The sequence below is a fragment of the Xaviernesmea oryzae genome (assembly GCF_900109605.1).
GTDB lineage: Bacteria > Pseudomonadota > Alphaproteobacteria > Rhizobiales > Rhizobiaceae > Xaviernesmea > Xaviernesmea oryzae.
The window spans coordinates 56314-112962 of sequence record NZ_FOAM01000017.1 but is presented as its reverse complement, the minus strand read 5'-3'; the positions used below and the strand labels follow the sequence as shown (position 1 = coordinate 112962).

Below are 56649 nucleotides of genomic sequence, written 5' to 3'. Positions count from 1 at the left end.
TGCCATTTGAACCAGGTCTCATGCCCGTCGCGCCGGATCGAAATACCGCGCGAACCCTCACGCATGGCTCATACTCCGTTCGGTTGCTTCAAGGTCCGATGTCGTCTGATAGACCTGACGCCCATCGCGGAAGGCATGGAAGGCGGATACGCCAAGCTCGACCCGCAGGCCGCGCGGCGCACGTGCGTCGGGCCCGGCCATGCATTTGATGCGGGTGCCGTCCGTCAGGTCGATATCGATCAGCTTATGTGTGCCGAAATCGATAAGACGGTGCACCTTGCCGGCGCGCGGCCGCTCGCTGGGCGTCAGGCTCATCGCCTCCGGCCGGATGCCGAGGATCACCGGCCCATCGGCGATCGGCAGCGGCAGCGTCAGGTCGTCATGCCGGGCAACACCGTCTTCCACGTCGGCGCGCAGGAAATTCATCGAGCCAATGAAGCCGGCGACGAACTCCGTCTGCGGCGCGCGGTAGATGACATCCGGCGGCGCCACCTGCTCCATGACGCCATCGCGCATCACGACGATGCGGTCGGCCAGCGCCAGGGCCTCATCCTGCCCATGCGTGACGAAGAGCGTGGTGATGCCGAGCCTGCTCTGGATGTCCTTCACCTCGTCGCGCAACCTTTCGCGCAAATGCTGGTCGAGGCTGGCGAAGGGCTCGTCCAGGAGCAGGATCTTCGGCTCCAGCACCAGGGAACGGGCAAGCGCCACGCGCTGCTGCTGGCCGCCGGAGAGCTGGGTAGTCATGCGCTGGCCGTAATCGGCCAGGCCCACCATTGCCAGCGCCTGCTCCACCTTCTCGCGGATGTCGGCGCGCGGCAGGCGGCGCAGTTTCAGGCCGAAGGCGATGTTGTCAAATACTGTCCAGTGCGTCCACAGCGCATGGCTCTGAAACACCATGCCGGTCGGCCGGCGCTCCGGCGGCAGGTGGGTGATATCCCTGCCGTCGATCAGGATCTCGCCGGCGCTCGGCCGCTCGAAACCGCCGATCATGCGCAGAAGCGTCGATTTGCCGGAGCCCGAGGGGCCGAGAAGGCAGACAAGCTCGCCATTCTCGACATCGAGCGAAACATCGTTCACCGCAAAGCCGCTGCCGAAGCTCTTGCAGATATTGCGAATGGTCAAACGGGCCATGAGCGGCTCCTTCCTGTCAAACGGTCCGCCTCAGGCGCCGAAGCCGCGGGCAAAGGCTCCGGTTCCCACGGCCCGCCGCGCAAAGATCAGGGCCAGAAGCGAGGGCACCCACAGCATCACGGAGAGCACGGCGCCATATTGAACGACGAGTTGGTTGTTGATGAAGCTGATCATCAGCACCGGCATGGTGCGGATCTGCGGCGCGCCGATCAGCCAGGCGCCCTCTGTTTCGTAGAAAGTGTTGACGAAGGTCATCAGCATGGCGGCGAAAATCGTCGGGCCGGCCTGCGGCAGGGTGATCGACCAGAAAACCCGTAAAGGTCCGGCGCCGGCATCGCGCGCGGCTTCCTCCATTCGCCGGTCCACGGCCTGGAAGGCGGAGACCGGCACCCAGATCATCAGCATCAGCGTGCTGACCAGCTGGATCAACACCACGCCCCAGAAGGTGGCGATCAGCCCGACATGCAGAAATATGCCGGCGATCGCCACGAGAAGCCCGAATTTCGGGAAGGCATGGGAGGCCAGGAAAGAGAGGAACAGCAGGTTGCGGCCGGGAAAGCTGAGCCGGGCGAAGGCATAAGCTGCCGGCAGGCAGATGATGGCCGAAAGCACGGTCACCACCGTTGTCAGCCGCAGGCTGAGGAACAGCGCGTTCCAGACATCGGCGCGCGCCAGCGTCTGGCTCCAGAAGCGCAGACCGAACTGCTGGGGGATGAGCGACGGATAGCGCCAGACCTCGGTAAACGCCCAGGTGCCGACCACCAGAAGCGGCACGACGATGACCAGCGTCAGCCCAAGTGCGAACAGCAGCCCAGTCCAGTCGAACGGCTGACGGACCGTCCGTTTGGGCGGCACAGCAGTGCGGGCCGACGGCCTGTTTGGCACGGCGCTCATCGGCGGCTCTCCCGGTTGCGGGCGATGGAGCGGACATAGAACAGGCCGAAGACTAGGCAGAAGCCGAAGCTGATCACGGCCTGGGTCAGCGCGTTCAGGGGGTCGTTGTTGTCGGAGAAGGTGCGCTCCATGAAGGGACCCATCATTTCCGGCGAGGCCGGGCCCAGCACATAAGGCAGGGTGAAGGCGGAGAAGATGCCGAGCACGGCGAAAGACAGGGTGACGAGCAGCGAATTGCCCATGCGCGGCAGGATGATCGAGACCAGAACGCGCAAAGGCCCGGCGCCGACATCCCGTGCCGCTTCGACCGAGGCGTTGGAGATCTGGCCGAGGCCCGCCGTCAGCATCAGCACCGTCAGAGGCAGATTGTCCCAGACCAGCCCGATGACCGGCCCCCAAGGGGTGAGATAGGGCGTCGGCAGCTTCGGCAGGCCAAGCGCGTTGAGGACGAGATCGACCGTGCCATTCGGCCCGATGGTGCGGATCAGCGCATAAGACAGGATGATCGACGGCACGAACATCGGGAAGATCGCCAAGGCCTGGACATAGGACGCGAAACGCCCGCGCGAAAATCGCAGGTAGAGCGCAATCGGCAAGCCGACGAGCACGAGGAGGAGGCCGCAGACACAGGTGGTCCACAGCGTCACCCTGAGATTGGCGAGGCTGTAGTCATCGCTGAAGAAGAAGCGGTAGCTGGCGAGCGAAAAGCCGCGCGCGCCGTCCGCGCCGACGGGAAACATCGTCTCTACAATCGCGGCAAGGATGGGATAGAGGATCAGCCAGCCGAGCAGCAGCACCGGCATGGCCACGAGCGCCAGACCGATGATGGCACCGCCATATGCCGGCGCGCGCGCACGCGCCGGGAGAGTTGATGAGAGCATGGCCATCAAGGCGGATCAGCTGCGGCTGATGGTTGGCGCGACGTTGCGGTACCAGCCATCATTGACCGCCTTTTCCCAATCGCCAGACGGGAAGACCGGGATCGAGGCCGGGATGACATCGGCATATTTCTGGCGGATCGCATCGGACAGATGATCCCAGGAAACGCCGGGGAAGCCGCCGAGCTCGGAGATCACGGCTTCCTGGATTTCCTGCGTCAGCAAGAAGGAAGCGAGCGCCATGGCCCCATCCTTGTGCGCACCATTGGCAAAGATCGTGGCATGGGCAAAGCCGCCGCAGAGCGCGAGATCGGAAAGCTGGACGAGGCCAGTCGTCTCCGGCAGCACGCCTTGATGAATCGCCTGGAGCACCTGGTCCGACCAGACCGGAACCATGGTGACGACGCCTTGCGCCAGCAGCTGGATCGACTGGGTATTACCGGCCGTATAGGCGCCCTTTTCATAAAGCGACGGCGCCAGGTCCTTCAGCACATCCCAGGCCGGCGGCAGCATCTTGGCGGCGGCTGCTTCGCTATAGTTGTTGACGGTGAAGGCACCGGGGTCGCGGCCATTTACCTCATGGATGGCGCGGCGGACGAAATTGCCGCCCGAGCCGCCCTTGTCCGGACGGTTATAGACGAACTGGCCGGGATGGGCCTTGATCCAGGCGACGAGCTGTTCCCAGGTCTTGGGCGCATCCTTGGCGGCGAGCTTGGTCGTGTCATAGGCCAGCAGCACCTGCGAGCCGCGATAGGGCAGCGAATAATCGCTGTCGATCGCCAAAGGGTTGACGCGCTCATGGCCCTTGACCTCGGAGGCCTTGACCCAGAGCCCGGCTTCGATGCCGCCTTTGGGCAGCAGCGGATCGAAGGTCTCGAACAGATCGGCCTGCGGATCGGCCTTGGAGGCGAGCGCGGCGAGACCGCGATCGGCAATGGCGCGTAAGCCATTGTTGTTGCCGGCATCCGTCAGCTTCACGGCGATGTCCGGATAGGCCTTGGCAAAGCCTGGCAGAACCGTGTTGTTCCAGAAATCAAGGACGTTCTTGTCCGAGCCGCAATAGGCATCGACCGCACCGGCTGCCGCCAGCGACAGGCGCGGCATGAGGGAGAGGCCGGCGACGGCCGAGGAAGTGATCAGGAAATCGCGTCTGTTCATCGGTCGGGTCTCCAGTGCGGGGGCGCAGACGGGTCAGGAAAAAGGGCGTCGTCCGGGATGCGGCGGTTTCCTGCCGGAAAGCAAAGGTCCGCCGCGCCGGGACAGCGGGGCCTTGCTAGCTGCGGGCGATGACAGGGGGATGACAGAGAAACGCACAAGCAAGGGCGATGCTAAAATGGCGCTTCGGTTCTGAATGGAACGTTTCGACAGAGGAGAACCGACCATTACCAGGCGAAAGGCCCTCTCGCCGTGGAAGCACGAGATGGCGACAAGTCGCGGCATCCCGTGAGGCGGAAACGCAGCCGAGATCAGAGGAAATAGATCATCTTCAGCGGCATCAGCGCTGCGCCGATGGCGGCCGCATCGCCGGCAGTCTCGGCCAGCACCAGTCGCGCTTCCGCGGGGGGCGCATTATAGCGATGCGGCCGCGACGAGGGCATGCGCACGCGCGCGATCATCATCTCGCCCAAAGCGCGCGGCAGCTGTCCGCCAAAGACGATGGCCTGCGGGTCGAGCACGGTGACCAAGGTCGCCACCAGCCGGTTGAGGAGCGGCATGGTCTGGTCGAGCCAGGCCTCCACGCCGGGCCATGCCGGATCGAAGCGCCGGCGCATATCCTCGACAGAACCCACATCGACGCCTTCGGCTTGCAGCGCGCGCAGCAGATATTGCAGGGCTGGACGATGATGCGCCTCCTCCGGCTCGTAGATGCCACTGAATTCGCCGGCATTGCCGTGAAAGCCATGATAGGGCCGGCCATTGAGGATCAGGCCACCGCCAAAGCCGTAATTGAAGGAGAGATAGGCAAAGGTGGAACACCAGAGCCCGGCGCCGCGCAGGCTTTCGCCGACAGCCGCCGTTGTTGCATTGTTGTCCATCCAGACCGGCAGGCCGAACTGCGCCTTGAGGATCGGCTTCAGATCGATCAGCGACCAGTCGCGCAAGGGCTCAGGCGCGTTGAAGGCGCGGCCCTCATCGACGAAGAATCCCGAAATCGAAAAACCAAGGCCGATCAGCTGCGACCGGGCGATGGAATGGCGCGCCATCATCGCCGCGAGCCGCTCGCTCAGCGCATCCAGCGTGCGCATGCGATCCTGAGGGCCGATCTCCAGCTCCTCCTCCTCGACGATCCGACAACAGAAATCGGCAAGGCAAAGCGTGGCGGAATCCGTGTTGACCGAAATGCCGACGGAATAGCCTGCGGTTGCCGCAAGCTCGATCGTCGGGCTCGGCTGGCCGCGCATGCCTTTCAGCGGCGCGCCGATGCGCAGAAAGCCCCGCTCGATCAGCCCCTCGATCAACCGATGAACCGACTGCTGGGTGAGATTGGTGCGGGGCGCAATAGAGGATCGTCCGATCGGCATGGAGCGGCGAACGATATCCAGGATCATCCGCTCATTGTCGCTGATGGGCACCCTCAAGTCATCATTCGAGATCATCGCATGCCTGCTGCCGGAGCCTGCGGGAAACCGCAAAGACAAAGCTGGACGCGGCACAGGCGGGCGTCGCGCGACGACGCCATGGGCCACATGCTGAGGCTTTAGAACGTCCTCATGCAGGGCGCAAGCGGCGCGCGAGCCGGCATCGGTGCTGTTGCCTCCATCGCATATTTCATATAGCTGTCATAAATATTACACGTCGTGTGTAATAATAGAGGCCATCATTCCTCGCGAAAGGCCGCTTCCATGTCCCGCACCCTGATTGCCCTTCTCTTCACCAGTGTCGCCGCTCCTGCGCTGGCTGCCGACAGCAACCTGAAGAATCTCGATGTCGACCTCTCCAAGGTCACGCGCGAAAATTTCTACGAGGTCGTCGTCCCCGCCGCCAAAAAGGAAGGCACCGTGACGATGTATAATTTTGCCGGCAGCTTCGGCGATGTCTGGAAGGAGCTGATCGGCCGCTTCGAGACCAAATACGGCATCAAGGTCGCCTATAACGACGTCAATCTCGACCAGGCCAACCAGCAGCTGATCGCCGTTCACCAGGCCGGTCAGGATGCGCCTGTCGACGCCTTCTTCGCCGGCGGCGGCAGCTTTCCGCTGCTCTCGTCCACCGGCGTTCTCGGCAATGTGCCTCTGACGAAAATCCTGCCGAATTTCGACCATTACGATCCGGCCCTTGCCGAAAACGTCTTCGGCCGCGCCCATGGCGGCGCTTTCCCGCTGGTTCATCTCAACCAGACCGCCATCGGCTACGACAGCGCCTTCGTGAAGGCTGACGAGGTGCCGAAGAGCTTCGACGACCTGATCGTCTGGGCGGAAAAGCATCCCAAGCAGCTCGGCATCACCCTGCCGGCCAAGGGCGGATCGGGCAGCGGCTTCATCTATTCCCTGGCGCTGAACACGCTGACCGGCGAATGCCGCGCCAAGCTGACCGACACCAGCCAGACGCTGGAACAGGCCGAGGAATGGGCGATGTCGACCGATTGCCTCACGCCGGTCTGGGACTATTACCGCCGCCTGATGAAATCGGCCGAACTGACCAATGGCAATGCCGACACGCTGAACCTGATCAACAACCAGAAGCTCCATATGGGCACCGTCTGGGAAGACCAGGTGATGACCTTCATTCGTGGCAAGCAATTGCCCGACAGTTTCCGCCTGACGCTGCTCGAAAAGGGCCAGGTCGGTTCGGGCGATGCCTTCATCGTCGCCGCCGATGCCAAGCATCCGGCTGCCGCCATGCTTCTGATCGATCTGGCGATGAGCAAGGAATTTCAGGCCTGGAAGCTCGAAAACAAGGCTTCGCGCTCGCCCCGCACCGACCTCAACAGCAGCCAGATCAACCCGGAGACCGCCCAATATCTGCTGCCCGACGCCGTCTATCCGCGCCTGAGCACCTCGGTGTTCTGGGACATGGCCAAGGCACTTGGCGAAGCCCTTGACGAGAAGGTGCTGAGCAACTGAGCCGGCGCTTCGGGGAGCCGGCGCAAGCCGCGCTCCCCGAGCCCCGTTCGAAGGAGCCGGAAACGCCATGCTCGACATCCAGAACATCACCAAGGACTACGGTCCCAGCCGCGCCTTGCACCCCGTCTCCGTTTCGGTCGACAAGGGCGAGTTCATCACCATCCTCGGCCCGTCGGGCTGCGGAAAATCCACGTTGCTGCGCATCCTCATGGGCATTTCCCGCCCCAGTTCGGGCGAGATCCATCTGGCCGGCAAGCGTATCGACCCGCTGCCGCCCGAAGCGCGCGATATCGCCATGGTCTTTCAGTCCTATGCGCTGTTTCCGCATATGTCGGTGGAGAAGAATCTCGGCTTTGGGCTGCGCATGAAGCGCGTCGACAAGGCCGAGCAGAAGCGCCGCATCGCCCATGCGCTTGAGATCTGCAATCTGACGGCGCTGTCGGCGCGCATGCCGCGCCAGCTTTCCGGCGGCCAGCAGCAGCGCGTGGCGCTAGCGCGTGCCATCGTCATGCAGCCGAGCCTGATGCTGTTTGACGAGCCGCTGTCCAATCTCGACGCCAAGCTGCGCGACAGCCTGCGCGCAGAACTGGTCGACCTCCACCGCAAGGTGGGCGCCACCAGCCTCTACGTCACCCATGACCAGGCGGAAGCCATGGCCATGTCCGACCGCATCCTCGTCATGAATGGGGGGCGCGTGGTGGAAAGCGGCTCGCCCGTCGATCTCTATCGCCGGCCGAAACATGCGTTTACCGCCGGCTTCCTGGGGCTCACCAATCTGGTGCCTGTACGCGCCCATGGCCTTCAGGCGGCGCTGCCCTGGGACGGCGATCCGGTTCTCCTGACCGAGGAGCGCAACGGCATTGCCCGCATGGCGCTTCGGCCTGAGGCCATTCGCCTGGAGAAGGCCCACCATTCTCCGGCCGAGGTCACCTCGACCACCTTCCTCGGCTCGAATGTACTGCATCTGGTTAAGGTCGCCGGCATGGAGCTGAAAGTGACCCGGTCCGGCACCGAGCCGATCCTTGAACCCGGCGCGCGCGTTGCCATCGCCATCGACGGCCTGCAGCACCTGCTCGTCGAGAGCGATTCGGTGGAGGCGGCGTGAGATGACGGCGCTCTTCAACGATCGCCGGCTGCAGCTTCTCCTGCTGCTCGCCCCCGGTGTCGGCTATCTCCTGTTCTTCTTCGGCACGCCGCTCTTCCAGGCGCTGCGCGAAAGCCTTGTGACCGATCAGGGCGATTTCACCCTGATGTGGTATCAGCGGGCCTTCTCGCGCCCCAGCATGGTGCGCGGGTTGACCACCTCGCTCTATTACGGTCTCGCGCCGGTCTTCGTCTCTTTGGCGCTATCGGTTCCGCTGTCGGTTTTGATCCGCCAGTCCTTCATCGGCCGCAAGCTGTTCAACGGGCTCTACAAACTGCCCTTGGCGGTGCCGAGCCTGATCGCAGCGCTGGCCGTCATCATCCTGGCCGAACAGGGCGGCTTCCTTGATCGTGTCCTCGCCCATGTCGGCCTGTCGCTGCCCAAGATCGTGCGCGATGACGCAGGGCTGGGCGTTATCTTCACCTCGGCCTGGAAACAGGTGCCGTTCATGACGCTGATCATCACCAGCGCCTTTGCCGCCATTCCCGAGGATCTCAGGCTTGCCGCCCGGGCCTTCGGCGCCTCGCGGCTGCAGACCTTCCTGCGCGTCGAGGTGCCGCTCGCCATGCCCGGCATCAGCGCGGCGGTGCTGCTCACCTTCATCGGTTCGATGGGATCCTATGCCATACCCGATCTCGTCGGCCCGCCATCGGCGCGCCCGCTCTCCGTCCTGATGGTCGAGGGCTTCAAGAACGGCAAATTCCATGAGGTTTACGCCATGGGCATGATTCTCAGCGCTTTCGCCATCGCCGTGCTGATCGCCTACTACACCTTGACCCACCGCATCGGCCCGCAGGCTGTCACGGGAGACGAACGATGAGCGCGATCGCAGCCCCTGTCCCGCTTGGCGAAAAGCGCATCCGCTTCACCGAGGAAGACCGTCCGCTGATCGCCTTCGGCCTCTTCACCGCCCTCGGCCTGACCGTCCTCCTGCCCTTGGCCCTGATGTTCCTCTGGAGCGTGGCCGACGGCTGGTCGCCGCCCAACATCGTTCCAGCCGCCTATACAGGCGAGCGCTGGGCGGCGGTCCTTTCCAATTCGGACATATTGAATGCCGGGCTCACCAGCCTGTTCGTGTCGGTGGTGGTGACGCTGGCCACGGCGGTGATCGCTTTGCCAACGGCCTGGGCCATGGCCCGCATTCCCTTCCGCGCCAAGCGGCTGGTGGAAATCTTCATCCTGGCGCCGATGATCATTCCTGGTCTCGTCGTCGCCGTCGGCATCGGCCGGCTGTTTCTCAGCCTCGGCCTCGCCTATTCGATATCGGGCGTCATCCTGGTGCAGATCGTCGGCACGCTGCCCTTGATGATCCGGCTGATGACGGCGACGCTGGAGGGTATTCCGCAGGAACTGATCCATGCCGCCCGCTCGCTCGGGGCCGGCACCTTCGGCGTGCTCATCCATATCATCCTGCCGCTCTGCGTTCCCGGCCTGCTGGCCGGCGGCCTGCTCTCCTTCGTCGCCAGCTTCGAGGAGTTCGACAAGACATTCATCGTCGGCGCGCCGGCGGTGCAGACCCTGCCTGTCAGACTTTACATGTATCTCGATCCCTATTCGATGCAGCTGCCGATGGCCTCGGTGGTGGCCTTTCTGCTGCTCGTCCCCGCCCTCATCATCTTCGTCATCGCCGGCCGCGTTCTGCGCGACGACCTCATGGCCGCCGGCATGGGCAAGATGTGACCCCTCCTGCCGCGGTCCGGCTTTGAAAGGCCCGGGCGCGGCAGGTCTTCGATCGGCAGATCCTGCCGATACCCAACCACGCTGGAGCGGCGACGCGCTATCGGTTGCGATCCGCCGCTCTTCCTACCGCAACCTCCCCACGTTGAAGATCTGCCCATGTCCCTCTCCCAGACTGCCGCCATCGCCGCCGCGCGTGATCTTGCCACCCTGCCCCTGCTGGATCTGTCCAATCCGGCGATCCTCACCGTCGCCCATCGCGGCGTCTGGACCAGCGCCCCGGAAAACTCCCTGCCCGCCATTCGCGATGCCATCGCGCTGGGCGTCGAAATCGTCGAGGTCGATGTCCAGTCGACCGCCGACGGCCATCTCGTGATCATGCATGACGAAACGATTGACCGCACCTCGACCGGCAGCGGCACCGTCAGCGAACTGCCCTTCGCCACGGTGCGCGCCGCCACCTTACGGGCCTGCGATGGCGGCGAAACCGCCGAGATCACGAGTGAGCAGATCCCCACGCTGGAAGAAGCGCTGGAGGAAGCGCGCGGACGGGTCGTCTTGAACCTCGACACCAAATATGCTCGCGATCTCGATGCCGTGGTCGCCACCGTCAAGCGGCTTGGCAGCGAGGCTGACGTGGTGATCAAGAGCCCGATCAACACGGATGAGGAACGCGCCGCGCTCAGGGATGCACCTTGGTATGGCACGCTGCCGCATATGCCGCTGATGAAGGCCCGTCCCGGCCGTTTCGTCGAAGACCTCGCCTGGCTCGATGCCTTCAACGTACAGATGATCGAGGTGAAATTTACCGATCTCGCCGATCTCGACGCCGCGCGCGATACGCTGAAGCGTCGGGGCGTGCGGCTGTGGATCAACACCCTGGATTGCTCACACAATCTCGACCTCAACGACACCCGCGCGCTCCAGGAGCCCGACGCCGTCTGGGGGCGGCTGATCGAGGCAGGCGCCGGCGCGATCCAGACCGACACGAACGAGGCCTTCAAGGCCTGGCTTGCGGCACGCCAGGGATAGGGGTCTCATAACAGGCTGTCTGACGACAGGATGTCATCGACCTGTCATGATCAGGATGAAGAAGCGGCGCGATGGCGGCCACACGCCATTCTGCCCGCTTCGGGCAGCGGCGCGCCGCGACAATGCAGCATCAGTTGCCCGCCGCAATTTTGACCCATGCCGCTTCTCCCCGTGGAGCGGTTCGAAAGGATTTGGAACCATGAGCAACCCCCATCTCGGTCGGCTGTCCGCCGCCTCGATGATCATCGAGGAAGCCGCGACGATCGCGCTCACCTTCTTCGAAAGCCGCGACAGGATCGCCACCCGCACCAAGGCCGCAGCGCAGGACTTCGTTTCGGAAGCCGATACGGCCGTCGAAACCTTCATTCGCGAGAAACTGGCCGCCGCCTTTCCCGGCGAAACGGTCTGCGGCGAGGAATTCGGCGGCGCGGCGGACGAGGCCTATTGGATCATCGATCCAATCGACGGCACCTCCAATTTCCTGCGCGGCTCGCCACTCTGGGGCATCTCGCTCGGCTTTGTGCGCGCCGGCCGGCCGGAACTCGGCGTCGTCGCCATGCCGGCCGAGCATCGACTGTATGCTGCCGCCGATGGCACCGGCCTATTCTGTAACGGTGCCGCGCTCAAGCGACCCGAACCGATCGCCGATATCCGTGTGGTCTCTCTCGGCGATCATCCGCAGGAAGATTTCGAGGCCGCTGCCCGCTTCCAGGTCGGCCTGCGTCAGGCGGAATGGATCGTCGAGGGCTTTCATTCGACCTCAGTGTCGCTCGTCTATGCCGCGCGCGGCATTTTCGATGGCCATCTCCAGACCATGACCACCATGTGGGACATTGCCGGCGGTGCCGTGCTGGCGCGCGAGGCGGGGCTGGACGTACGCATCGGCCGGAATAGAGACGGTCACGAATGGATCGCCGCCGGCACACCGACTTTGCTGTCAGCTGTCGAGCCGCTCTGGCCTGAGATCGCCGGCTGAGAAAAACGAGCCTTGCGGCCGGCCCTCAGCCCGCCCAGCCAAGACTGCGCGAGAGCGCCTCGGCGATCCCGCGCAGCCGGCCTCCCAACCGGTCGAGCGTCTGCGGGCTTGCTTCGCCTTCCATGAAGCTCAAGGCCACACCGGCCACCGGCTGCCCTTGAGCATCCCGCACCGCTGCGCCGACGCAGGCCATGCCCAAGCGAACCTGGCCGTCATCAATCGAATAGCCGCGCGCACGCGTTGCCTCCAGCTCGGCAAGAAAGACGTCGAGCGAGGCCACACTGCGCGGCGTCAGAAGATCCGGCCACGTGCCTTTCAGAATCCGCCGCACATCCGCGTCCGCCATGCCGGAAAACATCGCCTTGCCCGTCGCCGTGAAGGGCGCGGCAAGTCGCATGCCGATGCGGAAGGTGATACCCAGCGGCGCGGCGCCGTTGCGGCAGGCCAGATAGACCACATCCGTCCCATCCAGCACGCTGAGCGTCACGCTATGGTCGCTCAGGCTTTCATCGGCGGCCAGATGTCGGCGAAATTCCTCGACCAAATCGGATTGCGCCAGAAAGGCGTTCGACCAGCGCAGCGACCGCGGCCCGAGCCGGAGCAAGCCCTGCGGCGTGCGGGCGATGAGATCGAGTTCATCGAGCACCAGAATGAGCCCATGCGCCGTGCTCTTCGGCAGTCCTAGCGCCTTTGTCAGCGTGGCCGGAGACACCGGCTCGCCGCATGTGGCGAGATGATCGAGGATTGCCACCGCGCGCCTCAGCGCCGGCACCGTCAGCTGTCCCTCGCCTGTCTGTTCCAGCCGCTCCATATCGTCCCCTTCCGTCTCATTCAGCCCGGCGGCTTGACCTTGCCGCCCATTCTCTGCATTATTTCATCATATGGAATCGAGTTCAATATATTGAACAACCAGTGGAGAAAATCATGACGCAGATGCCTAGTGCGCTCACGCGCAGTGCCTGCTTGATCGATGGCGAATGGCGCAAGGCTGCAAGCGGCGAGGAAATCGTCGTCACCAACCCGGCCGATGGTTCGGAGGTCGGCCGTGTGCCTTCCTTGAGCGCTGCGGAAGTGGAAGAGGCTGTCGCGGCGGCCGAGCGTGCCTTTGCCGACTGGTCGAAGCGTGCAGCGCGGGATCGTTCCGCTATCCTCAAGCGCTGGTTCGAGCTGATCGTCGCCCATGCCGACGAGCTTGGCCTGATGATGACCCTCGAACAGGGCAAGCCGCTGGCGGAAGCCCGTGGCGAAGCGCTCTATGCCGCCTCCTTCATCGAGTGGTTCGCCGAGGAGGGCAAGCGCGTCTATGGCGATGTGATCCCCTCGCCGCAGACCGACAAGCGCATTCTCGTGCTGAAGCAGCCGATCGGAGTCTGTGCCGCGATCACGCCCTGGAATTTCCCGGCGGCGATGATCACCCGCAAGGTCGGCCCGGCGCTGGCCGCCGGCTGCACCATGATCGTCAAGCCGGCCGAACAGACGCCGCTCACCGCGCTGGCGCTCGGCGTGCTGGCCGAACAGGCCGGCCTGCCCAAGGGGGTCTTCCAGGTGGTGACAGGCGATGCGAAGACCGTCGGCGGCGTTCTCACCGGCAGCGACATCGTGCGCAAGCTGAGCTTTACCGGCTCCACCGAAATCGGCCGCATTCTGATGGCGCAATCGGCCCCGACGATCAAGAAGCTGTCGCTGGAACTGGGCGGCAATGCGCCCTTCATCGTTTTCGACGATGCCGATCTCGACGCGGCGGTGGAAGGCGCGATCGCCTCCAAATATCGCAATGCCGGCCAGACCTGTGTCTGCACCAACCGTATCTATGTGCAGTCGGGCGTCTATGAGGCCTTTACCGAAAAGCTCGCCGCGCGCGTGGGTAGCCTGTCCGTGGGCGTTGGCACCGAGCCGAACGTCTCGATCGGCCCGCTGATCGATGACGACGCCATCGAGAAGGTCGAGGCCCATGTGGCCGATGCGCTGGAGAAGGGCGCGAAGGTGCTGGCCGGCGGCAAGCGGCATGCACGGGGCGGCACCTTCTATGAGCCGACCGTTCTGTCAGGTGTTACGCAGTCCATGCGGGTGGCGCGCGAGGAGACCTTCGGGCCTGTTGCGCCCGTCTTCCGCTTCGACACCGAGGAGGAGGCGGTCACCATGGCGAATGCCACCGAATTCGGTCTCGCCGCCTATTTCTACACGGAAAGCGCGCGGCGTGTCTGGCGCGTGGCCGAGGCGCTCGAATACGGCATGGTCGGGCACAATACCGGCCTGATCTCCAACGAGGTCGCCCCCTTTGGCGGCGTCAAGCAGTCCGGCCTCGGCCGCGAAGGCTCGCATTACGGCATCGAGGATTATCTGGAGATCAAATATCTCTGCACAGCCATCGGCTGATCCACAGGCGGTTGGACGGCATAAGGCCGGCGCTTTCGCAAGCGTCGGCCTTATCTTTTGGAAGGGAAGGCTACCGCCGCTTCTTGCCCGCGCTCAGCGCCACGGCCACGACGATGATCAGGCCGGTCGTCAAATCCTTGAAGAAGGGATTGACGTTAAGGATGTTGAAACCGTTGCCGATCAAGGCCAGCAGCAGCACGCCAGCGATCGAGCGCCAGACGGCGCCCGCCCCGCCATAGATGCTGGTACCGCCGAGGATGACGGCGGCGATGGCTTCGAGCTCCATGCCCGCGCCCGCCTGCGGCTGGCCCATGGAGATGCGCGAGACGGCGATGATGCCGGCGAGCCCCGCCGCAAATCCCGACAGGCCGAAGGTGGCGATCTTGACCAGATAGGTGCGCACGCCCGACAGGATCGCCGCCTCCTCATTGCCGCCGACCGCAATCACCCGGCGACCGAAGGTGGTGCGGTTCAAGAGCACCATCATCACGATCACGAAGACGAACAGCACGAGCACGGCGATATTGACCGGCCCGACACGCCCCCGACCGAGCCAAGCAAATTCTTCCATGCGCACCGGGATCAGCGCACCGCCGGTGATCAGCACTGCGATACCGCGATAGACGAGACTGGAGGCGAGCGTTGCCAGGAAGGAGTGGACATTGAAGGCCGTGATCACAAGGCCGTTGACCACGCCGAGCACGAGGCCGATCAACGGGCCGGCCACCATGCCCAGATAGGGGTCCACGGTTACCGCAAGCCAAGCGGCCGAGACGCTGGCGACGCCGAAGATCGCCCCTGTCGACAGATCGAACCCGCCGGCGATGATCACCAGCGTCAGCGCCGACGCCATCAGGGCCAGCGGGGCGCTCTGGTTGAGAATGTTCAGGAGATTGCGCAGGCTGAGGAAGGACGGGCTGAGCAGCGTGAGCGCGAACATCAGAAGAACGATGATGATCAGCACGCCATAATCACGCAGGAAGGCGCCAGCGGAAAAATGCCTGTTGCCGGTCGCTGCCTTGTCGGCGCTGGAATGGGAGGAAATGGGATTGACGCTCATGAGGAAGGCCCCTGGGGCTCGTGGCTGGGCGCGGCGGGCGTATCGCCGACGTGAAAGAGGCGGTAGAGCACCTGGTCGGGTGTGATCGAGGCGCAATCCACCTCGCCGATGACCCGGCCCTCGCTCATCAGATAGCCGCGATGGGACAGATTGATGACCTCCTCCAGCTCGGAGGAAATCAGGAGAACCGCGACGCCCGCGCGTGCCAGCTCGACGATGAAATCATGGATGCGCCGCCTTGCGCCGATATCCACGCCTCGGCTCGGCTCGTCCAGGATCATGACCTTCGGGGCACCATAGGCCCATTTGGACAGAAGCACCTTTTGCTGGTTGCCACCGGAATAATAGGCGACCTCGCCATCGACAGCGCCCGGCACGATGCCGAAATGGTCGATCATTGCGCGCGTGCGGCGCTTCTCCTCGGCCATGTCGAGAAAGCCGAAGCGGCTGATGCGTTCCAGATGCGGCAGGCTCATGTTCGGCCGGGTGCGCTGGGTCATCACCAGGCCCTGCTTGCGCCGGTCCTCCGGCACCAGGGCGATACCGGCCTTGACGGCGGCCTGCGGGCTGAGGCTCGACAAGGCTACGCCGTCGAGCCGGATCGCACCTGCACTCAGGCCATCCGCCCCGAAGATCGCCCGCGCCACCTCGGTGCGCCCGGCCCCAACCAGCCCGATCAGCCCGACGATCTCGCCGGGTCGGATCGACAGGCTCACCTCTTTCAGGCCCGCACCGCTCGATACGCCGGAAAGCTCCAGCCGGGGCGCGAGATCGGGAGACGGTGCCGGCGGCCGGTCGGGATAGGCAACCTCGGCGCTCTCGCCCAGCATGCCTTCCACCAACGAGGCCTTGGTCTCGCCGGCGATCGTGCCCGTTCGCACCACGCGGCCATCGCGCATGATCGTCACCCGGTCCGCCACCTCGATCACATGATCGAGGAAATGGGTGACGTAGATGATCGTCCGGCCTTCGTCGCGCAGCCAGGCGATGACCTTGTGCAGCCGCTCGGTCTCGTCAGCGGTCAGCGAGGAGGTCGGCTCGTCCATGATGATGATGCGGGCATCGCGGGCGATCGCGCGCATGATCTCGGCCTTCTGCCGATCGGCAATGGCGAGATCGCCGAGCTTGCGGCGCGGATCGAGCCCGAAGCCGCAACGGGCCTCCAGGGCCGCGAAGCGGCGGTTGTCGGACCCCGTGAGAAAGCCGGCAACATTGTCCTCAAGGCCGAGAAAGACATTCTGCGCGACGGTCAGCTGCGGCACCAGCTGCAGCTCCTGATGGATCATCGCCACGCCGAACTGCATGGCGCGGCGCGGCGTCGCCTGGTCGAGCCGCATGCCGCCGATCTCCACCACACCCTTGTCGGCGGCATAATAGCCGCCGATGATCTTGCCGACGCTGGACTTGCCGGCGCCGTTCTCGCCGATCAGCGCGTGCACCTCGCCTGGCTGGAAGCTCAAGGAGACCCCATGCAGGATCTTGGCGGCGCCAAAGCTCTTCTCGATGCCAGAGAGATGGACGGACGGGCTCTGCGCGCCGGCCGCCGGGGCTGGCTGCGCCGCCGCCATCAGCCCTGCCACTCCGCCTTAAAGTCTGGATGCTGATCGAGCCAGGGCTTGGTCACGATCTGGGGCGCAGCACCAAGCGTGGTCGGATCGATCCAGGTCGGCGGCGTTTCGCCCTTCAAGGCCTTGACCGCGCTGTCGAGCGCGGCGCCCCCCATGCTGGCCGGAAACTGCGCCAGCGTCGCATCAACCTTGCCCGCCCGGATCGCATCGACGGTGATCTGGTTGAGACCGCCGCCGATCAGGAAGACATCGTCCGGATTCTTGCCGGCATCCGTCAGGGCGATCTCGACGCCGATCAGATGCTGGTCGGCATTCGACAGAACAGCGTCGATATCCGGATGGGCCTGGAGAATGTCCTGCATCGCCGTCATCGACTTGTCAGGATCGTAATTGCCCTCGCCCGTGGCGACAATCTGGATATTGGCGTGCTGGCCGAGCACCTGCTTGAAGGTCTCGTAGCGCAGATTGTCGAAGGGGTAGATGAGCTGGCCGATCATGACGACGACCCGGCAGGGAGATTTGTCCTTGCAGTAATCGACTACGGCATTGGCTTGCGCGGTCGCGCCTTGGGCAGGATCCTCGGCCACGGTGGACGTCAGACCCTTCACCTGCGGCTGCATGTCTTTCAGATTGGGACCGACGGGAAACAGCGCCGTGACCACTTTGATGCCCGCCGCGGTCGCTTCTTCCAGGGCCGGAGCGATGCCGACCGTGTCGTTCGGCGTGATGATGAAGGCGTTGAACCGGCCGCCGGCGATCAGGTCTTCCACCTGCGAATATTGCTTGGTGGCATCGAAAGCGGCGTCGAAGATCTCCACCTCGACGCCCTTCTGCGCGGCAGCGGCTTTCTTGATGCCATCATAGATCGCCTGATTATAGCCGTTCTGGCTGGAGGCCGCGAGGAACGCGACCCGGTAGCTATCCTGCGCCATGGCTGGCTGCGTCAGCGCGGCGGTGCCGAGCGCCAAAAGAGAGAGGAGACTGTTTCTCAGTTTCATTCGCATGTTCCCTTGTTTCTTGTTTTTCAAGCAATGCCGGCTTCAGACAGGCCGCGTCACCAGCAGAAAGGCAATGATAGCGTAGGGCATCAGGGCCGGCAGCGGCGCCAGACGCTCGGCCGTATAGCTCCCGGCCGCATCGAGCAGGTTGATCGTGCCGATCACCTGTCCGCCGACGACCACGGGCACGTTGACGTTGGATTCGCAGCCGAGCGAGCGGATCAGCTCCCAGTCGAAGAAGACCTCGGCTATCTCCTCGATCGACAGCGTCGAGAAGACCTCCTGACGACGCAGGACGATATCGGTCCAGGCATTGTCGGGAATCGGCTTGAAGCCGCCAACCGGATAGGCCTCGGCATTGTCGGTATAGATGCGGCGCGAACGCCCCTCCGTCACCTTTTCGCCCTCGATCTCGAAGACGGATGCCGTGAGCAGCCTGGTGCCGAGCGCGGCGCGAACGAGCTCCGCAAAGGCTGCAAAAGCCCGATCAGGATCTTCAAACCGCACTGCCGTGAGGAAGGCTTGAACAGCCGCGTCTGGCAACATGGAACACCTCCAATTTGTCCCAAGGCTAGTTCGCATTCAGTTTGTCGACAAGGCCTGTCGTAACGGTTCGATCATTTTTTTCGAAGCAGTTCACCGACGCAGCAGCCATCGAAACGTAAGCCTATGTAGACAAAAAGCTTTTTTCGCAACGCCGCTTGCACCGTGACCCAGCCTCTATGCGAAGGCTAAAAATCTCGCCGTTTTTACGCAAAAAGATCCTTGTCGACATTTTGGATGCAATGTAGCGTTTGCACAAGAGGCCGTCCTTGAGGATGGTCTTGCGGCTGATCCGCGATCCCTTTCCGCGCGGTTTAATGGCGAAGGGCAGGCTTGCCTGATCCTCTGCAACATGATGGATTTTCAATGGGCGACACGATTCTGAGAATAGCCACGGATGTCGGCGGCACCTTCACCGACCTGGTCTATTTCGAAACCGATCTTTCCACCGGCAAGCAGACGATCCGCACCGCCAAGTCGGATACGACACCGCCGAATTTCGAACAGGGCGTGCTCAATGTTCTGGACAAGGCCGGCGTGCCGCTGTCGCAGGCTGATTTCTTCGCCCATGGCACGACCGTCGTCATCAACGCGCTGACCGAGCGCAAGGGCGCGCGCACCGCGCTTCTGACCACCAAGGGCTTTCGCGACACGCTTGAAATCGCCCGAGGCAATCGGCCGGACTTCTTCAACCTGATGTATGAAAAGCCGGCGCCCTTCGTGGAGCGCTATCTGCGCCGCGAAATTCCCGGCCGGGTGGATTATCGCGGGCAGGAAATGCAGCCGCTCGACCTTTCGGGCTTGCCGGCGATCCTTGAGGATTTCAAGGCTGAACAGGTGCAGGCCATCGCCATCTGTTTTCTGCATGCCTATGCCAATCCCGCCCATGAGCAGGCGGTGGCCGCCGAGATCCGCCGCCTCTGGCCCGAGGTCTCCGTGGTCTCGTCGCATCAGATCACCCGGGAATGGCGCGAATATGAGCGCTCCTCGACCGCCGTGCTCTCGGCTTACGTCCAGCCGGCGGCCGAGCGCTATCTCGCACGGCTCGAAACCGGACTCACGGACAAGGGCTATAAAGGCCGGCTCTATGTGATGCAGTCCAATTGCGGCGTCGACAGTTTCGAATCGACCCGTGCGATCCCGATCACGATGGTCGAGTCCGGTCCGGCCTCCGGTTTCTGGGGCGCGGCCGAGCTAGGCCGGATCATCGGCGAGCCGAATGTGCTGGCACTCGACATCGGCGGCACGACGGCGAAATGCTCGCTGATCGAAAACGGCCAGGTGCGCATCAAGACCGATTACTGGATCGAGCGCGACCGCAAATCCTCGGGCTATCCGATCATGGTGCCGGTGGTCGATCTTGTCGAGATCGGCAATGGCGGCGGCTCGATTGCCTGGGTCGATGATTTCCAGAAGCTGCATGTCGGCCCGAAATCGGCCGGCGCCCTGCCCGGCCCGGCAGCCTATGGGCGCGGAGGCACGCAGGCGACGACGACGGACGCCAATCTGGCGCTCGGCCGCATCAGCGCCGATTATTTCTGCGGCGGCACGGTGGCGGCCGATATGGCCGCCGTCGATGCGGCCCTTGCCGATGTGGCGCGCAAGCTCGACGTCAGCCCGATCGAAGCGGCACGCGGCATCATCCGCATCGCAAATTCCAACATGGTCAATGCGCTGAAGCTGGTCTCGCTCAACCGGGGCTACGACCCGCGCGATTTCACCCTCGTCGCCTTTGGCGGCGGTGGCGCCATGCATGCCGTCGGCCTTGGCCAGGAACTGGGTGTGAAGAAGGTCGTGGTGCCGCGCGGCGCCTCGGTCTTCTCCGCCTGGGGCATGATGATGAGCGATCTGCGCCGCGACTATTTCGTCACCCGCCTGATGGACGAAACCGATCTGGCCGGTCTCAATGGCTTGATCGCCGAAACGGTCGATCATGCGGTTGCGCAATTCGCGGCGGAACATGTCGAGCCAGGTAAGGTGGCGGTCGAGCCTTTCCTCAAGGTGCGCTACCGCAACCAGGAGCATTCGGTCGAAGTGCCGGTCGCGGCGGATGGTCTCGATACCGAAGCGGTCGCGCGGATGATCGAGGCTTTCCACGCGATCTACGAGAAGGAATATACCTATCGTCTCGATGCGCCCGTCGAGATCGTCGGCCTGCATCTGATCGCCCGCGCCGAGGTCGGCAAGCTGGAGATCGTCGCCCTGCCCGTCACCGGCTTGACGCTCGATCAGGCGATCAAGGGCCGCCGCCCGGTCGATTACGCCACCGAAGGGGTGCATGAGGCGACGATCTATGACGCCGAGAAGCTGGAGCCCGGCATGACCTTCAGCGGCCCCGCGATCATCGAAGACCCCGGCACCACCATCGTCATCCATCCGAAGAACCGCGTCTCGATCGACGCCTTCGGCAACACCCATATCGAAATCCGGGGCTGACGCCATGACCGAGAAGACCCACGACCCCGTCACCTTCGACATCATCCAGAACGCGCTGGAAGCTGTGGCCGACGAAATGTTCGTCGCCCAGCGCAAGACCTCGATGAGCGCGATCATTTATGAAGTGCTCGATCTCGGCACCGGCATTTGCGATGCGGCGGGCGAGATTGCCGCATCCGGCGCCGGCATCCCGGCCTTCGTCGGCGTGCTCGACAAGGCGGTCAAGCGGATCATCGAGAAGCATCCGCCCGAGACGATCCAGCCCGGCGATCTCTTCGCCTCCAACGATCCCTATTGGGGCGGCGTCACCCATCTCAACGATATGATCCTGGCCATGCCGGTCTTCGCCGAAGGCCGGATCGTCGCCTGGACCGCCAATATCGCCCATTGGAACGATGTCGGCGGCAATGTGCCGGGCTCCATGTCCTCGGAAGCCACCGAAATCTTCCAGGAAGGCGTGCGCATTCCCGCCGTCAAGCTGATCGAGGCTGGCCGCCCAAATCAGGCGGTTTTCGACATTCTCTATGTCAACACCCGCCTGCCGGACTATCTGCGCGGCGACCTCTGGGCCGGCATTGCCGGCGTGCGCATCGGCGAGCGGCGCATTCTCGAACTGGTGGAGAAATACGGCGCGGATACCTTCACCGCCGCGATCGACGACTTCATGGAATTGGGCGAGCGGCGTGCCCGCGCGGCCCTGAAGACCATGCCCAAAGGCACCTTCACCTTCGAGGAGGAGCAGGACGACGGCGCCATCCACAAGATCATCATCGAAGTCACCGACGAGCATTTCAGCGTCGATTTGCGCGACAATCCGGACCAGAAAGGCTCCAGCAATTCCAGCCGCGAAGGTGTAGAGATCGCAGCCCAGCTCGCCTTCAAGGCCGTGGCCGACGCCCAGGCGCCAGGCAATGGCGGCTTCTTCCGGCCGCTGAAGGTGATCACCCGACCCAGCTCGATCTTCCATGTCGTGGAGCCCGGCGCGCTCGGCTATTACTCGGAGGTGGAAATTCGCCTCTTCGACCTGATCCTGCGCTGCCTGGCCACGCATTTTCCAGGCCTGGTTCCGGCGGGCAATTTCGCCTCGATCTGCGGCACGGTGGTCGGCGGCAAGCATCCCGATACAGGGCGGCACTACACCATCGTCGAGCCGCAGCTCGGCGGCTGGGGCGCCTGGAACGGGCGCGACGGCAATGCCGCGATCTTCTCCGGCTTCCATGGCGAGACCTTCAACTGCCCGGCCGAGGTGGCCGAGGCGCGCTATGGCCTGACGGTCGACCATATGGCGCTGAACCCGGCGCAAGGGGGCGAAGGCGAATTTCGCGGCGGCAAGGGCATTTCCGTCCATTACCGCGTGCGCGCCAACGACAATTTCCTGTCGGTCGGCTACACCCGCTCGCGCATGCCACCCTGGGGTGTCGCGGGGGGACGCGACGGGACGCCGAATTATGTCGAGGTGCTGCGCCCCGGAAAGGCACCGGAACGCTATTCCTTCGGCACCAACATCCCTCTCAACAGGGACGATGTCGTCCATGTCGTCACCGGCGTCGGCGGCGGCTATGGCGACCCGAAGAAGCGTGCGCGCAACGCAATCGCCGAGGACCTGCGCCATGGCTATCTGACGCCGGAGCGCGCCCGCACGGTCTATGGCTACGACGAATAAGCGCGTGAAGGCCGGGCGACCTGTGCCCGGCCTTTACAAACGACGACGTGCATTCTGACCATACCCATCGCGATAAAAACCATGTAGGGCAGCGCATCGATCAATCGGATCAAGGGACGAGAGCTTTGACGGCAGGCGAGTTGACGCGCACACGCGGCTCGGGAACACAGAGCGTCTATACGGCACTGCGCAACGAGATCCTCTCCATGGCGCTCGGGCCGGGCAGCCCGCTGGACGAGGTGCGCCTGTCCGAACGCTTCGGCATGTCGCGCACGCCGATCCGCGAGGCGCTGGTCAAGCTGGCGGCCGATGGGCTGGTCACAACCCTGCCCAATCGCAACACCATCGTCGCACCTATCGATTTTGCCGAACTGCCCACCTATTTCGAAGCGCTGACGCTGATGTATCGCGTGACTACGCGCGGTGCCGCCTCGCGTGGCAAGTTGGCTGACATGGCCGAGATCCACACCCAGCAGCGCGCCTTCACCCAGGCTGTCGAGGTGCGCGACGCCTATGCCATGATCGAAGCAAACCGCGACTTCCATGTCGCTATCGCCGATCTCGGCGGCAATCCCTATTACAGCGCCTTCTTCGCCCGGCTTCTCGACCAGGGCCGGCGCATCCTACGGCTCTATTACCAGACCTTTGACGACAGGCTGCCGCGTCAATATGTCGACGAGCACGAACAGATGATCGCCGCTATTGCCGCCGGCGATGTCGACGAGGCCGACCGTCTGGCAACCGCCCATGCGGCCCAGATCGTGCGGCAGATCCAGGACTATGTTGCCCGTCATCTAAACCGGGCGGTGGAGATCGACGGCCTCTGATGCATCCAGGCCGTGCAGCAAGTCAGGGCTTCTAAGCCTGACGCGAATCCTGAAGGCCAGCGGACGCGTCATGGCGATGCATCGCCTGTCGCCTCATGCCGGAAGAGCCTGACGATCTCGGCTGCGATCTCCGCCGGCGTGCTGCGGCCTGGACGATACCAGTCACCGACGTGATTAAGCAGGGTCAGCAGCAAAAGCCGGTAAAGCGGCCGGTCGAAGCCGGGCTTGAGCGGCAGAGCGGCAACCAGATCCTTAAACAGCGTCTCGAAGGCATCGCGTGTGGCGATCAACCGGGCGGCCAGGCTGGCCGGCACGGCGCGCAGGTCGTTCATCAATGGCAGGGTGATCGACCGGGGATCGAGCTGGATCTCCAGCATGGTCACCGCCGCCGCCTCCAGCTGTGCCCAGGGATCCTCATGCAACGCGATGGCCGCGCGAATGCGGCCTTCCGCTGCCTGGATCGCCGTATCGTGGATGCGGGCGAACAGCTCCTCCTTCGAACGGATGTGATGATAGAGCGAGCCGCCCTGCAGGCCGACCCGCTCGCCGATATCGCGCATGGATGTGGCCGCATAGCCGCGCTCGGCGAAAAGATGGGCTGCGGCCGCCAGCACGGCCCTGCTGCGCGGGCTCGCCTCCTTCGAAAACAGCGCTTCCATGGGATCGCCGTCCTTCTCCCGAAGGGCCTTTTCCTCATCATCGCGCATCGTCACGTCTCCTGATCCTCTCTCCTTGCAAAATGTAACAGTCGTTTGGTACACTGCGCAAGTCGCCCGGCTGGAGGAGAGCCGGGCGATCGAAAGCGCAGGCCGCTGGGATGGAGGCCGAAAGGTCGTCGACAGGCAATCGGCGCGAGACGCCTAAGGGAGAAGAGACGTGGCAGCCTTTACACCTGTGATCGACGATATCGGCTTTCTGTTGAGCGAGGTCTTCGACTTCGATGCCGTGATGGCCGGGTTGCCGGGTTATGAGGAGGTGAATGCCGAGCTTGCCCTATCCGTGCTGGCGGAAGGCGGGCGGTTCTGCGCCGAGGTGCTGGAGCCCCTGAACCGGACAGGTGACGAGGAAGGGTGCCGGCTGGAAAACGGCGTGGTGAGCACGCCCAAAGGATTTGCCGAGGCCTATCGCGCCTTCGCCGATGCCGGCTGGACCGGTCTCTCGGGCGATGCCGCCTATGGCGGCCAGGGTCTGCCACGGGTGGTACAGATCCTGCTCGATGAAATGCTGTCCTCGGCCAATTTCTCCTTCGGCCTCTTTCCTGGTCTGACGCGCGGCGCCGTCGAGGCGATTGGCCACCATGCCGATGCGGCGTTGAAGGACACCTATCTGCCGAAGATGATTTCGGGCGAGTGGACCGGCGCGATGGCGCTGACCGAATCCCACGCCGGCACCGATCTCGGCCTGTTGAAGACGCGGGCCGAACCCTTGAGCGACGGCGGCTACCGCATCACCGGCAGCAAGATCTTCATCTCCTCGGGCGACCATGATTTCGGCGGCAACATCATTCACCTGGTTCTGGCCCGCCTGCCGGATGCGCCGGCCGGTGTGAAGGGCATCAGCCTGTTTCTCGTGCCGAAATTCCTGCCCGATCCGGAAGGTGGCACAAATAGGCGCAACGGCTTTTCCGTCGGCGCATTGGAACACAAGATGGGCATCCACGCCCAGCCCACCTGCGTGATGAATTATGACGGCGCCACCGGGTGGCTCATCGGCGAACCCGGGCGGGGGCTCAATGCCATGTTCACGATGATGAATGCCGAGCGGCTCTTCGTCGGCATTCAAGGGCTCGGGATCGGCGAAATCGCCCTGCAGAAGGCCACTGCCTATGCCCGTGAACGCATGCAGGGTCGCTCTGCCGATGGCACGCGTGGCCCCGTGCCGATCATCGAGCATGCCGATATCAGGCGGATGCTGCTCTCAGGCCGAGCATTGACCGAGGGCGGCCGTGCCCTGGCGATCTGGACGGCGCTGCAGATGGATCTGGCCGCGCGCCACCCCGACCCCAATGCCCGTCAGGCGGCCGACGGCTTCGTGGCCCTGCTCACCCCCGTCATCAAGGCCGCCCTGACAGATTGGGGCTTCGAAATCGCGGTCTCCGCGCAGCAGGTCTTTGGCGGCCATGGTTACATTCGCGAATGGGGCATGGAGCAATATGTCCGTGACGCCCGCATCGCGCAAATCTACGAAGGCACCAACGGCGTCCAGGCCATGGATCTCGCCGGGCGCAAACTGGGCATGGAAGAGGGAAAGCTGCCGCACCGCTTCTTCGCGCTGATCCGCACCGAGATCGACGCAGCGGAAGGGCGCAACCCCATGCCGGATCTCACCTGGCCGGTGCTGGCGGCCCTCGACGATCTCGAGGAAGCCACGCAGGCGCTTCAGGCCAAGGCAGGCGATGTCGCGGAAGCCAATGCCGCCGCCGTGGATTACCTGCGCCTCTTCGCCCTGGTGTCGCTCGGCTGGATGTGGGTGCGGATGGCAACCGCCGGGCCGGCCGGACAAACAGGGCAAATGATCGGCCGCAAGCAGGCGCTTGCCCGTGTCTTTGCCCAGCGCCTTCTGCCGCAAGCAACCGCGCTGAAGGCGGCGGTGCTTGCAGGCGCCGAGAGCCTGATGGCGGTGGAGGACGACGGATTTTAATGCACGGCCTTCCCTATTTGCATCCTCCAAGAACAGCACCTGGCGCGCCGGCGCGACGGTCTCGCCTCAGCGCGATCCGATATCGCGATAAAGCCGCCCGCCCATGCCCTGATAGCCGGTGAGCGTGCGTTCCTCGTGCTGCAGGCGCTGGTTCAGCAGCCGCTCCAGGCCTTCACGCCGAAGACCGGCGGCCGCCGGATCGTCGATCCGGTCCACCTGCTCCAGCGGATCCTCCCGCAGGTCGAAAAGCACCGGTGCGAGCCCGGCGAAGTGAACATATTTAAACTGATCGGTCCGCACCACCTGCAGGCCGCAGCGTTCCGATGGCAAGCCAAAATGGGTTTCAAGCCGGCGGGTGGCAAGATCGCGGAAATCCGTGCTCCAGAAGGCGGCGTCGCGCCAGTGTGCCGGCGTTTCGCCGCGGCAGAACGGCAGCAGGCTGTTGCCATCGGCATTGGCAGGCGTCTCGATCCCGATGGCTTCCAGGATCGTGGGTAGGATGTCGATCGACTGGGTAAAAGCCTCGACGGTCCGCCCATGCCCCTGAGTCAGACGTGGGTGGCGTAGGATCAACGGGATATGGGCCGAACCGTCATAAAAGGCCAGTTTGCCGAGAAGACCATGGTCGAAGAGCTGTTCGCCATGGTCGCCGGTGAAGACGATCAGCGTGCGCTCATAGCGGCCGGCCGCCTTGAGCGCTGCAACAATGCGGCCGATATGATGGTCCACCTCCGCCATCAGCCCAGCATAAACAGCGCGAATGATGGCGATGGTGCGGGCATCCGCCTGGGCGGCCAGGACCGAAAGACCCGGCACGAAATGGTCAAGCCCGACCGCTTGCCTGTAGACCTCGACAAGGGGGTGCACCTTTTCGGCTGCCGGAATCGGCGCAGCAAGGTCTGACGGGTCGATCAGACCGGCCCAGGGGGCGGCGGCGGCAAAGGGCGGATGCGGGGCGATGAAGGACAGATGCGCGAAAAACGGCTTCTCGTCATGCACCGAGACGAAATCGATGAAGCGATCGGCCAGGAAGGCAGTCTCGCTGTCCTCGGCGGCAAAGACTGCAGGCTCGCCGAAGCGGCTGGCGGCGAAGATGCCGTCGCGCCCCCTGCCCGGCTCCGGAACGGCATAGCCCTTGCGTTTGAGATGGGCCAGCCAGGGGCCGGCATGCTCGCCGAGAAAGGTGCCGACCTCCAGCCCGGGCGCCACGCCCTCATAATCGCCAAGCGCCGGATCGCCGGCATGGCGTCCGCGCGGATCGGTCATGGTATCGGTGTAGCCGAACAGGGTCGGACGATAGCCGGCGCGCCGCGCCTCGGTGAACACAGTGGGATGGCGCGCATCGAGCGGCGTGCCATTTTGCACCACGCGATGCTTATGGGCATAGAGCCCGGTGATCAGTCCGGCACGCGCCGGTCCGCAGGGATAGGCTTGGCAGTAATGGCGTGCAAAGCGAACGCCCTCGCCGGCCAGTTGGTCAAGACTCGGTGTGGGAACGGGAAAATCCGGATTGCGCGCCCCAGGCAGCACGGCGCCGCGCCACTGATCGGCGGTGATCAGCAGAATATCGAGCGGCTTTTTTTCATCGCGCGGGAACTTCGCCGGCTGTGAATTGGAAGACATGGGCAAAGACCTTTCGACGCGACATGGCGTGAGGCAGCCGTTTTCAGGCGGTTCGGGATTACTCAGGCTTCGGATGGATCGCCTGCCATAATCCTCTGTATAGGTGACCGCATCGGCATCGGCCGTGAGGAAGGCGACGTGGAGCGGGCGATCCCGCAATCGCTTGGGCATTGCAGCATTATCACAGGAGCGCGCTGGCGGTCCGGTCGCATCCGCTGTTGCGACGTGGCTGTAGGACAGCGGCATGACAATGAGATGACAGGCTTTTCACCTCTCAAGACAAGCGGTCTCAAGCGCATAAAGCCGGGTCGGACCGGCAGCCTCGACATCGTGCGACGCCAATGAGCTCAGACCGCACGATCTATCCAATGCAAACCGGCCCGGCATCCGTCCGGCCTGTCAAAGCTGTTATGCTCTCCGGTCGGCAGCCTCTGCCGGCTGGAAAGATGCGGCCGCCTGGAGAACTGCGCCGATCAAGCCGGGAAACCGCGCCTCGAGATCGTCATGGCGAAGAGTGAGGCGACGGCCGCGCCCCGCCTGCTCGTTGCGGATCACGCCGGCTTCACGCAGGACCTTCATCAGATGTGACTTGGTCGATTTCGGAATGCTCGGATCGGACAGGTAGCATTGCCCCATGTCCAACGGGCCATCGGCCAGCTGGCAGACAATGGCCAGCCGCTCGGGATCGCTGAGCGCGAAGAGCACGTCCGTCAGCCGCAGCGCGTCACGGTCAGGGTGGAGAAGATCGAGGCTATCAGATGTCATGGTTCGAATTTAATTGAACAGCGGTCGGATTTACAGTAGAGATTGGTTCGAAATTATTCGAACAGTAGGTGTTCCGTGACCGATATGATCTCGAGCCGATCGCTACCAGGACAAGCCGGCTTTCGCATCACGCTCGCCGGCATGACCATGATGATGGCCGGGGCCAGCGCGCCCTCGCCCTTCTATCCGATGCTGCAGAAGGTGATGGGCTTTTCCTCGGCAACGCTGACCGGCATTTTCGCCATCTATACCGTGTCCCTGCTTGCCTCGCTTTTGACCATGGGATCGCTGTCGGATCATGTTGGCCGGCGGCCGGTGATCTCGGCAGGCTTCGGCCTGATGGCGCTAAGCCTGCTGGTCTTCTGGCAGGCAGGCGATGTGGTGGGCCTGATGATGGCGCGGGTGCTGCAGGGCATTGCCGCCGGCCTGTTGCTCTCGGCTCTGTCGGCCGCCATTGTCGATTTCGAGCCAAAAGACCGGCCTGGCAGCGCCTCGATCTGGAATTCTGTCACGCCGTTCGCCGGCCTGGCCGCAGGCGCGCTCGTGGCCGGAAGTCTGATGGACATCACCGACAAAGCGGAAGCCGATGTATTCGGCGCGCTGATCGCAGTCTATGCGCTTTTATCGCTGTTGATCTGGTCGGTGCCGGAAACGGCGCCGCGTCATCACGGCGTCTGGGCTTCGTTGCGTCCGCGCATCGGCGTGCCCAAAGCAGCATCGCGCGCCTTCTGGCGCAGCGCCCCGGCCGTGATTGCCGGCTGGGCCACGGGCGGGCTTTATCTGTCGCTCGGAGCACCAATCGTGCGGCATATCTTCGGCGCCGAGGATCATCTGAGCCAGGCTTTCGTGATCGTCCTGCTCAGCGGTACCGGCGCTGCGGCCTGCTATCTCGCCCGACGCTATTCGTCCCGTCAGGTGACGCTCTACGGGACCTCCGCCCTGGCGGTGGGCACGCTATTGACGCTTCTGGCAATCGCTTGGCCCTCCCTTCCCGCCTATCTCCTGGCGCTGACGCTGACGGGCACGGGCTTCGGCACATGCTTTTATGGCGTCATGCGCTCGATTGTCCCCGTCGTCCAGCCGGAAGAACGCGGCGAACTCTTCGCCGCCCTCTTCACCCTCAGCTATCTCGCCTTCGGCCTGCCGACCCTCCTGGCCGGCATAGCCATCGGCCAGGTCGGCCTGACGGCGACGACACTCGGCTATGGCACGCTGATCGCGCTCTTTTCCGCAGCGGCGGGACTCCTGCGGAAGTTCCGAACGACGGATTGACCGCGGCATCGGCGGGCCCAGCAGATCCTACGTGGACGCATGGGCTGATGATGGTGACAGTACCGGTGGGGAGCTGCGACTGCCTTGTCGAGGGAAGCGATCGGCGGGATAGATCTCAGAGTTGTTCGCAGCGAGTTTTCGCTCCGCTACAATCTCAGCTGCGCCTCGGAAAGCCGGATGGTTTTTCACTGACAGCGAGATGGAGGATGGAGTTCGCGCGCCTGCAGGGCAGATGATCGTTCGCCTCTGCAAGGGGCGCTATGGATCAGCGCGGTATGTGACCTGCCTCCCCTCCCCCGGCTTGTACTGTCGAGCCCGAAGGCTTTCGGATGACCGGGGGTTGCGTCCGATGAACGCAAAGAGCCTCCCGAGGGAGGCTTGTCACACTGAGATCGAGGGGGAATGTTTGGTTGCGGGGGCAGGATTTGAACCTGCGGCCTTCAGGTTATGAGATAGTTTTCAGCGTTATTCGCTATTGTTAGATACCACCGCCGGCGGCCGCCGATACTTCGATAAGCCATTGCAGGTGCTTGCCTTTCGGCTTTCTTTAGCCCAGCCTCTTCTACGACCCTGTTCGCCACGATTTTCGCCGCGCCGCTTCCACGGCGCTTCCACGAGATCGCGACGGACAGACCAAGGAAGGAGTCCGAGAGCGTGTCGAAGACCAAGTTGACCAAGCGTGCGATCGAAGGGCTGTCCACCAGGGACACCGACTACTTCGTGTTCGATACCGAGCTGCCGGGCTTCGGCATCCGCGTTATGCCGAGCGGAAAACGCTTCTTTCTGATTCAATATCGTCGGCACGGCCGCACCCGGCGTGTGATGCTTGGGCAGTTCGGCCCACTCACCGCCGAGTTGGCACGCAGGGAAGCCTTGCAGATGCTCGGCAACGTTCGAGGTGGCGGAGCCGACCCGGCTGCCCAACGCGATCTGGAGCGGCAGTCGATGACCGTCAAAGCGCTCGGCGAGCGATTCCTGCGTGAGCATGTGGCGGTGCGTTGCAAGCCGACTACGCAAGCTGAGTACAAGCGATCAGTAGAGCTGTTCATCAATCCCTTCTTCGGCAACCAGCGCGCACGGAGCGTCACCGCAGCGGACGTGTCTGACTTGCACGGCACCTATGCCCACATCCCCTATCAGGCGAACCGGACGCTCGGGGTCCTGTCGAAGATGATGAACCTCGCGGAAACGTGGGGCATCCGTGATAAGCACAGCAATCCTTGCGAGGATATCGAGCGCTATCCGGAACACAAGCGTGAGCGCTTCCTCTCCGCAAAGGAGATGAAGAAGCTCGGGACGGTGCTCGCCCGATCCGAGGCGGACGGGACCGAGAGCCCTTATGCAGTCGCAGCATATCGGCTCTTGCTGCTGACGGGATGTCGCCTGTCGGAAATCCAGAAGCTGCAATGGCAGCACGTCGACATTGATGAAGCGCAGCTCAATCTTCCCGATAGCAAAACGGGTGCGAAAACTGTCCATCTGGGTCAGGCGGCCGTAGAAGCCCTCAAGAAAGTGACGCGGGTCAAAGGCAACCCATACGTGATCGTCGGCAAAGTCGAAGGCGGATATCTCACTGACCTACAAAAGCCATGGCGTCGTATCCGCAAGGCTGCTGGACTCGATGGCGTCCGCATTCACGATCTGCGCCACACGTTCGCCTCTGGAGGCCTGTTAGTGGGGGAAGGCCTGCCCGTGATTGGCAAGTTGCTCGGTCACACGCAGGTACAGACGACCGCCCGCTATGCCCATCTTGCGGCCGACCCGGTCAAGGCCGCGGCCACTCGCATCTCGGAACGCCTCGCGGACGCTCTTGGCTAATTTTGAATGCCGCAGCAGCCGGCGGCGAACGCCGGCCTTGCACTGGCGATAGAACCGGCCCCACGCGGTCCCCGCGGTAGCCAATGACCGCGTGGTCGTAACTGGCGATGAAAAGCAGTTCATTGATATCGGCTTCATCAAGCCCTAACGCGGGACGAGTCGATACAAGCCGATCCGTGGTCGAACCAATGCTCCACAGGACTCGGGGCATGCGTCATGTCGGAGTATCTCTCCATCACTCCCGGCGTCGGGTGTCTGGCTCGGGCGTCCGAGGCAAGAGATATAGCAGCCGGTCATACCGACGGGAGCGCCGATCTTACCGTCGAATGCAAATATCGTAAAGTACTGTCAGATATTCTATTTTAGTCTCGTGCATTGCCACCTGCTAATCGAGTGATTATCCAGCGCCCCTCAAGCACCATTGGAAAGACGGCACTGTCTCCGCTTATAAGTGGATCCGCTGCTCTGGATAGAGCGCTATCAAAAGCCATGATAGCATCACGTGCCATTCGCATGAAAGCCGTCCCGGCAGGCGTTACTGTCACGCCATTATGAAGCCGAACGAATATCTCCAAACCCAATGCGATTTCGAGTTCCCGTATCCGTCGGCTAACCGTGGATTCTTTCACGTTCATTCGGGACGCGGCTTTTCGGAAACTACCTGCTTCTGACGCGGCGATGGCAAAACGCATGTGCCTGTGGGTTATAAACTCGGCACAACAAACCATGATGCTCCCCTGTGCTGATCAGCACCTTCCGATCCTTCGTTGGCGATGGCGAGCCGGAAGACCAGTTTGATCGCATTCAAGCCAATATACCGGCACGCGCGCGCTATTTTCAAAAGGCGTCGGCTGATGGGGGCTGTCGTCACTCGCGCGCTATGAAGACGATTGAGATCCCGTGGACAACCCGCGCATCATGCGACCGTCTATAATCCTACGAACCGCGGCGGCCGATCCGAAAGCCGTAGTCTCTCGATTGCCACGCAGCAATCAATCCGACCGCGATCAAGGGTAGCAGTACCCAGGGGAGCGATCGAGCCCCAGCATTATCTACGACCAATCCACCGAGAAAACCGCCCCCTGCAACAGCCAGATTGAAGACCGTGACCAGGATAGATTGGGCTACGTCTGCATGTTCTCCGGCGGCATCCGCCAATGCTGTCTGCAACAGGGTGGGAGCGCCTCCGAAAGTTAGCCCCCAGATTGCGATACCAATCAGAATTAGCGTTGATGATTCCTGCGCGTTAGCGAGAAGAATTGCGACGATCCCGAAAAAAGCAAGGCTGATAAGGGTCGCGGTTCGCAGATAACGATCCACCATCAGGCCCGTTCCCCAGATGCCTACGACTGATGCGAAGCCAAAGACGAGCAGGGCAACATCAATCCGAAGGCCTGTTTCTGTGGCGATCAGAAAGGGAGCGATGTATGTATAGATGATGTTGTGAGCTAAGATCCAGGCAAACAATACAAGCAGGATTGGCCTGACACCAGGGATGGTGAAGACTTTATTGACGGGCAATCTCTGCTCTTTTGCTTGTCCGGGAAAGTTTGGAACGCTTGATCGAACCCAGAAGATGAGAAGTAAGGCGATCGCGGACATGATCCAGAAAACGACCTGCCAATCGCCTAGGCCGCCAAGCCATGCGCCGAGCGGTACGCCAAGCGACAGGGCGACCGGTTGACCAACTCCAACGATCGCGAGTGCTCGCCCTTGGAGATGGACCGGCGCCAGTCGCCGAGCATATCCTGCAACCAATCCCCAAATGACACCGGCTGCCATGCCTGCAATGAAGCGCGCAACAAGCGTCAAATTGTAATGCACCGAGATGGCAGTCACTGTATTGAAGGCCAGCAAGCCTGCGATCGCCAGCAGGAAAAGTGGCCGGCGGCTCCAACTTCGAGTCGCCGCAATGACGGGTATGGCCGCGACTACCGAGCCTAGAGCGTATAGAGTGACGGTTTGACCAGCCATGGCCTCGGAGACGCCGAGCCCGGCCCCTATCTGCGGCAGGAGACCCGCAGGCATATTTTCGGTCATGATAGCGAGGAAGCCAGCAACGGTGAACGCAAGGAGTCGACCAACAGGCAAACGATCCGGCGTGGCGTCCGAATACGGCGTGGTATGTTGCAAGGTATCGGAAGTCGTCATCGCAGCCCCCTTCAGACCAAAAACGAAGCGGCGATGTCCTTGCCGCCATGGCCGGCATCGCCTGCGCGCCGAAAGCGATTGAGACCCGCCTCAGCTAGGTCAGCCTGGAAATCAGTTCCAGCAAGCGCGTCCAAAACGAGATTGGCATCCTTCACGCCGTTATCGACGGAGAAGCTCGTGGAATAATCGCCATTCAGCATTGCAGCGCTCTTGGCTTGGAAATACCCGCTGTCGAGTGGACCGCCGGTAATGGCGTTGACCACCAGAGCCGGCTCAATGCCAAGGGCCTTGGCTATGGCGAGCGTCTCCGCGGTTCCATGGGTTAGCGCGAAAACAAAAGCGTTCAGAGCAAGCTTCAGTCGGCTGCTCGCTCCTGGTTGATCAGAAACCCAAATAGTCCGTTGACTAATAGCATCAAACACCTGTTGAGCAGTGTCGCGATTTGATTCCGGCCCCGAAGCGAGAATGACGAGCTTGCCTTGCTCGGCGGGCTGACGTGTTCCTTGAACAGGTGCATCATAGAACACTAGGCCGTGCTTAACGGCTAAATCGGCGAGCGCTTCAGTCGCGGAAAGACCGACTGTGCTCAGTTGTAGCCAGACTGTATCGCGAGCGATCTCAGGCAGGGCAGCTGCCACCGCCTCGTGAACGGCGGGTCCATCTTTCAGGACCGTGACGATGACGTCGGCTCCGCGAGTGGCGTCCTGAACCTGATCGAACGGCTGCGCGCCATCGGTCGCGAGCGCCCGGGCTTTGTCGGCGGTACGGTTCCACACGCGGACATCGAAGCCTTTCCGCGCAAGGTTGCGCGCGACGGGGGCGCCGATCAGCCCTGTCCCGAGGACGGCAACAACCAAAGCTTTGCTCTGATTTGACATTTAGATTCTCCTGTTTCTTTAACGTCCGTTCCATAATCGGACAAAAAAGAGTCCGGTCGCTCACCTCAAGGCCATCAACGTTCGTTCTATGATGGCCATGAGCTTCGGCCTATCCTTGGATGGAGTTGCCTTCGCGAGAACTCTCAAACCTTGGACAGCGTTGAACAGAAATAGCGCTAGACTTTCCGAGCTAGCACTTGAACAGATTTCATCTTCAGCCTGACCACGTCGGATGGCTTCTTCAATCCCGCGCATTAATATACTGAAATTACTACGCACGAGATCATCTATTCTCGAATCGCGACCGCAGAGCTCTATCGCGCTGTTGGTGGCCAGACAGCCACGCTTCTCCATTGTCTTTAAATCAGCATCAACGACATCCTCCATCAATTCTCGCAGCCGTCTTAACGGGGAACCTGGCTGCCGCAGTTGATCCACCTGTGCTTGAGCCCGCTTTCGGTAACGCAGCAGTGCCTGTTCAAAGAGGCCAGCTTTGCTGCCATAGGCTGCGTACAAGCTCCCGCGCCCTAACCCTGTCGCATCGACAAGCGCCTGCGCGGACGTGCCTTCATAGCCACTACGCCAGAAGGTATCCATCACGGCATCGAGGACGCGCTCCTCATCGAATTCTCTAGGCCTAGCCAAACACCTACCCTTTCTGGAATGCGCGTACCATAACCTCGTGATCGCGATTGTCAACGACAGGGCCGTGGACGCGATAGCATTCTCCCTCCCTGGGGAGAGCAAAACTCGATCCGCTGAGAGATCTAGGTGCTCGACGGCTTTGCCTCGGTGACAGGCTGAAGCCTGGTGCGATGCGCACCCACGTGGGCACGCAACATATAATAATATGTATTTCACGGAGAGGTATTCAGAGGCCTTGACTCATAAGGAACGATCATTCCATAACTTACATGCCTGATTTTGAGGCGCGCTCGGAAGAGTTTGCTGCGATATCGAGCAACGCAAGTAAGTGTCTTCTCCAAGCGGACACTTCGGTCTGTTTTGGCAGTGAATGCGAATACACCATGAAGTTCGCCCTGCCGTTGTCAGGGAATATGAGCCACGTTGTGTCCTTCAAATGGGGCAACGATATCGAAACGATCCAGAAATCGGAGTGGCCAGTGAGCAGCTTTTTAGGCAAGCGTGCGCGAATCGGGGTTGCGATCCCGACCACCAATACGTCCGCCCAACCAGAGATGGACGATATGCGTCCTTTCGACGTCACGAACCATGTCGCGCGAATAGCGATCGACGATGACTCGCTGGCGAATGCAGAAGGGTTTCGAAAGGTCATCGACGATATCAGGCGGTCGACTCCGAGCGCAATCAGATCCCTCCGCCATTGTGGCCTGAACGCAATCATCGCAGCGGTTTCGCCGGACGGCTACTGGGAGGGATGGCCGGCGCACGAGATGCTCCTAGCAGAGCTCACGGATGCGGGCGGAGGCGCGGCAATCGTGATGAGCGCGAACGCCATCCTTGCGGCGTTAAACGCCCTCGGCGGCATTCGCCGTATCGGACTGATCTCGCCATATCTTGAACTGGGCGATGAGCCGGTTTCGCGTTTCTTCACGGAGAGCGGAATTGATATCGTTGCTACTCATGGCTTAGGTGGCCGCACGCCCTCAAATATCTCGAACGTGACGGCTGTCGACCTGCGAAACGCAGTGCTTGCGGTGAACAGGCCCGAAGTCGAGGCAATCGTTCAGGTTGGCACCAACGTGCCGATGGCAAAGTTTGCCGCCATGGCAGAGAGTTGGATCGGCAAGCCCGTGTTGGCTAACAATCCGGTTCTCTATTGGCATGCGCTGCGATGTTCCGGAATCGGCGATGCCATTCCCGGGCACGGCCTCCTGTACGAGGCGAAGTAGAACTTCTCGCCATTTTTGAAAGCCCTGTAGTTCTTGGCGCACATGTAAATCTTGACGAACAACCGATCGAGCCGTGCTTGCTCGATTATGGAACGGTTGTTCCATATATAGGAGACACCACATGAACGAGTCCTCACCACACGTTGATCATTTCAGCGCGAACAAAGTTGAAGCTGTGCATCCACTTCTCGGCTTCCCTTCAATCGCGAAGTCGCCGGTTGGGATGCTCCTTGCGCAAAGCATTTATAGGGGCGACGAACTCGCCGTATGCGACGACACGCATGGCTTGCGCTATCGAGACTTGGTGAGACAATCGGATAAGCTTGGACGTTTGCTTTCAAGTTCCGGAATGGGCCCGGGTGACAATGTTGGCTTATTCGTCGAAGCTTCAACCGACATGATGATCGGCCTGTGGGGCATACTATTCGCTGGAAGCGCGTACGTCCCGCTTTCGACCGACTACCCACTCGATCGATTAGCATACATGATCAAAGATGCTGGGCTAAAGGTAATTGTTACACAGGATAGATTGCGCAGCAAGCTTTCAGAGATGATCCTACCTGGAGTCACATTAATTAGTTTGGACGATCTGTCTGCGATAAGGGACGACGATATAGACGGTCCGTCCGCACCAATTCAAAATGACGTTGATCCGGTCTATATGATTTACACCTCAGGCACGATTGGCGCACCGAAAGGGGTCAACATTTCATTGGCCTCAATCGTAAATCAGCTATCTTGGCTGGAAAGTGTGCATGGATTGCAGGCGGGCGAAGTCATTCTCCAAAAGACGCCAATCAGCTTTGATGCTGCGCAGTGGGAGCTCCTTGCAGTTTGCTGCGGAGCGTTGGTAATCGTGGGGCGACCTGGCATCTATCGAGATCCGCCAGCATTGATCCAGCAAATCCGCCAGCACCGGGTGACGATTTTGCAAGGCGTTCCCACGCTCTTGCAAGCACTGGTCGATCATCCAGAGTTTGAACAGTGCCAAACGCTTAGCAAGATATTCAGCGGAGGTGAAGCACTTACTAGAAAACTAGCAGCTCGCATCTTCGAAGCGCGCCCCAATTGCCGACTTGTGAACCTCTACGGGCCAACGGAGTGCACGATTAACGCAGCGTCATACAATGTCGACCCACTCGGTATCGAAGAAATGCGTGAGGTCATCCCGATCGGACGCCCGGTGCTGAACACGTTTTGCTTCGTTTTGGATTCAGATCTGCGCGAGGTCAAAACCGGCGAGACCGGAGAACTCTATATCGGAGGCGCACAATTAGCTACCGGATACCATAACCGCAAGGAGCTTACTGCGGAGCGATTTATTTTTTGGAACAATCCGGCGATGGGCGGCACGTTCCGCCTGTATCGGACGGGTGATCTCGTCGAGCGGGATAGCAGCGGCATTATGCATTTCCATGGACGTGCGGATAACCAAGTCAAGTTCCGTGGTTACCGTATCGAACTCGACGAAGTCCGCGTCGCGATCGAAAACCACGACTGGGTGAAATCCGCAGGTGTCTTCGTCAAGCCGCATCCGCGTACGGGCCAGCCAATGCTTGCTGCGGCGATCGAATTAAACCCGCGCGAAGCGCAGCTAATGGATCAGGGCAATGCAGGTGCCCATCATCAAAGCAAGAAGAGCAGGCTTCAAGTTCGAGCGCAGCTTTCGGCCGCCGGGTTACGGGATACGGTCGAGCTTGAAAATCATCGGGCGATTGACCTTCCAGGCGCCCAAGCGACTTCGGCGCAACGCGCACTGGCGTTCTCAAGAAAAACCTATCGATTTTTTGAAGGGCGGGAGATTGCAATAGGCGACGTCATTGGCTTGCTCTCGTCGAACGAACACACGGGAAAACCAGCCGATGATCCCGTCTTCCTTGATGTCAAAGTCCTTGGTCATGTACTGCGCTATCTAGGACAGTTTTCAAGCGCAGAACGGCTCCTTCCCAAATATACGTATGCCTCTCCAGGTGCACTTTATGCGACTCAGTTTTACATTGAGGTGACAAGCATCGAAGGGCTTGATGACGGTTACTATTACTATCATCCTTCCCTTCACAAGCTCTTCCACATAGCGCCCCCTAGCGACGCCAATGGTATCCCTCTAAGATTACATTTTGTTGGTAAAGTATCCGCTATAGAGCCTGTTTACAAAAACAACATCAGAGAGGTTCTGGAATTTGAAACGGGGCATATTCTTGGGGTTCTTGACCATATTTTGCCGGAGCTCGGGTTTGGTGTTGGCACGGGTCATTACATGGAAGACGCCATAAGGCATCTATCATGCGGCGCCGACCACGTCTATCTTGCCGCCTTTGATATTGTACCATACTCGGAACGTCAGGTGGATCTCCCGGTCGACATCTATGTCCAGGCGCACGGTGATCGCATACACGGCTTGCCGCAGGGACAATATTCGTATCGAAATAACGTCTTGACCCCTATTTCGCGCCATCTCATCGAGCAGCGCCACGTAATCGCGATCAATCAGAGGGTGTATTCACGGGCAAGTGGAATGGTCTCGCTCGTCAGTCTCTCTCCTGACCATTGGAGTGCGTACATTGACTTGGGACGGGTGCTGCAGCGCTTGCAGCAGAATCGGCATCATATCGGCTTGATGTCGTCGGGGTACAGCTCGAAGACCGGGCACGATCTTGCCGCTGCACTCCGGCTCCGCGATATCCTTTCCGAGCAGGGGGAAGAGGCGTTGGTTTCATACACAGCTCTTTTCGGTAGTGTTAGCGAAGCCCAAATCTATCATGAGGGCATGCATGAAGATGCCGTGCATATGGAAGGTCCTGCTGAACTGATTCGAAAAGACCTTCAGACGAGCCTGCCGGACTACATGGTTCCCAGTAAGCTCGTCCTTGTCCCGTCAATGCCTCTCAGTCCGTCTGGCAAGGTTGACGTCAAGGCGCTGCAAGAACTTCCGCAATTTGCGGATAACGATGCAGAGCGGGAGGTGATAGCGCCTCGCAACGAGATCGAGATACGTCTAGCGCGTATATGGAGCGAAGAACTAGACATTGAGGAACTCTCCATCCGCGACGATTTCTTTGATCTCGGAGGTGACTCGCTGCAAGCCGTGCAATTGGTTTTGAGCATCAACCGTTTACTCGGAGTCGAGCTGCCTGTTCAGGTATTATTTGAGTGCTCTACCATAGAGGCTCTTGCTGAGCGACTTGGTGCCAATGAGCCAAAGCAATCCTACTCGCGCGCAGTCATTTTAAAGAAAGGGATCGGAAGGCCGATTTTCTGCTGGCCTGGCCTCGGGGGCTATCCGATGAGCCTGCGGCACCTTGCTGCTGCACTCGACACTCCACGTCCCTTCATCGGAATACAAGCAGAGGGTGTAAATGCTGGAGAGAATATTTGCGACTCGATTCAAGAAATGTCAGCGCGCGACGCTGCGCTGATACGTCAGGTGCAGCCTGACGGCCCCTACAGCTTGTGGGGGTATTCGTTCGGAGCCCGAGTTGCTTATGAAACGGCTTGGCATCTTGAGCAGGCGGGTCAAAAGGTAGCCGAAATTATCCTCATCGCACCTGGCTCACCTCAACTGGCAACTGGCGACCCGCTTCGGAAAGAGCCGGACGCGCTATTCTTGGATCCTTCGTTTCTGACGATCCTTTACTCTGTTTTCGCTCAGACGATTGACCATTCTCGAGTAGCCCCAATGCTTGGCGCGGTACGTGACAAAAACACTTTTGTCGAATTCGTTTCTGCAGAGAAGCCTGAACTGGACGTCAACCTAATCGTGCGCATCACGCAACTCGTGACGAAGATCTACACACCGGGCTTTGGGTCACGGTTGGAAAAGCGGACATTGTCTTCTCCTGTACGACTATTCAAGGCGAGAGGTGATAGCACGTCCTTCGTCGAGACCGCCGCAGAAGCATTACGGGGGAGCGTTGTCAATGTTCCCGTTGCACCCGATCATTATAAGATCTTGAAGCCCGGCGGAGTTGAGGAACTTATCCATGTCATCCATCGATATTCGCTCGATGAATTTGGAACGGCGTCTAATGCCGCAACTGTAGGCGAGGAGTGATCCATGCCGCACGTCATTATTAAATACTTCGACGCGCCCGTCAGTGATGTATCGAAGGCGAATTTGGTCGATGTAATCAGTGGAGCTCTTGTGGAAAATCTTCGCTGCCATCCGGCGGCAATCTCGATCGTGCTGCGGCCTATCGCGCCAGAAAACTGGCACGAACAAGTCTTTGTTCCTGACATTGAAAATGCGGCCTCGGAATTAATTTTAGCCCCTGACTACTCCGCGATTCCAGCTTCATCATAGTAGGATCTCTACATACCTGAGATAGGAATTCCATATCGTGATCGGCGCGAGCCGATCACGATATTTGGTTGCTCCGGCATCGTACGCCAATTCAACGCTCGTCGGTCATAATCCGGCGGCTCTTCTTAAACGCGCGGTCTGTCGCCATGAAGCGTTCCAGCATGGGCGCAATTAGGCGATTTGGATCGGTGGCCGGTTGCCCGCTTTCTTGAGCGAGCACCTCGGCATAAGCGACCAGGTCGCGGTGCAGGCTGGCTGGCAGCTCCAGTGTGACCTTGACTGGCTTGTCGTCAGCGATCGGCCCAAGCTTCAGCTTCGCCATAAAATCACTCCGTGTATGGTTCGAGAACGAGATCGCGCGTCACCAGCACGCGGACCGGAAAGCCGGGGCGGATGGTGAGAGTCGGCGCGATGTCGAGCTGACGCCCGACCACTTGGCGGCCGACCTGGTTGATACCGTCGGATGCCCCCTGGCGGATGGCTCGGGCTATGTCGCTCTCCTCGCCCGACGATCCGGCCTGCGAGCCGATGCTGAGGAGCGTCGAGAGCCCTGCGGCCTTGGCAAGATCCCACCAGTGATGATCGACGCCATCCTCGAGGCCGGCATAGCCTTCCGCATCGGCGCCGGGCTGACGTTCGAGGACGATCGAGCGCCCGTTGGGGAAGATCAGCCGCGTCCAGACGAGCAGCACCCGGCGCTGGCCGAAGCCGACGCCATTGTCGTACTGACCGACGACGCGTGTGCCCTGGGGCACAAGCAAAATGCGTCCGGTTGGGCTGTCGTAGACGTTCTCCGTCACCTGGGCGGTAATCTGGCCTGGCAGATCGGAGCGGATGCCGGTGATGAGCGCGGCGGCGATCACCGCGCCGGCCTGCAGCACCGTCTTCGAGGCCGGCGCGACGACGCGATCGGGTGAAACCGTGCGCTTGTCAGGCGTCTGGTCGAGGAATGCCTGCTGGCGTTGCTGTGCGGAAGGCGTGGCCGGTTGCGGGGCAAGACCGAGACTCGCGAGGTCCGTGGGCGGCGTGGCGGTCGCCGTCGAAGGCATCGCCGTGCTGTCGGCGGACCGCGTTTCGGTCGAGGCGAAGAGCTTCGCAAGCCGCGCCGCCTCCAGCTCCTGTGCCCGCCGCTGCTCCTCCGGCGTCGGTCCGACCGGCCCGGCGTTGGGCGCGACGATCGCTGGTGCCGGCACCGGCTGGCCAGCGTTCTGCGCATTGAGGATCGGTCGGCCGAGATCGCCGGGCAGCGGCGGGCCGAGTTTCGGGACGCCACTATAGTCCTTGGGCAGGCCGTTGAGGCCGTCCGGGGTCGAGCGGTTGTCGGTCGAGTAGAGCTCCTGGCCCTGGCTGCCGCTGCGGGTCTGGAGGGCGTAGTAGAGCGCGCCGCTGATCGCGAGGCTGCCGGCAGCACCAAGACCGATCAGCACCTTGCGGGACAGCCGCGTAACGCGCGGCGGCTCGGGACGCAGCCGCATCGGCGCGACCGGCTCGCCGGTCAGCGGCCGGGCATCGTCCTCCGCGCCGGCCTGATGGGAAAGCTCGGGCTGCCGTCCTTCCTCCATATCGGGATCAAATTCGCTACTCATGACGCCGGCCTCCCATCGGTCCGGGAGATGCGGACCCGCTTCTGGTCCTTCGCCGCGCCGAAGCGCAGTTCGGCGGCGGCGAAGAGCCGATCGACGATCATGTAGTGGCCGCGCACGCGGTAGTTCACCAGTTCGGAGGTGTCGCCCTCCGGCCCGACCACGAAGAGCGGCGGCATCTCGCCCTGGCCGATCCCGCGCGGGAACTCGATGAACACCTGCCGACCGTCGTCGAAAGCGCGCAACGGCCGCCATGGCGCGCGATCACCGGAGACCTCGTAGCGGAAGTTGACGCTGGCGAGATCGACGCCGGATGAGACTGGCTGTGCCGCTTGCGCTTCGGCGTTTTGGCGCCGGAGCGCGATGAGCTGGTCCTGCGGATACTGCCAGGAGACCGAGGCCATGTAGGTCTTCTCGGTCGAGCGAAGTTCCATGTGATAGGTGCGCCGATCGGTATTGATGACGATGTTGGTCATCAGATCCGCGCGCGTCGGCTTCACCAGGATGTGGACCTGTTTGCCCGCGCCGCTGCCGCTCTCGGTATCACCGATGATCCACCGCACGGTATCGCCGGCCGCGACCGGGCCGGAGCCGACGAGCTGCTCCCCGGGCTGAAGGGCGATGTCGGTGATCTGCCCCGGCGCGGCATAGACCTGATAGAGCGCACCATCGGCGAAGGGATAAAGCTGCATCGAGTTGATGAAGCCGTTGCGGACGGGCTGCATCCGCGCGGCGGCATTGGCCTGGTTGACGCGCACGGTGGGATCGGCGGCCTCGGGCACGCGCGTTCCATCCTTTCCGATCGGCTTCAACTGGCCAGGAAGCGGCAGTGGTTTCGGCAGGCTGACCACGGTGACGGGTGCCGGGGGATCGACCTTCAGGACGGCTGGCGCGGCATCGTCATAGGAGATCTCGGGCGGTGGCACATGCCCGGCGCAACCGGCCAGGGCCGATGTGGCGAACAGGACAAGCGGGAAAGCGGCTTTGCAATGAGCCGGCCTCCCGGCTTTGCGGAAGGTGGGCATCATTGTCCAAGCTCCTTCGACCAGTTGATGGCGTTGACGTAGATTCCGAGCGGGTTGGCCCGGAGCCTTTCGGGGTCGCGCGGGGTTTGCAGCGCGATCGTCAGGATGGCAGACCAGCGTTCGGTCGCGGCGAGCGCGCCGTCTTGATAGCGGCGCTCGGTCCACGCGACGCGGAAGCTCGACGGCGAGGCACGGATGACCGACGACACCTCGATGGCAATCTGCTGCTTGCCGACCTTGGCGAAGGGGTCGTTGGCGCGGGCATAGTCGCTCAGCGCCAGCGCACCGCCCTGCGTGGTGAAGTCGTAGGCGCGCAGCCAGTTCTGCCGCACGATGATGGGGTCGGCCGGGATCGAGCGGACCTGCTCGATGAAGCGCGCCAGGTAGAAGGCAATCTGCGCGTCGCTTGGCTGATAGTCGGCGGTGGCGGGCGCAACGGCCTGCGCCTGGCCGAGCTTGTCGACCTGCACCACCCACGGCACGATCGAGCCGCTGAGCGACTGCCAGACCAGCGCCGCGGACAGTCCGGACGACAATGCGAGCGATCCAAAGGCCATCAGCCGCCAGTTCTTCGCCTGGACGCGGGCCGAGCCGATGCGGTCATCCCAGATTTGCGCAGCGCGCTGGTACGGGGTCACGGGCTGAGGTGATTTGCCGTAATGGGCGGCGGGTCGCTTGAACATGGTCAATGGCCTTCAGACAGGTTGACGGAGGAGCCGCCGCCATGGCTGTCGCCGGATTTGACAGCGTGAGCGGCGGCCTGGACGCCGTGGGACATCTTCTGGGAGCGCTGCATGCGCTTGGCCCAAGCGGGCGGGCTGCCGGCAGCGGCGGGCGCGGAAGAGGATGCAGAGGCGGCCGGAGCGGCTTCGCTCCCGGTATCGTCGCCGACGGTGCCGGCGGTGGACGATCCGCCCGTCACCTCGAAGGCGGTGCGTGCGCCGGACTGGTAGCTGGACTTCACGCTGTGTGAGGCCCGCCCTGCGGCGCGCTTCAGCGGGGAAGCGGCAGCCTGCGCGCCGGTCGAGGCAACCTTGCCAAGCCCGGAGGCAACGGCGGATGCCCCCGACTCTCCGGCTGCTCCGAGGCTGTAGGCGGTCGACGCACCGCCAGCGAGGGCGGCCCCGCCACGGGCGGCCGCGGCAGCGCCACCGATGAGCGACGCGCCCCCGGATGCCACCGCGCCGATGGCGGCACCACCGGCCGCGACCATGCCACCGGCGGCAAGGCCAGTGCCGATCGCGGCGCCCGCGCCGAGTTGAGGGCCGCCGGAGACGAGGCCGTTGGCGATGCCCGGACCGAAAATGCCAAGGCCGAGGAGCGACAGGGCCGCCAGCACGATCGTCATCGCATCATCAATGGTCGGCGTCGCGCCGTTGAACCCGCGCGTGAACTCGGCAAACAGCGTCGAGCCGATCCCGATGATGACGGCGAGCACCAGGACCTTGATGCCGGAGGAAATGACGTTGCCGAGCACGCGCTCGGCCATGAAGGCCGATTTGCCGAACAGGCCGAAGGGGATCAGCACGAAGCCGGCGAGCGTCGTCAGCTTGAACTCGATCAGCGTGACGAAGAGCTGGATGGCGAGGATGAAGAAGGCGAGCAGGATCAGCGCCCAGGCGAAGAGCAGGCAGGCGATCTGGATGAAGTTCTCGAAGAAGGAGACCCAGCCCATCAGGTCGGAGATCGAGTCGAGCAGCGGGCGACCGGCATCAAGGCCGGTCTGCGCGACCTTGCCGGGGCGTAAGAGATCGGCGACAGCAAAGCCCGTCCCCGACGCTTTCAGGCCGAGACCGGCGAAGCTCTCGAAGACGATCCTCGCGAGGTTATTCCAGTTGCCGATGATGTAGGCGAAGACGCCGACGAACAGCGTCTTCTTGACGAGCCGCGCGATGATGTCGTCGTCGGCGCCCCACGACCAGAACAGCGCCGCCAGCGTCACGTCGATGACGATCAGCGTGGTGGCGATGAACGCCACCTCGGGCTTGAGCATCCCGAAGCCGCTGTCGATGTAGCGGGTGAAGACCTCGAGGAAATGGTCGATGACGCCGGTGCCGCCCATGATCAGCGCTCCTGATCCGGTGCAGGTTGGAGAGCAGACGCTTCCGGCAGCCTTTCCATCGGGCGGGCACCTGGTGCGAGGAAGCGTCGGCGATTCTCCGCCCATGCGCGCAAGCACGCGGCGTCGCGGGAACCGCCCTCGCCGAGGAGCTGGCAACGGATCAGCTCGGCGCGAAGCGGATCGGCGGGCCTCGTCAGGATGCGCTCGGCCGGCTGCTCCATTTGCGTCTCATCCTTGCGGCTCGTTTCGATCGCGGTCGCTGTGATGGCGACGCCGATGAAGACGACGGCGCCGAGCCGGGCGAAGGTCTTGCCGTCCATCGCGCCGCCCCCCTCAGTTGCTGCCGTGGAACATCTGCGCGTTGCCGGGCTGGTAGCCCGCACCGGGCGTCAGGAAGCGTCGGCGCTGCTCGCGGCCTTGGTCGGCCGCGGCGGCCTGCTCGGCGTCGCGCAGCGCCTGCGCCCGGCCGTTGGCGGCAACGACGGCGGTCAGGTCCGCGAGTTGCTGCGCCTGGAGCGCGAGAAGCTGGTTGCCGGCCTGGGTCGCCTGCAACGCGCCGGTCGCGCCTTGGCTGGCCGTGACGAGCCGCGACATCTCCGTGCGGTTGGTGTCGATGTTGCCGACGACGGTGGCCTGCACCTTCATCGCGTCCTGAAGACCGCCGACGGTGTTCTGCCAGCGCGAGCGGGCGTCCTGAACGAGCTGGCGATCGGTCGCCGTCAGGGAGGCATTGCCGTATTTGGTCTGGAAGGCCCGGTCGATTTGCTGGACGTCGTAGGCGATGTTCTGCGCCTGTTGCAGAAGCTGCTGGGTTCGGCGGACGGACTGCTGGAGTTGCTGGAGCGAGGAAGTGGGCAGGCTCGCGAGGTTGCGGGCCTGGTTGACCAGCATCTGTGCCTCGTTCTGCAGCGAGGTGATCTGGTTGGTGATCTGCTGGAGCGCGCGGGCCGCCTGGATGACGTTCTGCGCATAGTTCGACGGATCGAACACGATGATGGCGTGCGCCGGCGTCGCCAGCATGGGCGCGAGCGCGACGGGCGCGGTGAGCAGGGCCATGGCGAAGCGGGCGCCCCGCGCGCAGGAATGGACGCGGATCATGGATTGGTCTCCTCGGGAGTGGTGGATGGAAGGGGGAATGGCGCGATCGACGGGCCGGTGGCGCCGGGATCGACATTGGTGAGGTCGCCGATCATGTCGGCCGCCCAGGCGAGACGGTTCTCGCAGAGCCATTCGTAGAGGAAGCGGTCGGTGCCCGAGCGGGCATGGACCTCGGCGATCAGCGCCTGGTGCTGGCGCGAGGACGCCGCGCAGAGCGCCAGCGCCACCTCCGACAGACCCAGCTCGAACAGCCGGTTGCCGCGCCGCGACTGGCAGTAATAGTCGCGCTTCGGCATCGCCCGCGCGAGGATCTCGATCTGGCGATCGTTGAGGCCGAAGCGGCGGTAGATGGCGGTAATCTGCGGCTCGATCGCGCGTTCATTCGGTAGCAGCAACCGAGTCTGGCAGCTCTCGATGATCGCGGGCGCGATGGCCGATCCGTCGATGTCTGATAGCGACTGCGTGGCGAAGATGACGCTGGCGTTCTTCTTGCGCAGCGTCTTCAGCCACTCACGAAGCTGCCCGGCGAAGCCTTCGTCATCGAGCGCGAGCCAGCCTTCATCGACGATGATGAGCGTCGGCGAGCCGTCGAGCCGGTCCTCTATCCGGTGGAAGAGGTAGGCGAGCACGGCGGGCCCGGCGTCGGTGCCGATGAGCCCTTCCGTCTCGAACGCCTGGACGGTGGCAGTGCCAAGCTGCTCGCTCTCGGCATCGAGCAGCCTGCCCCATGCGCCGCCGACGCAATAGGGCCGCAGCGCCTGCTTCAGGTCGTTCGAGGCGAGCAACACGCAAAGGCCGGTGATGGTGCGCTCGTCGATCGGCGCGGAGGCCAGCGAGGTCAAAGCCGTCCAGATGTGCTCCTTCACCTCCGGGGTGATCGCCACGCCTTCACGGATCAGGATCGCGACGATCCAGTCTGCGGCCCAGGCGCGCTCAGAGGTGTCGTCGACGCGGGCGAGAGGCTGCAACGAAACGGAGGTTTGCGAACCATCCGTCAGTCCGCCGCCGAGGTCGTGCCAGTCGCCACGCATGGCGAGCGCCGCGGCGCGGATCGAGCCGCCGAAGTCGAAGGCGAAGACCTGTGCCCCGCGGTAGCGCCGGAATTGGAGCGCCATCAGCGCCAACAGCACGGACTTGCCCGCGCCGGTGGGGCCGACGACGAGCGTATGACCGACATCGCCGACGTGAAGGGAAAACCGGAACGGGGTCGAGCCCTCGGTCTTGCCGTACAGCAAGGGGGGAGCGCCGAAATGCTCGTCCCGTTCCGGCCCCGCCCACACCGCTGAAAGCGGGATCATATGGGCGAGATTGAGCGTGGAGATCGGAGGCTGCCGCACATTGGCGTAGACATGGCCGGGCAAGCTGCCGAGCCAGGCGTCCACCGCGTTGATGGTCTCGGCCATGGCGGTGAAATCGCGGCCCTGAATGACCTTCTCGACCAGCCGCAGCTTCTCGTCGGCAATGCGCGGATCGGCGTCCCACACGGTCACCGTGGCGGTGACATAGGCGATGCCGGCATAATCGGCGCCGAGTTCCTGGAGGGCGAGATCGGCGTCCGCCGCCTTGTTCGACGCGTCGGTGTCGACCAGCGCCGAGGCTTCGTTGGTCATCACCTCCTTGAGGATCGCAGCGATCGACTTGCGCTTGGCGAACCATTGCCGGCGGATCTTTGTCAGCAGCCTCACTGCGTCGGTCTTGTCGAGCAGGATGGCGCGGGTGGACCAGCGGTACGGGAAGGCCAGCCGGTTCAGCTCGTCGAGCAGGCCGGGCGTCGTCGCGGTCGGAAAGCCGGTGATGGTGAGGACGCGCAGGTGCTGACTGCCGAGGCGCGGCTCCAACCCGCCGCTCAGCGGCTGGTCGGCGATGAGCGCGTCGAGGTACATCGGCGTCTCCGGCACCCGGACACGATGCCGGTGCGTCGAGACGCAGCCATGCAGGTAAGTCAGCGTCTCGCCATCATCGAGCCAGCGGCATTCCGGCATGAAGGCTTCGATCAGCCGCAGCAGCCGGTCGGTACGATCGGCAAAGGTCGTCATCACCTCATGGCCGTCGACGCCGGCGGTCTCGCGGCCCTCATAGAGCCAGGTCTCGGCGCGGGCAGCGTCCTCGGCCGGCGGCAGATAGGTAAAGGTCAGGAAGTAGCTGGACTCGAAGTGGCTGCCTGCCTCCTCAAAGTCGGCCTTGCGCTCGGCATCAACCAGCGCCGAAGCCGAGTCCGGGAAGAGGCTGTTCGGATAGGTCGCGGCCGGATGACGCTGGGCTTCGACGAAGATCGCCCAGCCGGAGCCGAGACGCCTAAAGGCGTTGTTGAGACGACCGGCAACGGCGACCAGCTCGGCAGGGACGGCGCTGTCGAGATCGGGACCGCGAAACCGTGCCGTGCGCTGGAAGCTGCCGTCCTTGTTCAGCACGATGCCGGCGCCGACCAATGCCACCCAGGGCAGGAAGTCGGCGAGCCTTGCATTCCTGTTGTGATATTCGGCGAGGTTCATCATCGCTGACGCACCCCTCAGACCGCGAGATGCGCGGGGATGCGCAGATGACGGCGGCCAACCTCGACGAAGAGCGGGTCGCGCTTGGCGGCCCACACAGCCGTGAAGTGCCCGATCGCCCAGATGGCGAGGCCAACCAGCCAGAGCCGCAGGCCGAGGCCCACGGCGCCGGCGAGTGTCCCGTTCATGATTGCGATGGCGCGGGGCGCGCCGCCGAGCAGGATCGGCTCGGCGAGCGAGCGATGCAGCGGCACGGTGTAGCCGGGCACGTCCGCGCCCTGATCGACGGCGCCCACCATCAGACCAGCGCCCCGCCGCCGAACGAGAAGAACGACAGGAAGAAGCTCGACGCCGCAAAGGCGATCGACAGCCCGAAGACGATCTGGATCAGCCGGCGGAAGCCGCCGGACGTGTCGCCGAAGGCAAGTGCCAGGCCGGTCGAGATGATGATGATCACCGCGACGATCTTGGCGACCGGACCCTCAATCGACTGGAGGATGGACTGGAGCGGCGCTTCCCACGGCATGGACGAGCCGGACGCCCATGCGGGCGCGCTCGCCAGCATCCCGATGGCGAGAATGGGAGCGGACGCGAGTCTGCGACGGAAAACGGTGTGATGGATCATGGATGCTCTCCAGGCTGGACAGAGGTTGCGGGGGTGACGCGGTAGTCGCCTTGCGGATCGAGACCTTCGATGCGCGCAAGTTCGGTCAGGCGGCGCTGCGCGCCTCGGCCGGAGAGCACGGCCACGAGGTCGATCGTCTCGGCGATCAAGGCTCGGGGCACCGTGACGACGGCTTCCTGAATGAGTTGCTCCATGCGGCGGAGCGCGCCGATGGCACTGCCGGCGTGGATCGTGCCGATGCCGCCGGGATGGCCGGTGCCCCACGCCTTCAGAAGGTCGAGGGCCTCAGGCCCACGCACCTCGCCGATCGGGATGCGATCGGGGCGCAGGCGAAGGGAGGAGCGGACGAGATCGGAGAGCGAGGCGACGCCGTCCTTGGTGCGCATGGCGACGAGATTGGGCGCGGCGCATTGCAGTTCGCGCGTGTCCTCGATGATGATGACGCGATCGGACGTCCTCGCCACCTCGGCAAGCAGGGCATTGGTGAGCGTGGTCTTGCCGGTCGAGGTGCCGCCGGCGACGAGGATGTTACGGCGCTGGGTGACGGCGAGGCGCAGCAACGCCGCCTGGGCAAAGCTCATGATGCCGTTGTTGGCATAGTCGTCGAGGGTGAAGACGGCGACGGCAGGCTTGCGGATGGCGAAGGCGGGCGCAGAGACGACGGGCGGCAGCAGACCTTCGAACCGCTCTCCCGTCTCGGGCAGTTCGGCTGAGACCCGCGGGGCACCGGGATGGACTTCCGCGCCGACATGGTGCGCGACCAGCCGCACGATGCGTTCGCCGTCAGCGGGCGACAGATGCTCGCCCGTGTCGGACAGTCCTTCGGAGAGGCGGTCGATCCAGATGCGCCCGTCCGGGTTCAGCATCACCTCGACGACGGCGGGGTCCTCTAAGAATCGCGCGATGGCAAGGCCAAGCGCCGTGCGCAGCATGCGCGCGCCGCGCTCTTTCGCTTCCGATGGTCGGCTATGAAGCACGCAAACTACCCCGCATCTGCCGGACGCGCTTCATGGCTTCCGGGATCGAGGTTAAGTAAAAAAGGCCTCAGACAAACCGTTTCAAGAGTTTTTTATCGTAGTAGTGCAATATCGCAAACAATAGTATGATCGGCGACGACGTCCCGTAAGGACAAAAACATGCCAATTCGCTTTAGGTCTCGGAGTGCTTAGAGATTGCCGGAAGATTATTTATAGGGCCGCTGAACGCACGATGTCACGTCGACGCTGGCACGCATCGGCGATCTAGATTTATCGGAGGATTTAAGAGGGAACCGCTCGGTTTTTTAACTACAATAACATGGATTGGACTCGTCGTTTAAGCTCTGCGAGTCAGTTTAATCGGATATCATCAAGGCGCCCGCGCAATAATCCAATTACCGTCCAGTAAAATACAATTGGCTTCAACCATCTTAAATTTGAATCCTGATTCTGAAATCTGCATTCTCAAAGCTGCATCGAACGACGTAAGTGCTTTACGCGCCAGGGATACAAAAATGGCGCCAGCATCCGTCAGCTCGACACCCGACCGTAATCGGATAAATATCGAAGCACCTATGGCAGCCTCAAGGTCTCGAATTTTTCGGCTGATAGTCGACTCACGGACGTGCAAGCGAACGGCCGCTTGACGAAAGCTTCCAGCCTCGACGGCAGCAACAGCATATAGCATATGCTTGTGGGTAATAGCGCTAAACTGTATTCCAACCATGATGCCTCATGATTCTCAAGTTAATACTTTAGCGCGTTCCTAGACCACCTCAACAAATGAAGCGCAGAGTAAATCCCCATCAATACATTAAAGAGACTAGCAGTCCAGCCAAATACAGGCCGATTGCAAAGGAGGTATGTGCAACAATGCTTCGAAAGCGGGAAAGCCAAGGATTTGGTGTACGTGACGCCAAAATGCCTGCACCCAAACCAGGCTGCATGATGAAGAATGGAGCGACCACGCTACCTATACCGATTATAGCCGCGGGCAAGAATGAAGGCTGAGTTAGCCATTCCTCACCCCAGACGAAGACAAGTAGCAACGCAAATGCGATCCCAACAATATAATGAAAGATCCAACCGATTGCTGCTTCATACTTGATCGGTTCTGCTTTTCCGATCGAGTCATGGACGAAATGGCCACGCGGGAGATGCCCTAGCCATCGACCAACCATTGCGTAGTTGAGCGACGGGATACTGAACACGTGGCGTTGAAAGGCCGCCCATAGATCCATAACGACCGTAGCCCCGGCACCTACCACAACCGCAGCGATGATTTCCCGCGAAACCGAGCCTGCCATACCCACCTCCGTCGCATTTAGCTCATTTCAACGTTTGCTTGAATGATCGCGAAATGGTAGTTCCTTGTCAATGTCAAACTTCGATCCACACACCCATCTGTTCACCGAGCTCGCCGAGTTCGCACGCGTCCTCGGACACGCTCATCGATTGATGCTCTTAGAGCACATCGCCCAGGGTGAACGCCCTGTTGAACGTCTCGCCGAGCTTACCGGCCTGACAATCGCAAACACCTCACAGCACCTTCAACATTTACGGCGTGCCGCCTTTGTAGAAACTAGGCGCGACGGCAAGCGGGTACTCTACCGCCTCGGGACTGGCCCGATAGAAAACGTCCTATCTTCTTTGAGAGCCTACGCAGAACACACCAGAAGAGAAATTCGTGACTTAATTGCAGACCCTAGCGCGGCCGCCAACCGGCTCGATTCTATAACCTACACTGAATTATTAGACAGAATGATGAATGGACAAGTTACCTTGCTTGACGTTCGATCGAGCGAGGAGTACGCGCTTGGACATTTGCCAAGCGCGCTGAATATACCGACAGATGAATTGGAGAAGAGAATGCTTGAATTGCCAAGCGATAAAGAGGTCGTCGCTTACTGTCGAGGACCCTATTGCGTACTATCGACAAAAGCTGCGGAATTGCTTAACATGAAGGGCTTTAAGGTGCGTCGTCTAGCCGCCGGCTTTCCCGAATGGAAGGCCGCCGGCCTCGACGTTGAGACTTAGTCTGAAGTCAAACGCTCGATCTGGCGAGCGACCGATCGACGAGTGCCGTCGCGAGACCCGCGACCGCAAGCGCAGCGCCAACCCACCCGATAGACGGCAAGCCAAAGCCTTCCGCGATTGCAAAGCCTGACAGCAGTGGTGCGAGTGTCAGTCCAAGCTGAAAGGCAGATGAGTTCGTGGCCCCAACCAACGTAGGAGCATCGGGCGCAATAACATAAACGCGACCCCAGACAGCTGGATTCAAAACGAATCCCGCGACCCCCAGAAGGAAAATCAGGGGGATCATAATAATGAGAGACGAAGCGAAATAGGTAAGACTGATAGATACCAAAGCTATCATTATGACACCCGCAGTGAGCGTCAACAATGGATGAGCGTCAGCAGTTCTCCCACCTATGGTCAGACCAATAAAAGCACCTACACCGAAGAGCGCGAACACTGGGGGCAGCCAAGCGGGCGGAATGTGAGCTATTTCGATGAGCATGGCACCTAAGTAACCAAAGGTTCCCATATATGCCGCTGTCGTCAGAGCGGTTGTCGCATAAGCCATCCACAATGCGGGACGTCCCATCGCACGGAGTTCCGAGCGCGCATCCGGTCGAGCGCCGCTGCTTGCGTGACCTTCAGGTATTGTTGCAAGCACCGCGAACGAAGACAGCACTGTTGCCATGGCGACTGCCCAGAAGCCGGCCCGCCAACCAGCAATTTCGCTGATGTAGGTCCCAGCTGGCCCCCCCACGATCATGGCGACGGTCAGCCCGCTCACTACAATCGACAATGATTTCGCTTTGCGATCCTCAGGGGCAAGTTGAACGGCGGTCGCTGCGGCCGCCGCCCAGAAGCACGCATAAGACAGCCCCATGACGACGCGGGTCGCGATCAGGACCTCAAATCCGTTGATGAGCATTCCTGTCACGGTCGCTAGGACAAAGGCGATTTGACTAGCAAACAATGTGGTACGCCTTGACCATCGAAGCGTCATAAGTGCAAGCGGCGGCGCACCTATGAGCGCTCCAATTGCGAATGCGGAGATAAGTGTTCCCGCCTTTGGCAGACTGATCTGAAGGTCAGACGAAATTTGCGGTAAGATGCCGCCCATCAAGAACTCGGCGCTGCCCATAGTAAACAAGCTAGCTGCCAGAATGTAGACCCCTATGGGGATCGTTTTGTGCGCCTGATTTGGGCTTGTTACCCGTCCGAGAACGGTCGCGTCGGCATGACTGCTGTCTGGCATAGAATTCTCCTTTGAAGAAATCGCCCTACCGAAGGGTACCGATTCCTCGCATACCGGCGCCAAACATTCAATTGTTTTCTTGATCGATTGATAGACCGTTGGTGGCGTCGAGCGTCGCCTTCGCCTCGTGCCCCTCGCCAGATCGCTGAGCGTTGCCCGACAAGGCTTGGCCTGCCCTTCTCTGTCGTCACCGCCAGCCCATCCGCAACGTCCCTCAAGGCACAAGGTGACCCTACGAAGCAGCGCGTTTTCAGACCCCGAAATAAGCAAGTACTCGAACCCCACCCTCGCAAGCTTCGTAACCGCTCGGTGATGGGCCGGCTGGTCGGGCGGCTGCTGGGGAGGACGTCCAGTTCCAGGGCAGCAGGTCGGCCAATCGCTTGGCCGGATGATCGGCGATACGCGTGAGCACGTCGCGCAGATAGGCTTCGGGATCGAGCCGGTTCAGCTTGGCTGTCACGATCAGCGTGTAGAACGCGGCCGCGCGCTCGGCCCCAAGGTCGGATCCGGCGAACAGGTAGTTCTTGCGCCCGACCGCGACGCCGTGCAGAGCCCGTTCGGCCGCGTTGTTGTTGAGCGCGATGCGCCCGTCGTCGAAGGCACGGGTGAGCGCCGGCCAGGGCGCCAGCATGTAACGCAGCGCCTTGGCCAGCTCGGACCGACCCGGCAGCTGGGTCAGGCTTTTTCCGCCCAAACCTTCAGCGCCGCCGCCAGCGGCTTCGTGCGGGCCTGTCGTTCACGGCTGCGGGCGTCGGGCGGCTTGCCGTGCAGGCCGCGTTCGATCCCGTAGAGCGCGCCGATCCGCGCCAGCGCCTCCGCGGCGAGCACCGAGCCGGTCGCGGCATACACGTCGAAGATCTTGCGCCGCACATGCGCCCAGCAGGCCGCCTCCGTCAGCGCGCCGCCCAGTCGGGCTTTCTCGTAGAGCCCTTTGAAGCCGGCATAGCCATCGGCCACCAGCACGCCGGAGAAGCCTGCCAGGTGCGCCAGCGGGCGCTCGCCCCGGCGGCGGGCGAGGCGAAGAACACCGCCGCTGGCGGACGGGTGCCCCCATGGGGACGCTCGTCGCGCACGTAGGTCCAGAGCCGTCCGGTCCGGGTCTTGCCGGTGCCCCGGAGCCAGCACCGGGATCGGCGTGTCGTCGCCGTGCAGGACGGCCGAGCCGGCGATCACCTCCCGGCGCAGGAGGTCGACCAGCGGCATCAGGGTGGTCGCGGTCGCGCCCAGCCAGCCCGAGAGCGTCGAGCTGGCCAAGCCCACGCCATCACGGGCATAGATCTCGGCTTGGCGGTAGAGCGGCAGGTGGTCATCGAACTTCGCCACCGCGATGTGGGCGAGCAGCCCGGGGCCGGCCCGTCCGCAGGGAACGGCGTGGTGGGGCGCAGGCGCCTGCACCACCTGCTCGCAGGCGCGGCCGGCAAAGGCCTCGCGCACGTGGCGCACAACCTTGAACCGGCCGGGCACGTAATCGAGGCTCTCGGTCACGTCCGCGCCGATCCGACGTAGCGCCCCGCCGCAGGCCGGGCAGGCGCAGGGGCCGGCATGGATCACGCTCTCGCGCGGCAGGTGCTCGGGCAAGGCCCGCCGGGCCGGCCTGAGGCGCGGTCTCCATCGCCTCGGCGACCGCCGGCGTGGGGGCCAGACGTTCGGCCTGGTCGGTCTCCAGCGCCTCGATCGCCAGTTCGAGCTGCTCGACGCGCTCCCCGAGCTTCTCGGATGACGCGCCGAACCGCGCCCGCTTCAGCCGGTCGAGTTCGAAAGCGCAGCTTCTCGATCAGGGTATCGGCCCGAACCGCCTCACGCACCATGCCGACGATCAGACGCTTGAGCGCGTCGACGTCGTCAGGCAGCAGGGCAGGATCGAGAGCCACACCAACAACTTAAGCCGTGTCGACGGGGTCCGCCACATCCACGGCCCTGGTCTCCGTCTCCTCGATAGTCTCCCGCCTCAGCCGGCGATCCTCGGCCGGTCGGTGCGCAGCGGCGTGCGCCAGTCGATGCCCTCCAGCAGCATCGCGAGCTGGGTCGGCGTCAGCGCGGCCGCGGCCCCGGCGGTGGCCGGCCATACGAAGCGGCCCTTCTCAAGGCGCTTGGCGAACAGGCACAGGCCCTGGCCATCCCACCACAGCACCTTGATCAGGTGACCCTGCCGCCCGGGGAACACGAAGGCCTGTCCGGAGAACGGATCGCGCGCCAGATGATCCTGCACGAGCGCGGCCAACCCGTCGAAGCCCTTGCGCATGTCAGTGTGCCCGGTCGCCAGCCACACCCGCGAGCGGGAGGGGACCGGGATCATCGACCGAGCAGGGCGGCGATCATTCCTTGCAGGAGCGTCAGATCCGCCCCGGCCTCGGCCCGCAGTCGGTGACCACCGGCCAACTCGATCGCGATGACGCCCGACCCGCCCGGCCGCTCGGCGGCTGTAGCGGCGGGAGGCGGCAGCGCGAATGGGACGAAGGTTGGCTCGGCGGACGCCGCCCGGGTCTGCCGCTCGACCAGAACGGCGCGCCGCCAGCCAAACAGTAGGCTGGAATGCAGACCGTGCCGACGCGCCACCGCCGAGGCGGTTGTGGCGGGATCGTCCGCCTCGGCCAGGATGGCGCGCTTCTGCTCGGGCGACCACGTGCGGCGCGTGCTGGCGACAACGATGTGAGGAGGATGGGTCATAGGTCCAGACACAGGGCCGATACAGCGCCATCCGACGCCAAGTCCTGTATCCAGAGCAAAGCACTACCCGCACAAGGCGGCTGTCACCGAGCGCTTACCAAGCTTCCAGCATCTTCTGGTGTGAAGAAGCAATCGGTGGTTGAGGCGACCAAAGCCACGATGTGGTGATGTACTGGCGCGCCGTATGAGAGCGCACGCCAGAACGCGTAGACCGTCGGGCAGACGCACAATCTGCCCAACGGTCTCGCCGACGACCTA

Annotated in this window: 52 protein-coding genes and 2 pseudogenes (1 of these 54 only partly in view); 17 read left to right on the top strand and 37 right to left on the bottom strand. The window is 62.5% G+C overall.

The features are described from left to right. The 6 genes from BMX61_RS19325 to BMX61_RS19300 all read right to left on the bottom strand — a co-directional run. Positions 1-65 carry the 5' portion of a glycerophosphodiester phosphodiesterase gene (locus BMX61_RS19325; protein WP_075628701.1) on the bottom strand. 796 nt of this gene lie to the left of the window's left edge, so the window shows 65 of its 861 coding nt (coding positions 1-65); the start codon lies at positions 63-65; its stop codon lies off the left edge, out of view. Further along, positions 58-1134, bottom strand: coding sequence for an ABC transporter ATP-binding protein (locus BMX61_RS19320; protein WP_075628702.1), 1077 nt, complete (start codon positions 1132-1134; stop codon positions 58-60). The genes BMX61_RS19325 and BMX61_RS19320 overlap by 8 nt, the downstream gene beginning before the upstream one ends. Positions 1135-1164: 30 nt before the next feature. Next, positions 1165-2028 carry an ABC transporter permease gene (locus BMX61_RS19315; protein ID WP_083639540.1) on the bottom strand — a complete coding sequence of 288 codons (864 nt, stop codon included), beginning with the start codon at positions 2026-2028 and terminating at the stop codon, positions 1165-1167. Beyond that, positions 2025-2909: an ABC transporter permease gene (locus tag BMX61_RS19310; RefSeq protein WP_075628790.1), complete on the bottom strand. Its 885-nt coding sequence runs from the start codon at positions 2907-2909 to the stop codon at positions 2025-2027. Before BMX61_RS19310 ends, BMX61_RS19315 begins: the two co-directional genes overlap by 4 nt. 15 nt (positions 2910-2924) lie before the next feature. Further along, complete coding sequence (locus BMX61_RS19305) at positions 2925-4064, bottom strand: extracellular solute-binding protein (RefSeq protein ID WP_075628703.1); 1140 nt, start codon at positions 4062-4064, stop codon at positions 2925-2927. 308 nt (positions 4065-4372) lie between these two features. Next, complete coding sequence (locus BMX61_RS19300) at positions 4373-5503, bottom strand: ROK family transcriptional regulator (protein ID WP_075628704.1); 1131 nt, start codon at positions 5501-5503, stop codon at positions 4373-4375. 246 nt (positions 5504-5749) lie between these two features. Between BMX61_RS19300 and BMX61_RS19295 the strand changes: the two genes are divergently transcribed. The 6 genes from BMX61_RS19295 to BMX61_RS19270 all read left to right on the top strand — a co-directional run bounded on the left by BMX61_RS19295 (position 5750) and on the right by BMX61_RS19270 (position 11799). Then, entirely contained in the window at positions 5750-6970 is a 1221-nt protein-coding gene (locus BMX61_RS19295; protein WP_075628705.1) for an extracellular solute-binding protein, read from the top strand. A gap of 67 nt (positions 6971-7037) precedes the next feature. After that, entirely contained in the window at positions 7038-8075 is a 1038-nt protein-coding gene (locus BMX61_RS19290; RefSeq protein WP_075628706.1) for an ABC transporter ATP-binding protein, read from the top strand. Position 8076: 1 nt separating this feature from the next. After that, complete coding sequence (locus BMX61_RS19285; RefSeq protein WP_075628707.1) at positions 8077-8934, top strand: ABC transporter permease; 858 nt, start codon at positions 8077-8079, stop codon at positions 8932-8934. Beyond that, positions 8931-9794: an ABC transporter permease gene (locus tag BMX61_RS19280; protein WP_075628708.1), complete on the top strand. Its 864-nt coding sequence runs from the start codon at positions 8931-8933 to the stop codon at positions 9792-9794. The genes BMX61_RS19285 and BMX61_RS19280 overlap by 4 nt, the downstream gene beginning before the upstream one ends. A 156-nt stretch (positions 9795-9950) precedes the next feature. Then, the gene (locus BMX61_RS19275; protein WP_075628709.1) at positions 9951-10823 is read left to right on the top strand and encodes a glycerophosphodiester phosphodiesterase family protein; all 873 of its coding nucleotides are present in this window, start codon (positions 9951-9953) and stop codon (positions 10821-10823) included. 199 nt (positions 10824-11022) lie between these two features. Further along, positions 11023-11799 (top strand): inositol monophosphatase family protein, encoded by a 777-nt coding sequence (locus BMX61_RS19270; RefSeq protein WP_075628710.1) that lies wholly within the window; start codon positions 11023-11025, stop codon positions 11797-11799. Between the two features lie 25 nt (positions 11800-11824). Here BMX61_RS19270 and BMX61_RS19265 read toward each other — a convergent pair whose 3' ends face one another. Continuing rightward, the gene (locus tag BMX61_RS19265; RefSeq protein ID WP_075628711.1) at positions 11825-12610 is read right to left on the bottom strand and encodes an IclR family transcriptional regulator; all 786 of its coding nucleotides are present in this window, start codon (positions 12608-12610) and stop codon (positions 11825-11827) included. Positions 12611-12720: 110 nt separating this feature from the next. Between BMX61_RS19265 and BMX61_RS19260 the strand changes: the two genes are divergently transcribed. Next, positions 12721-14175: an NAD-dependent succinate-semialdehyde dehydrogenase gene (locus BMX61_RS19260; RefSeq protein ID WP_407703800.1), complete on the top strand. Its 1455-nt coding sequence runs from the start codon at positions 12721-12723 to the stop codon at positions 14173-14175. A 70-nt stretch (positions 14176-14245) separates the two neighbouring features. Here the strand turns inward: BMX61_RS19260 and BMX61_RS19255 are convergent, their stop codons facing one another. The 4 genes from BMX61_RS19255 to BMX61_RS19240 are packed head-to-tail and all read right to left on the bottom strand — an operon-like array spanning position 14246 to position 18347. Continuing rightward, positions 14246-15235, bottom strand: a complete 990-nt coding sequence (locus BMX61_RS19255) for an ABC transporter permease (RefSeq protein WP_075628713.1) — start codon at positions 15233-15235, stop codon at positions 14246-14248. After that, the gene (locus BMX61_RS19250) at positions 15232-16803 is read right to left on the bottom strand and encodes a sugar ABC transporter ATP-binding protein (protein ID WP_075628714.1); all 1572 of its coding nucleotides are present in this window, start codon (positions 16801-16803) and stop codon (positions 15232-15234) included. The genes BMX61_RS19255 and BMX61_RS19250 overlap by 4 nt, the downstream gene beginning before the upstream one ends. Continuing rightward, entirely contained in the window at positions 16803-17801 is a 999-nt protein-coding gene (locus tag BMX61_RS19245; RefSeq protein WP_170854982.1) for a sugar ABC transporter substrate-binding protein, read from the bottom strand. The genes BMX61_RS19250 and BMX61_RS19245 overlap by 1 nt, the downstream gene beginning before the upstream one ends. Before the next feature lie 42 nt (positions 17802-17843). Continuing rightward, positions 17844-18347: a GAF domain-containing protein gene (locus tag BMX61_RS19240; protein ID WP_075628716.1), complete on the bottom strand. Its 504-nt coding sequence runs from the start codon at positions 18345-18347 to the stop codon at positions 17844-17846. Positions 18348-18710: 363 nt separating this feature from the next. On the opposite strand from BMX61_RS19240, the gene BMX61_RS19235 reads away from it, so the two are divergent. From BMX61_RS19235 to BMX61_RS19225, 3 genes are all read left to right on the top strand, one after another. Continuing rightward, the gene (locus BMX61_RS19235) at positions 18711-20780 is read left to right on the top strand and encodes a hydantoinase/oxoprolinase family protein (RefSeq protein WP_075628717.1); all 2070 of its coding nucleotides are present in this window, start codon (positions 18711-18713) and stop codon (positions 20778-20780) included. A gap of 4 nt (positions 20781-20784) precedes the next feature. Beyond that, the gene (locus BMX61_RS19230; RefSeq protein WP_075628718.1) at positions 20785-22443 is read left to right on the top strand and encodes a hydantoinase B/oxoprolinase family protein; all 1659 of its coding nucleotides are present in this window, start codon (positions 20785-20787) and stop codon (positions 22441-22443) included. Between the two features lie 125 nt (positions 22444-22568). Next, the gene (locus tag BMX61_RS19225; protein WP_075628719.1) at positions 22569-23270 is read left to right on the top strand and encodes a GntR family transcriptional regulator; all 702 of its coding nucleotides are present in this window, start codon (positions 22569-22571) and stop codon (positions 23268-23270) included. Between the two features lie 68 nt (positions 23271-23338). Here the strand turns inward: BMX61_RS19225 and BMX61_RS19220 are convergent, their stop codons facing one another. Further along, the gene (locus BMX61_RS19220; RefSeq protein WP_210186300.1) at positions 23339-23977 is read right to left on the bottom strand and encodes a TetR/AcrR family transcriptional regulator; all 639 of its coding nucleotides are present in this window, start codon (positions 23975-23977) and stop codon (positions 23339-23341) included. Between the two features lie 169 nt (positions 23978-24146). Here BMX61_RS19220 and BMX61_RS19215 point away from each other — a divergent pair, with 169 nt between their 5' ends. Beyond that, positions 24147-25910 carry an acyl-CoA dehydrogenase C-terminal domain-containing protein gene (locus BMX61_RS19215; RefSeq protein WP_075628720.1) on the top strand — a complete coding sequence of 588 codons (1764 nt, stop codon included), beginning with the start codon at positions 24147-24149 and terminating at the stop codon, positions 25908-25910. Between the two features lie 66 nt (positions 25911-25976). Here BMX61_RS19215 and BMX61_RS19210 read toward each other — a convergent pair whose 3' ends face one another. Together BMX61_RS19210 and BMX61_RS19205 are read right to left on the bottom strand one after the other, a co-directional pair. Further along, a complete protein-coding gene (locus tag BMX61_RS19210) occupies positions 25977-27533 on the bottom strand; it encodes a sulfatase-like hydrolase/transferase (protein ID WP_075628792.1) in 1557 nt (518 codons plus the stop codon). Positions 27534-27941: 408 nt separating this feature from the next. Next, positions 27942-28298, bottom strand: coding sequence for an ArsR/SmtB family transcription factor (locus BMX61_RS19205; RefSeq protein ID WP_092742933.1), 357 nt, complete (start codon positions 28296-28298; stop codon positions 27942-27944). Between the two features lie 84 nt (positions 28299-28382). On the opposite strand from BMX61_RS19205, the gene BMX61_RS19200 reads away from it, so the two are divergent. Continuing rightward, positions 28383-29570 (top strand): MFS transporter, encoded by a 1188-nt coding sequence (locus BMX61_RS19200; RefSeq protein WP_075628793.1) that lies wholly within the window; start codon positions 28383-28385, stop codon positions 29568-29570. 654 nt (positions 29571-30224) lie between these two features. Continuing rightward, complete coding sequence (locus tag BMX61_RS19195; RefSeq protein ID WP_075628722.1) at positions 30225-31388, top strand: tyrosine-type recombinase/integrase; 1164 nt, start codon at positions 30225-30227, stop codon at positions 31386-31388. Positions 31389-31750: 362 nt separating this feature from the next. Here the strand turns inward: BMX61_RS19195 and BMX61_RS25455 are convergent, their stop codons facing one another. The 4 genes from BMX61_RS25455 to BMX61_RS19175 form a co-directional block, all read right to left on the bottom strand. Then, positions 31751-32080, bottom strand: coding sequence for a LysR family transcriptional regulator (locus BMX61_RS25455; RefSeq protein ID WP_170854981.1), 330 nt, complete (start codon positions 32078-32080; stop codon positions 31751-31753). Between the two features lie 244 nt (positions 32081-32324). Continuing rightward, positions 32325-33539, bottom strand: a complete 1215-nt coding sequence (locus tag BMX61_RS19185; RefSeq protein WP_075628724.1) for an MFS transporter — start codon at positions 33537-33539, stop codon at positions 32325-32327. A gap of 11 nt (positions 33540-33550) precedes the next feature. Next, the gene (locus BMX61_RS19180) at positions 33551-34417 is read right to left on the bottom strand and encodes an NAD(P)-dependent oxidoreductase (protein WP_075628725.1); all 867 of its coding nucleotides are present in this window, start codon (positions 34415-34417) and stop codon (positions 33551-33553) included. A gap of 60 nt (positions 34418-34477) precedes the next feature. Next, positions 34478-35014 (bottom strand): TetR/AcrR family transcriptional regulator, encoded by a 537-nt coding sequence (locus BMX61_RS19175; RefSeq protein WP_075628794.1) that lies wholly within the window; start codon positions 35012-35014, stop codon positions 34478-34480. Positions 35015-35445: 431 nt separating this feature from the next. Here BMX61_RS19175 and BMX61_RS19170 point away from each other — a divergent pair, with 431 nt between their 5' ends. From BMX61_RS19170 to BMX61_RS19160, 3 genes are all read left to right on the top strand, one after another. Then, a complete protein-coding gene (locus BMX61_RS19170) occupies positions 35446-36291 on the top strand; it encodes a maleate cis-trans isomerase family protein (protein ID WP_210186298.1) in 846 nt (281 codons plus the stop codon). Positions 36292-36412: 121 nt separating this feature from the next. Continuing rightward, entirely contained in the window at positions 36413-40342 is a 3930-nt protein-coding gene (locus BMX61_RS19165; protein WP_083639544.1) for a non-ribosomal peptide synthetase family protein, read from the top strand. A 3-nt stretch (positions 40343-40345) separates the two neighbouring features. After that, on the top strand, positions 40346-40591 hold the full coding sequence (locus tag BMX61_RS19160) for a tautomerase family protein (protein ID WP_075628726.1): 246 nt from the start codon (positions 40346-40348) through the stop codon (positions 40589-40591). Between the two features lie 91 nt (positions 40592-40682). On the opposite strand, the gene BMX61_RS19155 is transcribed toward BMX61_RS19160, so the two are convergent. The 13 genes from BMX61_RS19155 to BMX61_RS19095 all read right to left on the bottom strand — a co-directional run bounded on the left by BMX61_RS19155 (position 40683) and on the right by BMX61_RS19095 (position 51760). After that, a complete protein-coding gene (locus BMX61_RS19155; protein ID WP_075628727.1) occupies positions 40683-40913 on the bottom strand; it encodes a DUF2274 domain-containing protein in 231 nt (76 codons plus the stop codon). 4 nt (positions 40914-40917) lie between these two features. Next, the gene (locus BMX61_RS19150; RefSeq protein WP_083639545.1) at positions 40918-42177 is read right to left on the bottom strand and encodes a TraB/TrbI/VirB10 family type IV secretion system protein; all 1260 of its coding nucleotides are present in this window, start codon (positions 42175-42177) and stop codon (positions 40918-40920) included. After that, positions 42174-43202, bottom strand: a complete 1029-nt coding sequence (gene trbG / locus BMX61_RS19145; protein WP_075628728.1) for a P-type conjugative transfer protein TrbG — start codon at positions 43200-43202, stop codon at positions 42174-42176. The genes BMX61_RS19150 and trbG overlap by 4 nt, the downstream gene beginning before the upstream one ends. Next, on the bottom strand, positions 43199-43882 hold the full coding sequence (gene trbF, locus BMX61_RS19140; protein ID WP_075628729.1) for a conjugal transfer protein TrbF: 684 nt from the start codon (positions 43880-43882) through the stop codon (positions 43199-43201). Before trbF ends, trbG begins: the two co-directional genes overlap by 4 nt. A gap of 2 nt (positions 43883-43884) precedes the next feature. Beyond that, positions 43885-45261 (bottom strand): P-type conjugative transfer protein TrbL, encoded by a 1377-nt coding sequence (trbL, locus tag BMX61_RS19135; protein ID WP_075628730.1) that lies wholly within the window; start codon positions 45259-45261, stop codon positions 43885-43887. A gap of 2 nt (positions 45262-45263) precedes the next feature. Then, a complete protein-coding gene (gene trbK-alt, locus BMX61_RS19130; protein ID WP_075628731.1) occupies positions 45264-45581 on the bottom strand; it encodes a putative entry exclusion protein TrbK-alt in 318 nt (105 codons plus the stop codon). Between the two features lie 13 nt (positions 45582-45594). Further along, on the bottom strand, positions 45595-46359 hold the full coding sequence (gene trbJ, locus BMX61_RS19125; protein WP_075628732.1) for a P-type conjugative transfer protein TrbJ: 765 nt from the start codon (positions 46357-46359) through the stop codon (positions 45595-45597). Next, positions 46356-48854, bottom strand: coding sequence for a conjugal transfer protein TrbE (gene trbE, locus BMX61_RS19120; RefSeq protein WP_075628733.1), 2499 nt, complete (start codon positions 48852-48854; stop codon positions 46356-46358). Before trbE ends, trbJ begins: the two co-directional genes overlap by 4 nt. A gap of 14 nt (positions 48855-48868) precedes the next feature. After that, a complete protein-coding gene (locus BMX61_RS19115) occupies positions 48869-49150 on the bottom strand; it encodes a VirB3 family type IV secretion system protein (protein ID WP_075628734.1) in 282 nt (93 codons plus the stop codon). Beyond that, positions 49150-49416, bottom strand: a complete 267-nt coding sequence (locus tag BMX61_RS19110) for a TrbC/VirB2 family type IV secretion system protein (RefSeq protein ID WP_234794746.1) — start codon at positions 49414-49416, stop codon at positions 49150-49152. The genes BMX61_RS19115 and BMX61_RS19110 overlap by 1 nt, the downstream gene beginning before the upstream one ends. A gap of 56 nt (positions 49417-49472) precedes the next feature. Next, positions 49473-50408, bottom strand: a complete 936-nt coding sequence (gene trbB / locus BMX61_RS19105) for a P-type conjugative transfer ATPase TrbB (RefSeq protein WP_075628736.1) — start codon at positions 50406-50408, stop codon at positions 49473-49475. Positions 50409-50823: 415 nt separating this feature from the next. Then, positions 50824-51180 carry a LysR family transcriptional regulator gene (locus BMX61_RS19100; RefSeq protein ID WP_075628737.1) on the bottom strand — a complete coding sequence of 119 codons (357 nt, stop codon included), beginning with the start codon at positions 51178-51180 and terminating at the stop codon, positions 50824-50826. A 79-nt stretch (positions 51181-51259) separates the two neighbouring features. Continuing rightward, entirely contained in the window at positions 51260-51760 is a 501-nt protein-coding gene (locus BMX61_RS19095; RefSeq protein WP_075628738.1) for a DUF2938 domain-containing protein, read from the bottom strand. Between the two features lie 70 nt (positions 51761-51830). On the opposite strand from BMX61_RS19095, the gene BMX61_RS19090 reads away from it, so the two are divergent. Then, positions 51831-52490, top strand: coding sequence for an ArsR/SmtB family transcription factor (locus BMX61_RS19090; protein WP_075628739.1), 660 nt, complete (start codon positions 51831-51833; stop codon positions 52488-52490). Between the two features lie 7 nt (positions 52491-52497). On the opposite strand, the gene BMX61_RS19085 is transcribed toward BMX61_RS19090, so the two are convergent. The 6 genes and pseudogenes from BMX61_RS19085 to tnpA all read right to left on the bottom strand — a co-directional run bounded on the left by BMX61_RS19085 (position 52498) and on the right by tnpA (position 56391). Next, the gene (locus tag BMX61_RS19085; protein ID WP_083639546.1) at positions 52498-53724 is read right to left on the bottom strand and encodes a Cmx/CmrA family chloramphenicol efflux MFS transporter; all 1227 of its coding nucleotides are present in this window, start codon (positions 53722-53724) and stop codon (positions 52498-52500) included. 250 nt (positions 53725-53974) lie between these two features. Continuing rightward, positions 53975-54184 carry a transposase domain-containing protein gene (locus BMX61_RS25450; RefSeq protein WP_234794745.1) on the bottom strand — a complete coding sequence of 70 codons (210 nt, stop codon included), beginning with the start codon at positions 54182-54184 and terminating at the stop codon, positions 53975-53977. A gap of 87 nt (positions 54185-54271) precedes the next feature. Then, a pseudogene (tnpC, locus tag BMX61_RS19080) lies at positions 54272-55275 on the bottom strand (IS66 family transposase); the annotation flags it as partial. Between the two features lie 82 nt (positions 55276-55357). Continuing rightward, positions 55358-55468: pseudogene (locus BMX61_RS25130) on the bottom strand (IS66 family transposase); the annotation flags it as partial. A 204-nt stretch (positions 55469-55672) separates the two neighbouring features. Further along, positions 55673-56020 (bottom strand): IS66 family insertion sequence element accessory protein TnpB, encoded by a 348-nt coding sequence (gene tnpB, locus BMX61_RS19075; RefSeq protein ID WP_075628742.1) that lies wholly within the window; start codon positions 56018-56020, stop codon positions 55673-55675. After that, a complete protein-coding gene (gene tnpA, locus BMX61_RS19070) occupies positions 56017-56391 on the bottom strand; it encodes an IS66-like element accessory protein TnpA (RefSeq protein ID WP_075628743.1) in 375 nt (124 codons plus the stop codon). Before tnpA ends, tnpB begins: the two co-directional genes overlap by 4 nt. Between the last annotated feature and the right edge of the window lie 258 nt (positions 56392-56649).

Bases quoted from the DNA above. Each gene is read 5' to 3' on its own strand.
- BMX61_RS19300 (WP_075628704.1), bottom strand. From the start codon at position 5,503: ATGATCTCGAATGATGACTTGAGGGTGCCCATCAGCGACAATGAGCGG.
- trbL (WP_075628730.1), bottom strand. From the start codon at position 45,261: ATGGGCGGCACCGGCGTCATCGACCATTTCCTCGAGGTCTTCACCCGC.
- BMX61_RS19255 (WP_075628713.1), bottom strand. From the start codon at position 15,235: ATGAGCGTCAATCCCATTTCCTCCCATTCCAGCGCCGACAAGGCAGCG.
- BMX61_RS19085 (WP_083639546.1), bottom strand. From the start codon at position 53,724: ATGCCAGACAGCAGTCATGCCGACGCGACCGTTCTCGGACGGGTAACA.
- BMX61_RS19265 (WP_075628711.1), bottom strand. From the start codon at position 12,610: ATGGAGCGGCTGGAACAGACAGGCGAGGGACAGCTGACGGTGCCGGCG.
- BMX61_RS19170 (WP_210186298.1), top strand. From the start codon at position 35,446: ATGAAGTTCGCCCTGCCGTTGTCAGGGAATATGAGCCACGTTGTGTCC.
- BMX61_RS19280 (WP_075628708.1), top strand. From the start codon at position 8,931: ATGAGCGCGATCGCAGCCCCTGTCCCGCTTGGCGAAAAGCGCATCCGC.
- BMX61_RS19250 (WP_075628714.1), bottom strand. From the start codon at position 16,803: ATGGCGGCGGCGCAGCCAGCCCCGGCGGCCGGCGCGCAGAGCCCGTCC.
- BMX61_RS19270 (WP_075628710.1), top strand. From the start codon at position 11,023: ATGAGCAACCCCCATCTCGGTCGGCTGTCCGCCGCCTCGATGATCATC.
- BMX61_RS19310 (WP_075628790.1), bottom strand. From the start codon at position 2,909: ATGCTCTCATCAACTCTCCCGGCGCGTGCGCGCGCGCCGGCATATGGC.
- BMX61_RS19175 (WP_075628794.1), bottom strand. From the start codon at position 35,014: ATGGATACCTTCTGGCGTAGTGGCTATGAAGGCACGTCCGCGCAGGCG.
- BMX61_RS19180 (WP_075628725.1), bottom strand. From the start codon at position 34,417: ATGTCAAATCAGAGCAAAGCTTTGGTTGTTGCCGTCCTCGGGACAGGG.
- BMX61_RS19095 (WP_075628738.1), bottom strand. From the start codon at position 51,760: ATGGCAGGCTCGGTTTCGCGGGAAATCATCGCTGCGGTTGTGGTAGGT.
- BMX61_RS19245 (WP_170854982.1), bottom strand. From the start codon at position 17,801: ATGAAACTGAGAAACAGTCTCCTCTCTCTTTTGGCGCTCGGCACCGCC.
- BMX61_RS19295 (WP_075628705.1), top strand. From the start codon at position 5,750: ATGTCCCGCACCCTGATTGCCCTTCTCTTCACCAGTGTCGCCGCTCCT.
- BMX61_RS19155 (WP_075628727.1), bottom strand. From the start codon at position 40,913: ATGGCGAAGCTGAAGCTTGGGCCGATCGCTGACGACAAGCCAGTCAAG.
- BMX61_RS19240 (WP_075628716.1), bottom strand. From the start codon at position 18,347: ATGTTGCCAGACGCGGCTGTTCAAGCCTTCCTCACGGCAGTGCGGTTT.
- BMX61_RS19220 (WP_210186300.1), bottom strand. From the start codon at position 23,977: ATGCGCGATGATGAGGAAAAGGCCCTTCGGGAGAAGGACGGCGATCCC.
- BMX61_RS19315 (WP_083639540.1), bottom strand. From the start codon at position 2,028: ATGAGCGCCGTGCCAAACAGGCCGTCGGCCCGCACTGCTGTGCCGCCC.
- trbK-alt (WP_075628731.1), bottom strand. From the start codon at position 45,581: ATGGACGGCAAGACCTTCGCCCGGCTCGGCGCCGTCGTCTTCATCGGC.
- BMX61_RS19205 (WP_092742933.1), bottom strand. From the start codon at position 28,298: ATGACATCTGATAGCCTCGATCTTCTCCACCCTGACCGTGACGCGCTG.
- trbB (WP_075628736.1), bottom strand. From the start codon at position 50,408: ATGCTGCGCACGGCGCTTGGCCTTGCCATCGCGCGATTCTTAGAGGAC.
- BMX61_RS19285 (WP_075628707.1), top strand. From the start codon at position 8,077: ATGACGGCGCTCTTCAACGATCGCCGGCTGCAGCTTCTCCTGCTGCTC.
- BMX61_RS19160 (WP_075628726.1), top strand. From the start codon at position 40,346: ATGCCGCACGTCATTATTAAATACTTCGACGCGCCCGTCAGTGATGTA.
- trbJ (WP_075628732.1), bottom strand. From the start codon at position 46,359: ATGATCCGCGTCCATTCCTGCGCGCGGGGCGCCCGCTTCGCCATGGCC.
- BMX61_RS19090 (WP_075628739.1), top strand. From the start codon at position 51,831: ATGTCAAACTTCGATCCACACACCCATCTGTTCACCGAGCTCGCCGAG.
- BMX61_RS19210 (WP_075628792.1), bottom strand. From the start codon at position 27,533: ATGTCTTCCAATTCACAGCCGGCGAAGTTCCCGCGCGATGAAAAAAAG.
- BMX61_RS19230 (WP_075628718.1), top strand. From the start codon at position 20,785: ATGACCGAGAAGACCCACGACCCCGTCACCTTCGACATCATCCAGAAC.
- tnpB (WP_075628742.1), bottom strand. From the start codon at position 56,020: ATGATCCCGGTCCCCTCCCGCTCGCGGGTGTGGCTGGCGACCGGGCAC.
- trbF (WP_075628729.1), bottom strand. From the start codon at position 43,882: ATGTTCAAGCGACCCGCCGCCCATTACGGCAAATCACCTCAGCCCGTG.
- BMX61_RS19110 (WP_234794746.1), bottom strand. From the start codon at position 49,416: ATGCTGGCGAGCGCGCCCGCATGGGCGTCCGGCTCGTCCATGCCGTGG.
- BMX61_RS19115 (WP_075628734.1), bottom strand. From the start codon at position 49,150: ATGGTGGGCGCCGTCGATCAGGGCGCGGACGTGCCCGGCTACACCGTG.
- BMX61_RS19305 (WP_075628703.1), bottom strand. From the start codon at position 4,064: ATGAACAGACGCGATTTCCTGATCACTTCCTCGGCCGTCGCCGGCCTC.
- tnpA (WP_075628743.1), bottom strand. From the start codon at position 56,391: ATGACCCATCCTCCTCACATCGTTGTCGCCAGCACGCGCCGCACGTGG.
- BMX61_RS19185 (WP_075628724.1), bottom strand. From the start codon at position 33,539: ATGACGACTTCCGATACCTTGCAACATACCACGCCGTATTCGGACGCC.
- trbE (WP_075628733.1), bottom strand. From the start codon at position 48,854: ATGATGAACCTCGCCGAATATCACAACAGGAATGCAAGGCTCGCCGAC.
- BMX61_RS19200 (WP_075628793.1), top strand. From the start codon at position 28,383: ATGATCTCGAGCCGATCGCTACCAGGACAAGCCGGCTTTCGCATCACG.
- BMX61_RS25455 (WP_170854981.1), bottom strand. From the start codon at position 32,080: ATGCGTTTTGCCATCGCCGCGTCAGAAGCAGGTAGTTTCCGAAAAGCC.
- BMX61_RS19100 (WP_075628737.1), bottom strand. From the start codon at position 51,180: ATGGTTGGAATACAGTTTAGCGCTATTACCCACAAGCATATGCTATAT.
- BMX61_RS19235 (WP_075628717.1), top strand. From the start codon at position 18,711: ATGGGCGACACGATTCTGAGAATAGCCACGGATGTCGGCGGCACCTTC.
- BMX61_RS19320 (WP_075628702.1), bottom strand. From the start codon at position 1,134: ATGGCCCGTTTGACCATTCGCAATATCTGCAAGAGCTTCGGCAGCGGC.
- BMX61_RS19165 (WP_083639544.1), top strand. From the start codon at position 36,413: ATGAACGAGTCCTCACCACACGTTGATCATTTCAGCGCGAACAAAGTT.
- BMX61_RS19290 (WP_075628706.1), top strand. From the start codon at position 7,038: ATGCTCGACATCCAGAACATCACCAAGGACTACGGTCCCAGCCGCGCC.
- BMX61_RS19150 (WP_083639545.1), bottom strand. From the start codon at position 42,177: ATGAGTAGCGAATTTGATCCCGATATGGAGGAAGGACGGCAGCCCGAG.
- BMX61_RS19275 (WP_075628709.1), top strand. From the start codon at position 9,951: ATGTCCCTCTCCCAGACTGCCGCCATCGCCGCCGCGCGTGATCTTGCC.
- trbG (WP_075628728.1), bottom strand. From the start codon at position 43,202: ATGATGCCCACCTTCCGCAAAGCCGGGAGGCCGGCTCATTGCAAAGCC.